57 protein-coding genes and 2 pseudogenes (2 of these 59 cut by a window edge) are annotated in these 54700 nt (G+C 62.7%); 32 read left to right on the top strand and 27 right to left on the bottom strand.

Annotation, left to right across the window (positions count from 1 at the left end):
* From HU737_RS07620 to HU737_RS07605, 4 genes are all read right to left on the bottom strand, one after another.
* A protein-coding gene (locus tag HU737_RS07620) for a TonB-dependent siderophore receptor (RefSeq protein WP_186553491.1) crosses the window boundary here: on the bottom strand, nucleotides 1-2228 show its 5' portion. It extends 211 nt beyond the left edge of the window; the window shows 2228 of its 2439 coding nt (coding positions 1-2228); its start codon is at nucleotides 2226-2228; its stop codon lies beyond the left edge, outside the window.
* Between the two features lie 107 nt (nucleotides 2229-2335).
* Complete coding sequence (locus HU737_RS07615) at nucleotides 2336-3304, bottom strand: DUF4880 domain-containing protein (protein WP_186553492.1); 969 nt, start codon at nucleotides 3302-3304, stop codon at nucleotides 2336-2338.
* Entirely contained in the window at nucleotides 3301-3804 is a 504-nt protein-coding gene (locus tag HU737_RS07610) for a sigma-70 family RNA polymerase sigma factor (protein ID WP_186553493.1), read from the bottom strand. The genes HU737_RS07615 and HU737_RS07610 overlap by 4 nt, the downstream gene beginning before the upstream one ends.
* Before the next feature lie 236 nt (nucleotides 3805-4040).
* A complete protein-coding gene (locus tag HU737_RS07605; protein ID WP_186553494.1) occupies nucleotides 4041-5162 on the bottom strand; it encodes an alkene reductase in 1122 nt (373 codons plus the stop codon).
* A gap of 121 nt (nucleotides 5163-5283) precedes the next feature.
* Between HU737_RS07605 and HU737_RS07600 the strand changes: the two genes are divergently transcribed.
* A complete protein-coding gene (locus HU737_RS07600; protein WP_186553495.1) occupies nucleotides 5284-6219 on the top strand; it encodes a LysR family transcriptional regulator in 936 nt (311 codons plus the stop codon).
* A gap of 14 nt (nucleotides 6220-6233) precedes the next feature.
* Here HU737_RS07600 and HU737_RS07595 read toward each other — a convergent pair.
* Nucleotides 6234-6380: pseudogene (locus tag HU737_RS07595) on the bottom strand (3-oxoacyl-ACP reductase); the annotation flags it as partial.
* Nucleotides 6381-6386: 6 nt separating this feature from the next.
* Here HU737_RS07595 and HU737_RS07590 point away from each other — a divergent pair.
* The 3 genes and pseudogenes from HU737_RS07590 to HU737_RS07580 all read left to right on the top strand — a co-directional run.
* Nucleotides 6387-6965: pseudogene (locus HU737_RS07590) on the top strand (LysR substrate-binding domain-containing protein); the annotation flags it as partial.
* Nucleotides 6966-7039: 74 nt separating this feature from the next.
* Complete coding sequence (locus tag HU737_RS07585) at nucleotides 7040-7663, top strand: glutathione S-transferase family protein (protein WP_186553496.1); 624 nt, start codon at nucleotides 7040-7042, stop codon at nucleotides 7661-7663.
* Nucleotides 7664-7779: 116 nt separating this feature from the next.
* Nucleotides 7780-8115 (top strand): hypothetical protein, encoded by a 336-nt coding sequence (locus tag HU737_RS07580; RefSeq protein ID WP_186553497.1) that lies wholly within the window; start codon nucleotides 7780-7782, stop codon nucleotides 8113-8115.
* 73 nt (nucleotides 8116-8188) lie between these two features.
* On the opposite strand, the gene HU737_RS07575 is transcribed toward HU737_RS07580, so the two are convergent.
* The gene (locus tag HU737_RS07575; protein ID WP_186553498.1) at nucleotides 8189-8893 is read right to left on the bottom strand and encodes an SDR family oxidoreductase; all 705 of its coding nucleotides are present in this window, start codon (nucleotides 8891-8893) and stop codon (nucleotides 8189-8191) included.
* Between the two features lie 259 nt (nucleotides 8894-9152).
* Here HU737_RS07575 and uvrA point away from each other — a divergent pair, with 259 nt between their 5' ends.
* From uvrA to HU737_RS07555, 4 genes are all read left to right on the top strand, one after another.
* Nucleotides 9153-11765: an excinuclease ABC subunit UvrA gene (uvrA, locus tag HU737_RS07570; protein ID WP_186553499.1), complete on the top strand. Its 2613-nt coding sequence runs from the start codon at nucleotides 9153-9155 to the stop codon at nucleotides 11763-11765.
* Nucleotides 11766-11932: 167 nt separating this feature from the next.
* Complete coding sequence (locus tag HU737_RS07565; RefSeq protein ID WP_186553500.1) at nucleotides 11933-12823, top strand: LysR family transcriptional regulator; 891 nt, start codon at nucleotides 11933-11935, stop codon at nucleotides 12821-12823.
* 185 nt (nucleotides 12824-13008) lie between these two features.
* Nucleotides 13009-14145 (top strand): acyl-CoA dehydrogenase family protein, encoded by a 1137-nt coding sequence (locus HU737_RS07560; RefSeq protein WP_186553501.1) that lies wholly within the window; start codon nucleotides 13009-13011, stop codon nucleotides 14143-14145.
* 21 nt (nucleotides 14146-14166) lie between these two features.
* On the top strand, nucleotides 14167-14961 hold the full coding sequence (locus HU737_RS07555; RefSeq protein ID WP_186553502.1) for a class II aldolase/adducin family protein: 795 nt from the start codon (nucleotides 14167-14169) through the stop codon (nucleotides 14959-14961).
* Nucleotides 14962-15033: 72 nt separating this feature from the next.
* Here HU737_RS07555 and HU737_RS07550 read toward each other — a convergent pair whose 3' ends face one another.
* The 5 genes from HU737_RS07550 to HU737_RS07530 are packed head-to-tail and all read right to left on the bottom strand — an operon-like array spanning nucleotide 15034 to nucleotide 21527.
* A complete protein-coding gene (locus tag HU737_RS07550; protein ID WP_186553503.1) occupies nucleotides 15034-15411 on the bottom strand; it encodes a response regulator in 378 nt (125 codons plus the stop codon).
* Nucleotides 15412-15455: 44 nt separating this feature from the next.
* Nucleotides 15456-16682 carry a hybrid sensor histidine kinase/response regulator gene (locus HU737_RS07545; protein ID WP_186553504.1) on the bottom strand — a complete coding sequence of 409 codons (1227 nt, stop codon included), beginning with the start codon at nucleotides 16680-16682 and terminating at the stop codon, nucleotides 15456-15458.
* Complete coding sequence (locus HU737_RS07540; RefSeq protein WP_186553505.1) at nucleotides 16676-17251, bottom strand: chemotaxis protein CheB; 576 nt, start codon at nucleotides 17249-17251, stop codon at nucleotides 16676-16678. The genes HU737_RS07545 and HU737_RS07540 overlap by 7 nt, the downstream gene beginning before the upstream one ends.
* Complete coding sequence (locus tag HU737_RS07535; RefSeq protein WP_186553506.1) at nucleotides 17248-18069, bottom strand: CheR family methyltransferase; 822 nt, start codon at nucleotides 18067-18069, stop codon at nucleotides 17248-17250. Before HU737_RS07535 ends, HU737_RS07540 begins: the two co-directional genes overlap by 4 nt.
* The gene (locus tag HU737_RS07530) at nucleotides 18066-21527 is read right to left on the bottom strand and encodes a response regulator (protein WP_186553507.1); all 3462 of its coding nucleotides are present in this window, start codon (nucleotides 21525-21527) and stop codon (nucleotides 18066-18068) included. The genes HU737_RS07535 and HU737_RS07530 overlap by 4 nt, the downstream gene beginning before the upstream one ends.
* Nucleotides 21528-21788: 261 nt before the next feature.
* On the opposite strand from HU737_RS07530, the gene HU737_RS07525 reads away from it, so the two are divergent.
* Complete coding sequence (locus tag HU737_RS07525; RefSeq protein ID WP_186553508.1) at nucleotides 21789-22139, top strand: response regulator; 351 nt, start codon at nucleotides 21789-21791, stop codon at nucleotides 22137-22139.
* 70 nt (nucleotides 22140-22209) lie between these two features.
* On the opposite strand, the gene cobF is transcribed toward HU737_RS07525, so the two are convergent.
* A complete protein-coding gene (gene cobF, locus HU737_RS07520) occupies nucleotides 22210-22959 on the bottom strand; it encodes a precorrin-6A synthase (deacetylating) (RefSeq protein ID WP_186553509.1) in 750 nt (249 codons plus the stop codon).
* Between the two features lie 64 nt (nucleotides 22960-23023).
* A complete protein-coding gene (locus HU737_RS07515; RefSeq protein ID WP_186553510.1) occupies nucleotides 23024-24313 on the bottom strand; it encodes an OprD family porin in 1290 nt (429 codons plus the stop codon).
* A gap of 361 nt (nucleotides 24314-24674) precedes the next feature.
* Between HU737_RS07515 and HU737_RS07510 the strand changes: the two genes are divergently transcribed.
* The 3 genes from HU737_RS07510 to HU737_RS07500 all read left to right on the top strand — a co-directional run bounded on the left by HU737_RS07510 (nucleotide 24675) and on the right by HU737_RS07500 (nucleotide 26159).
* Nucleotides 24675-25049: a histone-like nucleoid-structuring protein, MvaT/MvaU family gene (locus HU737_RS07510; RefSeq protein ID WP_186553511.1), complete on the top strand. Its 375-nt coding sequence runs from the start codon at nucleotides 24675-24677 to the stop codon at nucleotides 25047-25049.
* A gap of 238 nt (nucleotides 25050-25287) precedes the next feature.
* Nucleotides 25288-25809, top strand: coding sequence for a lactoylglutathione lyase (gene gloA, locus HU737_RS07505; protein ID WP_186553512.1), 522 nt, complete (start codon nucleotides 25288-25290; stop codon nucleotides 25807-25809).
* A 101-nt stretch (nucleotides 25810-25910) separates the two neighbouring features.
* On the top strand, nucleotides 25911-26159 hold the full coding sequence (locus HU737_RS07500; RefSeq protein ID WP_186553513.1) for a hypothetical protein: 249 nt from the start codon (nucleotides 25911-25913) through the stop codon (nucleotides 26157-26159).
* 168 nt (nucleotides 26160-26327) lie between these two features.
* Here HU737_RS07500 and HU737_RS07495 read toward each other — a convergent pair whose 3' ends face one another.
* On the bottom strand, nucleotides 26328-27149 hold the full coding sequence (locus tag HU737_RS07495) for a shikimate 5-dehydrogenase (protein ID WP_186553656.1): 822 nt from the start codon (nucleotides 27147-27149) through the stop codon (nucleotides 26328-26330).
* A gap of 330 nt (nucleotides 27150-27479) precedes the next feature.
* On the opposite strand from HU737_RS07495, the gene pbpG reads away from it, so the two are divergent.
* Nucleotides 27480-28400 carry a D-alanyl-D-alanine endopeptidase gene (gene pbpG, locus HU737_RS07490; RefSeq protein WP_186553514.1) on the top strand — a complete coding sequence of 307 codons (921 nt, stop codon included), beginning with the start codon at nucleotides 27480-27482 and terminating at the stop codon, nucleotides 28398-28400.
* 51 nt (nucleotides 28401-28451) lie between these two features.
* Here the strand turns inward: pbpG and HU737_RS07485 are convergent, their stop codons facing one another.
* Nucleotides 28452-28886 (bottom strand): kinetochore Spc7 family protein, encoded by a 435-nt coding sequence (locus tag HU737_RS07485; RefSeq protein WP_186553515.1) that lies wholly within the window; start codon nucleotides 28884-28886, stop codon nucleotides 28452-28454.
* Between the two features lie 196 nt (nucleotides 28887-29082).
* On the opposite strand from HU737_RS07485, the gene HU737_RS07480 reads away from it, so the two are divergent.
* From HU737_RS07480 to HU737_RS07440, 9 genes are all read left to right on the top strand, one after another.
* Nucleotides 29083-30408 carry a lysine N(6)-hydroxylase/L-ornithine N(5)-oxygenase family protein gene (locus HU737_RS07480; RefSeq protein ID WP_186553516.1) on the top strand — a complete coding sequence of 442 codons (1326 nt, stop codon included), beginning with the start codon at nucleotides 29083-29085 and terminating at the stop codon, nucleotides 30406-30408.
* Nucleotides 30409-30583: 175 nt separating this feature from the next.
* Nucleotides 30584-31789 (top strand): PepSY-associated TM helix domain-containing protein, encoded by a 1206-nt coding sequence (locus HU737_RS07475; protein ID WP_186553517.1) that lies wholly within the window; start codon nucleotides 30584-30586, stop codon nucleotides 31787-31789.
* On the top strand, nucleotides 31786-32325 hold the full coding sequence (locus HU737_RS07470) for a PA2404 family protein (protein ID WP_186553518.1): 540 nt from the start codon (nucleotides 31786-31788) through the stop codon (nucleotides 32323-32325). The genes HU737_RS07475 and HU737_RS07470 overlap by 4 nt, the downstream gene beginning before the upstream one ends.
* Complete coding sequence (locus HU737_RS07465) at nucleotides 32322-32642, top strand: hypothetical protein (protein WP_186553519.1); 321 nt, start codon at nucleotides 32322-32324, stop codon at nucleotides 32640-32642. The genes HU737_RS07470 and HU737_RS07465 overlap by 4 nt, the downstream gene beginning before the upstream one ends.
* Nucleotides 32639-33208, top strand: coding sequence for a DUF6162 family protein (locus tag HU737_RS07460; RefSeq protein WP_186553520.1), 570 nt, complete (start codon nucleotides 32639-32641; stop codon nucleotides 33206-33208). Before HU737_RS07465 ends, HU737_RS07460 begins: the two co-directional genes overlap by 4 nt.
* Before the next feature lie 15 nt (nucleotides 33209-33223).
* The gene (locus tag HU737_RS07455) at nucleotides 33224-34141 is read left to right on the top strand and encodes a metal ABC transporter substrate-binding protein (protein WP_186553521.1); all 918 of its coding nucleotides are present in this window, start codon (nucleotides 33224-33226) and stop codon (nucleotides 34139-34141) included.
* Entirely contained in the window at nucleotides 34138-34884 is a 747-nt protein-coding gene (locus HU737_RS07450) for a metal ABC transporter ATP-binding protein (protein WP_186553522.1), read from the top strand. Before HU737_RS07455 ends, HU737_RS07450 begins: the two co-directional genes overlap by 4 nt.
* On the top strand, nucleotides 34884-35783 hold the full coding sequence (locus tag HU737_RS07445; RefSeq protein ID WP_186553523.1) for a metal ABC transporter permease: 900 nt from the start codon (nucleotides 34884-34886) through the stop codon (nucleotides 35781-35783). The genes HU737_RS07450 and HU737_RS07445 overlap by 1 nt, the downstream gene beginning before the upstream one ends.
* 2 nt (nucleotides 35784-35785) lie before the next feature.
* Nucleotides 35786-36691: a metal ABC transporter substrate-binding protein gene (locus HU737_RS07440; RefSeq protein ID WP_186553657.1), complete on the top strand. Its 906-nt coding sequence runs from the start codon at nucleotides 35786-35788 to the stop codon at nucleotides 36689-36691.
* A gap of 74 nt (nucleotides 36692-36765) precedes the next feature.
* Here HU737_RS07440 and HU737_RS07435 read toward each other — a convergent pair whose 3' ends face one another.
* Genes HU737_RS07435 through HU737_RS07420 form a run of 4 tightly spaced genes read right to left on the bottom strand, consistent with a single transcriptional unit; the run spans nucleotide 36766 to nucleotide 39405 of the window.
* A complete protein-coding gene (locus HU737_RS07435) occupies nucleotides 36766-37818 on the bottom strand; it encodes a DUF1615 domain-containing protein (protein ID WP_186553524.1) in 1053 nt (350 codons plus the stop codon).
* A gap of 26 nt (nucleotides 37819-37844) precedes the next feature.
* Entirely contained in the window at nucleotides 37845-38396 is a 552-nt protein-coding gene (locus HU737_RS07430) for a hydrolase (RefSeq protein WP_186553525.1), read from the bottom strand.
* A 57-nt stretch (nucleotides 38397-38453) separates the two neighbouring features.
* Nucleotides 38454-39173: a thioesterase II family protein gene (locus HU737_RS07425; RefSeq protein ID WP_186553526.1), complete on the bottom strand. Its 720-nt coding sequence runs from the start codon at nucleotides 39171-39173 to the stop codon at nucleotides 38454-38456.
* Nucleotides 39174-39183: 10 nt separating this feature from the next.
* Nucleotides 39184-39405, bottom strand: a complete 222-nt coding sequence (locus HU737_RS07420; protein WP_186553527.1) for an MbtH family protein — start codon at nucleotides 39403-39405, stop codon at nucleotides 39184-39186.
* Between the two features lie 179 nt (nucleotides 39406-39584).
* Here HU737_RS07420 and HU737_RS07415 point away from each other — a divergent pair, with 179 nt between their 5' ends.
* Entirely contained in the window at nucleotides 39585-40202 is a 618-nt protein-coding gene (locus tag HU737_RS07415; RefSeq protein WP_186553528.1) for a LysE family transporter, read from the top strand.
* On the opposite strand, the gene HU737_RS07410 is transcribed toward HU737_RS07415, so the two are convergent.
* Entirely contained in the window at nucleotides 40199-40597 is a 399-nt protein-coding gene (locus HU737_RS07410; RefSeq protein WP_186553529.1) for a hypothetical protein, read from the bottom strand. The two genes, HU737_RS07415 and HU737_RS07410, sit on opposite strands and share 4 nt — an antisense overlap.
* A 49-nt stretch (nucleotides 40598-40646) precedes the next feature.
* A complete protein-coding gene (locus HU737_RS07405; RefSeq protein WP_186553530.1) occupies nucleotides 40647-41525 on the bottom strand; it encodes a LysR family transcriptional regulator in 879 nt (292 codons plus the stop codon).
* Between the two features lie 115 nt (nucleotides 41526-41640).
* Here HU737_RS07405 and HU737_RS07400 point away from each other — a divergent pair, with 115 nt between their 5' ends.
* The 3 genes from HU737_RS07400 to HU737_RS07390 all read left to right on the top strand — a co-directional run bounded on the left by HU737_RS07400 (nucleotide 41641) and on the right by HU737_RS07390 (nucleotide 45045).
* A complete protein-coding gene (locus HU737_RS07400) occupies nucleotides 41641-42702 on the top strand; it encodes a YeiH family protein (RefSeq protein WP_186553531.1) in 1062 nt (353 codons plus the stop codon).
* Nucleotides 42703-42802: 100 nt separating this feature from the next.
* Complete coding sequence (gene ppnN / locus HU737_RS07395; protein ID WP_186553532.1) at nucleotides 42803-44176, top strand: nucleotide 5'-monophosphate nucleosidase PpnN; 1374 nt, start codon at nucleotides 42803-42805, stop codon at nucleotides 44174-44176.
* A 218-nt stretch (nucleotides 44177-44394) separates the two neighbouring features.
* Nucleotides 44395-45045: a TIGR04211 family SH3 domain-containing protein gene (locus HU737_RS07390; RefSeq protein ID WP_186553533.1), complete on the top strand. Its 651-nt coding sequence runs from the start codon at nucleotides 44395-44397 to the stop codon at nucleotides 45043-45045.
* On the opposite strand, the gene HU737_RS07385 is transcribed toward HU737_RS07390, so the two are convergent.
* The 4 genes from HU737_RS07385 to HU737_RS07370 all read right to left on the bottom strand — a co-directional run bounded on the left by HU737_RS07385 (nucleotide 44983) and on the right by HU737_RS07370 (nucleotide 48130).
* Complete coding sequence (locus HU737_RS07385) at nucleotides 44983-45984, bottom strand: 5'-nucleotidase (protein ID WP_186553534.1); 1002 nt, start codon at nucleotides 45982-45984, stop codon at nucleotides 44983-44985. The two genes, HU737_RS07390 and HU737_RS07385, sit on opposite strands and share 63 nt — an antisense overlap.
* A 35-nt stretch (nucleotides 45985-46019) precedes the next feature.
* Nucleotides 46020-46718 carry an MOSC domain-containing protein gene (locus HU737_RS07380; protein ID WP_186553535.1) on the bottom strand — a complete coding sequence of 233 codons (699 nt, stop codon included), beginning with the start codon at nucleotides 46716-46718 and terminating at the stop codon, nucleotides 46020-46022.
* An 89-nt stretch (nucleotides 46719-46807) separates the two neighbouring features.
* Nucleotides 46808-47077, bottom strand: a complete 270-nt coding sequence (locus tag HU737_RS07375; protein WP_186553536.1) for a PA2433 domain-containing protein — start codon at nucleotides 47075-47077, stop codon at nucleotides 46808-46810.
* 141 nt (nucleotides 47078-47218) lie between these two features.
* Complete coding sequence (locus HU737_RS07370; RefSeq protein WP_186553537.1) at nucleotides 47219-48130, bottom strand: LysR family transcriptional regulator; 912 nt, start codon at nucleotides 48128-48130, stop codon at nucleotides 47219-47221.
* 124 nt (nucleotides 48131-48254) lie between these two features.
* Here HU737_RS07370 and HU737_RS07365 point away from each other — a divergent pair, with 124 nt between their 5' ends.
* Both HU737_RS07365 and HU737_RS07360 read left to right on the top strand, forming a co-directional pair.
* On the top strand, nucleotides 48255-48989 hold the full coding sequence (locus HU737_RS07365; RefSeq protein ID WP_186553538.1) for an SDR family NAD(P)-dependent oxidoreductase: 735 nt from the start codon (nucleotides 48255-48257) through the stop codon (nucleotides 48987-48989).
* A 23-nt stretch (nucleotides 48990-49012) separates the two neighbouring features.
* Nucleotides 49013-49219, top strand: a complete 207-nt coding sequence (locus tag HU737_RS07360) for a 2-hydroxymuconate tautomerase family protein (protein ID WP_186553539.1) — start codon at nucleotides 49013-49015, stop codon at nucleotides 49217-49219.
* Between the two features lie 29 nt (nucleotides 49220-49248).
* On the opposite strand, the gene HU737_RS07355 is transcribed toward HU737_RS07360, so the two are convergent.
* Entirely contained in the window at nucleotides 49249-50130 is an 882-nt protein-coding gene (locus HU737_RS07355) for a LysR family transcriptional regulator (protein WP_186553540.1), read from the bottom strand.
* Between the two features lie 106 nt (nucleotides 50131-50236).
* On the opposite strand from HU737_RS07355, the gene argC reads away from it, so the two are divergent.
* Entirely contained in the window at nucleotides 50237-51196 is a 960-nt protein-coding gene (gene argC, locus HU737_RS07350) for an N-acetyl-gamma-glutamyl-phosphate reductase (RefSeq protein ID WP_186553541.1), read from the top strand.
* Between the two features lie 61 nt (nucleotides 51197-51257).
* Complete coding sequence (locus HU737_RS07345; protein WP_186553542.1) at nucleotides 51258-51944, top strand: GNAT family N-acetyltransferase; 687 nt, start codon at nucleotides 51258-51260, stop codon at nucleotides 51942-51944.
* A 98-nt stretch (nucleotides 51945-52042) separates the two neighbouring features.
* Here the strand turns inward: HU737_RS07345 and HU737_RS07340 are convergent, their stop codons facing one another.
* A complete protein-coding gene (locus tag HU737_RS07340) occupies nucleotides 52043-52585 on the bottom strand; it encodes an RrF2 family transcriptional regulator (RefSeq protein ID WP_186553543.1) in 543 nt (180 codons plus the stop codon).
* A 278-nt stretch (nucleotides 52586-52863) separates the two neighbouring features.
* On the opposite strand from HU737_RS07340, the gene HU737_RS07335 reads away from it, so the two are divergent.
* Entirely contained in the window at nucleotides 52864-54066 is a 1203-nt protein-coding gene (locus HU737_RS07335; RefSeq protein ID WP_186553544.1) for an NAD(P)/FAD-dependent oxidoreductase, read from the top strand.
* Nucleotides 54067-54300: 234 nt separating this feature from the next.
* Nucleotides 54301-54700, top strand: the 5' portion of a protein-coding gene (locus HU737_RS07330; protein ID WP_225915592.1) for a methyl-accepting chemotaxis protein. It continues 1223 nt past the right edge of the window; only the first 400 of its 1623 coding nucleotides appear in the window; its start codon is at nucleotides 54301-54303; its stop codon lies off the right edge, out of view.

Raw genomic sequence — 54700 nt, 5'->3', positions numbered from 1 at the left:
GAGTTGCTGGAGTTCCAGCTAGCCCCGCCGCCTACGGTCAGGCGGTTCCAGTCACCGGCTAGCTTGTAGGTGGTCCACAGGCGGAAGGAGTCCAGCGGCAGCTGGGTCGTCAGGCGCTGGCCTTGGGCATCCTCGGTTCGCGAGTGGCTGTAGCCGGCCTGCAATTCCCAACCTGGGCTGAGCTCGCCGGACAGTTCCAGGTCGAGACCTTGGGTCTTGGCGCCACTGACCGCCTTGTAGGCATCATTGCCGGTGCCCGGCACCGTCTGGCCGGCATCCAGTTCGGCGACGTTGTCGCGCTTGATCAGGTAGGCCGCCACGTTGGCATTGAGTCGGCCCTCGTAGAACTCGCCCTTCCAACCCAGTTCGTAGTTCTTGCCCACCACCGGATCCAGCACCTTGCCGCTGCTGTCCTGGCTCGATTGCGGCTTGAAGATGTCGGTGTAGCTGACATACACCGACTGTTCGGCGGTGAGGTCGTAGACCAGTCCGGCATAGGGCGTGACCACGCCGCGCTCGGTCATCGAATAGTCTTGGGGAGCGGCACTGCTGCTGAGCAGTTCGAGGTAATAGTTGTAGCGGTAGTTGCTGACCCGTGCGCCGAGGATCAGGTGCAGGCTGTCGCTGAGATTGAAGCGCCCCGCCGCAAAATAGCCGCTCTGGCGGGTGTCGACGTCATAGGTCATGAACGGCGTGAATCCGTCCCGGTCGGGCTTGGGCAGCTCGTTGCTCCAGTGGTCGTAGTCGACCAGCACATCGGGGCCGCTGCTTGCGTAATGATGGTTGACGTAGTCCAGGTAGTTGGCGCCGACGATCAACTCATGAGTTTGCCCCAGCAGCTCGAACGGCCCTTGCACGGTGGCGTCCACAGCGCGTTGGTGCTGGGTGGCTTGGGCCCAGGACTGGTCGATGGTCGCGATCCCTTCAGGGGTGATGTAGGCGCGGTTGGTCGAGCTCGAATAGGAGCCGCCAAAGGTGTCGCGGTCGACATCCATGAAGGTGGTGGCGACCTTCAACTGCCAATCGTTGGCCAGTTGCTGCTCAATGCCCAGGGTGTAGTTGTTGGTCTCGAAGCGATCGGAGTTCCAGCGCGCGCCGGAGCTTTTCGAACGGGAGAAATCTGTCTGCTGGCCGTTGGTGTAGATCATCGGCACGCCCTGCGCACCGGTCGGCCGGTAGCGCTGGTGGTCGATGCTAAAGCGCAGCACGGTGCTGTCAGTCAGGTCGGCTTCGAGCACGCCATAGAGAATGTCGCGGTCCTGTTGGTACCACTGCATGAAGGTGTTGTTCAGCTGCTTGGCCGCAACCACTCGCCCGCGCAGGTTGCCGGTTGCGGTCAAGGGGCCGGAGACATCCGCCTCCAGGCGCTGGTAATCCCACGAGCCTAGCCCGCCCTGCAGGTAGGCCTGAAAGTCGCGGGTCGGGCGCTTGCGTACGACGTTGACCACCCCACTCGGATCGCCCGCACCGGTCATCAAGCCGGTGGCGCCGCGCACCACTTCGACCCGGTCGTAGATGGCCATGTCCATCAGCGTGCTGGGCATGTTACGGGTCTGGTTTTCCTGGTAGGTGGTGACGCCGTCGAACTGATAGGTATTGATCGCGCTGCCGCGCGAGTAGATGTTGAAGCGCTCGCCGCCGTCCTGGGACATGGTCACCCCAGGGGTCTGGTTGAGTACCTCGGACATGCTGTGCAGTTGCTGATCGTCCATGCGCTGGCGGGTGATCACGCTGATGGTCTGCGGGGTTTCGCGAATCGACAGGTTCAACTTGGTCGCAGTGCTGGTCGAGCCGGTGGTATAGGAGCCGGTGCCTTCGGTGGTGGCACCCAACCCTGCGGCACTGATGCTGGTTGCGCCCAGCTCCATGGCACCGGTTGAGCTGACCTGAGCGATCAAACGATAGCGCCCCGGTGCCACTGTCACTGGCTGCAGGCCAGTCCCGGCGATCAGTTGAGCAAGCGCCTGGTCGAGCGCGAATTGGCCGCGCAGACCAGGACTGTTCAGGCCATTGGAGAGCTGCGAATCCACCGCAACCATTACCCCCGCTTGCTGACCGAACTGGCCTAATACGCTGTCCAGGCTTCCTGCTGCAATGTCATAGCTGCGCACGTCGGCCTGCTCGACAGTGGCTTGGGCCGCCTGCGCGACAGGCTGGACCCAGGCCACGGCAAGGCCGAACAACACGCCGCGCACGGCAGCTGCAAGGGGAGTAAGGCGAGTTTGCATCGAGACAATCCTTGGAAAACAGTGGGGTCATGACACTGGCTAATCAGTGCCTTCCCTTGTCTTGATGCGTGATGCAGCAAAACCTGCCTAATCGATGAAAAAAAAATTCAAGCCGGCACGACGCTAGCCCAATAGCCGAATACCCGTTGCACGCGAATCGGCAAAACCTGGGTCAGCAGATCCAGGCTGGCCTCCGGCTGATCGATGGAGAACGAACCACTGGCCTGCAGGTTGGCGATACGTGGATCGCAGCGCAGTACGCCGGGCCGATAGCGGTCCAGTTCCGTGAGCAGTTGCCCCAGTGGCAAGCGCTCGGCCAGCAGCAGCCCCTGGGTCCACGCCGCAGCGCCTGCCGGCAATGGCGCCAAGGCACCGGCAAGCGAGTCGCTGAACCTTTGCTGCCAGCCAGCGCGCAGCTCGAAGCGTTGCCCGCGCGGCTGCTCGACCCGTGCCCCGCCATCGAGTAACTGCACCAGGGTGGCGGAGCGCTCCTGGCTGACCAGCAGGCGCGCCAGCGGCTGTGGCCGGACCCACACATCAGCAGTGCGCAGCGCGACCTGCGCGCCCTGCTGCAGCGTTAGCAGCATCCGCCCCTGGTTGAGGGTCAGCACCCTCAGGCCCGCTGCGAACTCACTGTCGAGTGCGCTGCGGGTATCCAGTTGCACCGCCACGCCCGAGTCAAATGACAGGCTGCGCCGCTCACCTGTCGAGGTGCCGTAGTCACTGAACAGGGTTGGCATGAGGCTACGTTGGCTGACCCCGTAGCCGCTTGCGATCAACACCCCCGCGCCAGCAAAGCCTTTGAGCACGGCTCTGCGCGAAGTCAACGCTCGCGCCTGGAGCAGCCCGCGGACGTTGCCTGCCGATAATCCGCGAGTGCCATCGCGCAGGCCCTGGCCAATACCATTGAGGCGCTGCCAGGCCTGCTCGTGGGCAGGGCTTTCCTGGCGCCAGCGGTGGCAGGCCAGCTGCTCGCCTGCGCTGCTGACACCCGATTGCAGACGCACCATCCACAGCATCGCCTGCTCGACCACGTGCGGGTCCAGGGATGATTCGTCCGAGGCCAGCGGCGTCATTGCTGGTAGACCGCTGCATAGCAGTGCCGATAGGCCTTGAGCATGGCCTTTTGCACCACGTTGACAGTCAGCCCCAACTGCTCGGCGATTTGCGGGTAGGTCAGGCCATCGAGTTGCGACAGCAGGAAGATTTCCCGTACCCGGCTACCGAGGCCGTCGAGTACCTGGCCCACGGCATCGAGCGCCTCAAGCACCAACAAGCGGGTTTCTTCCGAAGGCTGATGCTGGGGCTCGATCAGCGCCAGGCTGTCGAGATAGGCCGCCTCCAGCGCCTGCCGGCGAAAATGCTGCAGGCACAGGCGACTGGCGACCGTACACAGGTAGGCACGCGGTTCGCGCAGCAGCGGTGGCAGTTCGCTGCGCAACAGCTTGACGAAGGTGTCCTGGGCGATATCCAACGCTTGCTCGCGATTGCCCAGGCGACGCCGGAGCATGGCTACGATCCAGCTGTGGTGCTGGAGGTAGAGCTCACCGACATCGTTTGAGCTGGAGGGCGACATGAACGGGATCTCCTGGGCAGCGAGGAAAGCCGTGCATGGTAATACTTCTCATTCATTTTTTACTACAGGTTTTGCCTGACTACATGAGAACACGCCGCCTGCTGTGGCCCTATCGCGGGACAAGCCCGCTCCCATCGGTGTGGCGCCGCCTGCGTAGGAGCGGGCTTGCCCCGCGATGAGGCCAGCCCAGACACCCCCTCCAGCAGCACAACGGTAGGCCCCTGAAACGCCTTCACTCAGCCCAGATACGGCGGATAGTCAATGTAGCCTTCTGCGCCACCACCGTAGTAGGTGTCCTTGTTCGCCACCGCCAGCGGCCAGCCATTTTCCAGCCGTGCAACCAGATCCGGATTGGCAATGAAGGGCTGGCCAAACCCAGCCAGGTCGATCAGCCCCGACGCCACCAACTCTTGCGCACGTTGCAGGGTAAGGTCACCGGCCAGAATCAAGCGGGTCGACTTGAGGCCTTTGCGGCAACTGACCAGCAACGCCTTGAGCGCATCTTCGCGCGCTACGGCCGTTTCGGCACGCAGGAAGAAGTGGGTCTGGTCCATCACATGGACATAGGCAATGCCGCGCTCGCCCAAGCCGGCACACAGCGCGCTGTAGGTCTGGTCGATCTCATCGTACAGCGGCATGTCCATCAACTGCCCGTACGGCGAGAAACGAATACCCACGCGCCCGGCGCCAATTCGCTGGCACACGGCGTCGACCACTTCGAAGACGAAACGCAGGCGGTTATCCAGGTTCTGCGCGCCGTACTGATCAGTGCGGTCATTGACCTTGGGGTTGAGGAACTGCTCCAGCAGGTAACCGTTGGCGCCATGAATTTCCACGCCGTCAAAGCCCGCTTCAATCGCATTAGCCGCAGCCTGGGCAAAATCGCGCACCACCCGGCCGACCGCTTCGCTCGACAGCGCTTGTGGTTGGGAGGTCGAGACGAAACCTGGCTCGCCGTTGTCTGCATAGCCAAAGGCGAACGCGCCCTCAGCCGTTTTGCTGGTTGAACTGACCGGTGCCTTGCCACCTTCCTGGATCGAGGTGTGCGACACCCGCCCAACGTGCCACAGCTGGGCGAAAATCTTGCCGCCAACGCTGTGTACCGAATCAGTCACCAGGCGCCAGCCAGCGATCTGTTCAGGGGTGTAGATACCTGGGTTGAACAGGTAACCCTGGCCTTCACGCGAGATCGGCGTGCCCTCGGACACGATCAGGCCGGAGCTGGCGCGCTGGGTGTAGTACAGCGCGGTAAGTGCATTGGCGACATCGCCCGGTGAACGCGAACGGGTCATCGGGGCCATGACGAAGCGGTTTCGAAGTACGGTATCGCCGAGTTGAAATGCGTTGAACAGGCTCACGAAAAGTCTCCACAGGTAGTGAGTAATGCTGCGTGTGGGTTAGCCTATTGAAGAAATCTTCAGTGATCTGCGCAAAGATTTCTCAAGTGAGTGGAATTTAATTCATCAATTGGAGCGTGGCATGTACTCGTCTGAACGGCTCAAGGGCATCGACGTGTTCGTCGCGGTCGCCGACCTTGGCAGCTTTACCGCAGCGGCTGAACGACTCAACCTGACCAGTTCAGCGGTCAGTAAAAGTGTCGCGCGCCTGGAGGGCAGACTGGGGGTGCGCCTGTTCAACCGCACCACCCGCACATTGTCACTGACTGAAGCCGGCACCGCGTTCTATCGCACCTGCACCGCGGTACTGGCAGATCTGGAAGAGGTCGAGCACGTGCTGGTCAGCGCGGGCAATGAGCCGCACGGCAAAGTGCGGATCGACCTGCCGGCCTCCTACGGCAGGATGCACGTGCTGCCGCTGATCCTCGATTTCATTGGCCTGCACCCGTTGCTGCAGCCGCACATTTCGTTCTCGGACCGGTTCGTCGATCCGGTTCACGAAGGCATCGATATCGTCGTGCGCATAGGCGGGCCGGATGCGTGGCCGGCGAACCTCGGCCATCGCTACTTCGGCGCGCAACGGCTGATTTTTTGCGCAGCGCCCGCCTACCTTGAGCGCCATGGCGTCCCCCGCAGCGAGCGCGATCTGGATGCGCACCACTGCGTGGGCTACGGCCAGGCGGACGGGTTGGTCAGCCCCTGGTATTTCAAAGGGCGCCAGCCGGGCGAGATGGAGCGCCGAACGGTGCAGGCGCGCATTGCCGTTGGCGATGGTGAAGGGGAAGTCGCGGCAGTGCTGGCCGGCCATGGCATCGGCCAGTTGCCGACCTGGCTCACTCAGCGCCACCTCGATTCAGGCGCGCTGGTCGAGGTGCTGCCACAGCTGGCCACCGATGGCTTGCCGATGAACCTGGTATGGCTCAAGAGCCGTGAAAGCCTGCCTAAGGTCAGGGCCCTGCTCGATTACCTGCTGCCACGCTTGGCGCCGCATGGCACGCTCAACCGCAGTGCCCCGTGAAGCAAACAGCGGCCTCAATAAGTTGCCCTGCCCCCGCTCAGATCGAACACAAAGCCTGTGGTAAAGCTGCATTCCGGCCCCGCGATCCAAGTCACCATGTTGGCGATCTCTTCGGCTTTGAGGAAGCGACCCATGGGGATCTTGGCCTTGCTCGCATCAATGTTCCGCAGCTCAAGCTTGAGTCGCCGTCACTGAACATCGAGTGGCAGACCTCGTTGATGAACGAGATGCCCAACCAGATCCTGTCGAAGAAAGTCGACCTGTCGATCGCCGCCTTGCCAGTAGTGCATGACCATCTGCATTCGCAGGCATTCATGCGCGGGCGCATGGTGGTGGTGATGGCTGGCGACCACCCGCTGGCGCAGCAGCCAGTGCTGTCGCTGCAGCAGCTTGAGGGCCAGCCACTGCTGCTGTTCAGGCCCGACATGCCGTTTGGCCAACTGCTCGCGCAACAGATCGAGCACCGCGGTTTGCACCTGCACTCGCTGCTATCGTTCACCAACGCCGTCGAGGCGGTGGCGTTGGTCAAGCAAGGCATGGGCCTGAGCATCATCGATGAGTTCGTGGCGCAAGACAGCGGCTTGACGGTGGTGCCACTGGCCGAGGAAATCTACTTCGACATCAGCTTCGTCTATTCGCGCTTCGAGCCACCGTCGCAAGCAGCGCTGCACCTGATGCGGGTGCTGCGGGCGCAGGCGGTGAACGTTGGCCGAGCTATCGCTGGCTTCGAGTTGCCCAATCCATGAACCTCGGCGGCGACGGGTTGACCGCTGTACGACTGTCATAGACGATTGATTTCCCGCCAGACAAGGACGACCACATGTTACGGATACTGGGCAGAGCGGCCTCGATCAACGTGCGCAAGGTGCTATGGGCCTGCGCGGAAATGAACATCGGCTTTGAACGAGAGGACTGGGGCGCGGGCTTCAAACCGACAGCGCTGCCTGAGTTTCTGGCGCTGAACCCCAATGCCATGGTTCCGGTTATCCAGGATGGCGACTTCACCCTGTGGGAATCGAACAGCATCATCCGCTACCTGGCCACACGTGATGGCCAGAGCGCGCTCTATCCGGCCGAAGCCAGGGCCAGGGCACGCGTGGATCAATGGATCGATTGGCAGGCCTCCGATCTGAACCGCTCCTGGAGCTATGCCTTCATGTCCTTGGTCAGGCATTCGCCTGCGCATCAGGATGGCCAGGCGCTTGCCGCTGGCTTGGCGCAATGGTCCAACTACATGCAAATACTCGATCAGCAGCTCGAAGCAACAGGGGCTTACGTGGCCGGCGACGCCTTTTCACTGGCCGACATTCCCATCGGCCTGTCGGTCCACCGCTGGTTCGCAACACCTTTTGCCCACCCACCGCTGCCAGCAGTCACGGCCTATTATGAGCGGCTCAGCGGGCGACCTGGTTTTCGCCTGCATGGTCGCAACGGCACGCCCTAGACACGCTCGGCCACGCCTTGCTGGCAAAACGCCCCACTTTACCAGTGGTTGATCGTCCGGCTAGAGTGTCGCCCCCCGGGAATTGGATCCCGGGCTTTGGACCATGGAGCTGTTCAGTGAAGTACCTCAGTAAAGTTGTAGCCGCATGCGCATTCGGCCTGGTTCTGGCAGGTTGCACAGGTGCCCCGATCAAATCGGCCCACTATGACAGCAGCCAGTACACCGTGCTGGGTCACAGTGAAGCCAGCGCCACCGGCCTGATGCTGTTCGGCCTTATCCCAATCCGTCAGAACAGCCGCTTCGTCCGTGCACAGGACGCGGCGATCAAGGCCAAGGGCGGCGATGCGCTGATCAATACCCAAGTGCAGGAAAAGTGGTTCTGGGCCTGGGTCCTGAATGGCTACACCACCAAGGTTTCCGGTGATGTGATCAAGCTGAACAACGTCCAGTAATCCCACGCTTCGACAGTGGTGCCCAATGGGCGCGCCCGGCCGCTGATCGCGCGGCGTGGGGCGCGCCTGGTCATCAAACGCTGCGGGTCACCCCGCCATCGACGCGGATGTTCTGCCCGGTGATATAGGCCGCCCCTTCGCTGGCCAGGAAGGCGATGGTGGCAGCGATTTCCTCGCTGGTGCCATAGCGCTTGAGCGGAACACTGTCGCGCCGCTGCTCAGTGGCCGGCAGGCTGTCGATCCAGCCGGGCAACACGTTGTTGATGCGCACGTTATCGCCGGCGAAGTTGTCGGCGAAGATTTTGCTGAAGGCTGCCAAGCCTGAACGGAACACCGCCGAAGTAGGGAACAACTCGCTCGGCTCGAACGCCCAGGCGGTGGAAATATTGATGATTACCCCGCCTTTCTGGGCCTGCATGATCGGCGTGACCAAGCGACTCGGGCGAATGACATTGAGCAGGTAGGTTTCCATGCCCAGGTGCCAGTCTTCGTCGCTGATTTCCAGGATCGGTGCACGCGGGCCGTGACCGGCGCTGTTGACCAACACATCGATCCGGCCCCATTTTTCCATGACCGCGTCGACCAGACGCTGCAGGTCTGCGTTGGACTGGTTACTGCCGGTGACGCCAATGCCGCCCAGCTCCTGGGCCAGCGCTTCACCTTTGCCGGACGAAGACAGGATGGCCACCTTGAAGCCATCGGCGGCCAGGCGCTTGGCGGCAGCGGCGCCCATGCCGCTGCCGCCGGCGGTTACGATAGCTACTTTTTCTACTGACATAGGGGCTCCTGGCTTTACGCGAAGTCTGCGGTGGATGTGAGGTTCAGCCTACACCTTGGTTGGGATCAGCAGCAGTGATCAATAATGCTTGCAGCCTGTAGAAAATCTGTTGGCATGCCATTTTGGGTCCGCTTTGCGGCCCATCGCAGCGGTTCGGCGCCCCGATAAGCCAGCTCCTACAAGGGTCATGCAGAGGCATGTAGTCCCAAGATCCCGGCAAACACGCTAAGGTAGAACCTTTACGCAAAAGGACTGCCGCATGCCGCAACACTCCGGCTTCGTCAGGGTGCGTGGCGCCCGCGAGCACAATCTGCAGAACGTAGACGTCGACATCCCCCGCGACGCACTGGTGGTGTTCACCGGGGTGTCCGGCTCGGGCAAATCCTCGCTGGCCTTCTCGACGCTCTACGCCGAAGCCCAGCGCCGCTACTTCGAATCTGTCGCGCCGTACGCCAGGCGCCTGATCGACCAGGTTGGCGTACCGGATGTCGACGCCATCGAAGGCCTGCCGCCAGCGGTGGCCTTGCAGCAGCAACGCGGCACGCCCAGCGCCCGCTCCTCGGTGGGCAGCGTCACCACCCTCTCAAGCTCGATCCGCATGCTTTACTCGCGCGCCGGCAGCTATCCGGCCGAGCAACCGATGCTCTACGCCGAGGACTTTTCGCCCAACACCCCGCAAGGTGCCTGCCCCGAATGTCATGGCCTGGGCCGGGTCTACGAGGTGACCGAAGCGAGCATGGTCCCGGACCCTTCGCTGACCATACGTGAACGCGCAGTCGCAGCCTGGCCGATGGCCTGGCAAGGGCAGAACCTGCGCGACATCCTCGTGACCTTGGGCTACGACGTGGATATTCCCTGGCGCGACCTGCCCCAGGAGCAGCGCGACTGGATTCTGTTCACCGAACAAACGCCGACCGTACCGGTGTATGCCGGCCTGACCCCAGGGCAAACCCGCGCTGCACTCAAGCGCAAGCTCGAACCCAGCTACCAGGGCACCTTCAGTGGCGCCCGGCGCTACGTGCTGCACACCTTCATGCAGTCGCAAAGCGCGCAGATGCGCAAGCGTGTCTCTCAGTTCATGCGCCCCAGCCCCTGCCCGCTGTGCGCAGGCAAACGCCTCAAGCGCGAGGCACTGACCGTGACCTTCGCCGGCCTGGATATCGCCGAGCTGTCACAGATGCCACTACAAGACCTGGCCAAAGTGCTCAGGCAAGTTGCCGCAGCCGACTATCTGCAGCAGCCTGAACAAACCTCAGAAACCCTCACCCACCAACAAACCCGCGCAGCCCGCCAACAACGCGCGGCCAAGGGTGAGCCTGCGCACAGCGGCGGCCCGGATGTACGGCACACGCCCAACCTGTCGCTGGAAAAGCGCCTGGCCGCACAACGTATCGCCGCCGAGTTGCTGGAGCGCATCGACACCCTCATCGACTTGGGCCTGGGCTACCTGGCGCTGGAACGCAGCACGCCGACGCTGTCCTCCGGTGAGCTGCAACGCCTGCGCCTGGCCACCCAGCTCAATTCGCAGCTGTTCGGCGTGATCTACGTGCTCGACGAACCTTCGGCCGGCCTGCACCCGGCCGATAGCCAAGCGCTCTATGCCGCCTTGCAGCGGCTCAAGTCCAGCGGCAACTCGGTGTTTGTCGTCGAGCATGACCTGGACACCATGCGCCGGGCCGACTGGCTGGTCGATGTCGGCCCTGCTGCCGGCGAGCATGGCGGGCAGATTCTCTACAGTGGCCCACCCGAAGGCTTGCGCCAGGTGCAGGCATCGCGCACCCGCGCCTACCTGTTCGCAGAGCAGGCCAGCCGCCAACATCAGCCTCGCCAGGCACACGCCTGGCTACGCCTGGAAGGCATCACCCGCAACAACCTCGATGCGCTCAGCGCGCAGTTTCCACTGGGCTGCTTCAGCGCCGTCACCGGCATCTCCGGATCGGGCAAATCGAGCCTGGTCAGCCAGGCCCTGCTGGAACTGGTCGGCGCCCACCTGGGCCAGCCGCAGCAGCCTGAGGAAGCTGAAGAACAGAGCCTGGAAGATGAACCGCAGGCGACCAGCACTGGCCAGATCGTCGCCGGGCTGGAGCAGATCAAGCGCCTGGTCAAGGTCGACCAGAAACCCATCGGCCGCACCCCGCGCTCCAACCTGGCGACCTACACCGGGTTGTTCGATCACGTGCGCAAGCTGTTCGCTGCCACCGCGCAGGCCAAGGCGCAAGGTTTCGATGCCGGGCGCTTTTCGTTCAATGTCGCCAAAGGTCGCTGCGAAACCTGCGAGGGGGAAGGTTTTGTCAGCGTCGAGTTGCTGTTCATGCCCAGCGTCTACGCCCCCTGCCCCACCTGCCACGGTGCACGCTATAACCCCGAAACCCTGGCGGTGACCTGGCAGGAGATGAACATCGCCCAGGTGCTGCAGATGACCGTTGACCAAGCCCTTGAGGTATTCGCCGAACAGCCCAGTATCCGCCGCAGCTTGCAGGTGCTGCAGGACATCGGCCTGGGTTATCTGCGCCTGGGGCAGCCAGCCACCGAACTGTCTGGCGGTGAGGCACAACGGATCAAGCTGGCCACCGAGCTGCAGCGCACGGCGCGCGGCGCGACGTTGTATGTGTTGGATGAACCGACCAATGGCCTGCATCCGCAAGATGTCGATCGCCTGCTGGTGCAACTCAACCGCCTGGTCGACGCCGGGCACACGGTGGTGGTGGTCGAGCATGATATGCGGGTGGTTGCGCAGAGCGACTGGGTGATCGATATCGGCCCGGGGGCTGGTGCAGCCGGGGGCAAAGTGGTGGTGAGCGGTAAGCCTGAGACGGTGGCCAAGCATCGGCACAGCCGCACGGCGCCGTTTTTGGCAGGCGCCTTGCGCTGAACGCGGTGCCCGTAGCGCATTGCGGGACATACATACGCCTACCAGTAAGCGCACAAACGACTGCCCACGAAAAGGCCGTAACTGATTAACGCCAACTGTGACAACCGAGCGTAGGCAGATTATTCTTCAGAGGTATGTTTTCCCGTCTCAATATGTGAGCGCCGAATATGAAAATCGATGACATGGACGCCTTCGTGGCGGTTATCCGTTGCCAGTCGACCAACCTTGCCGCCGAAGCCCTGCAACTGACCCAGCCGGCCATCACGCGGCGCCTGCAGAACTTCGAGCAAGACCTGGGCGCCACCCTGCTCGACCGCAATACCAAACCCCTCAAACCCACGCCGATGGGCTTGCGGGTGTATGAGCAGTGCAAGGCGATCCTGCGTGAAATCGATGCCCTGCGCGAGCTGGTGGCCAACGATGGCGCCCCCTCCGGCACCCTGCGCCTAGGCGTGCCGCAAACCTTGGGCGATGTGGTCTTGCTCGATGCCCTGGCGAAGATTCGCGAGGCCTATCCGGTGTTGCGCACCCAGGTCAGCAGCGGCTGGGGCAGCAGCTTGATCACGCGCATGGAAAACGGCGAGCTCGATGCTGCAGCCGCACTGTTCCCGCCCGGCAAGATCTTCCCCGAAGGCATCGCCAGCCAGTCGATCGGGCGCATGCCGCTGCGCGTGGTGGCAGCCAAGGGCAGTGCCAGCAAGCGCAGCTACAAGCTCAAGGACTGCTATACCCGAGGCTGGGTGCTCAACCCTGATGGTTGCGGGTTCCGCGCAGGTCTGCAACGGGCGCTCAGTGAGCAGGGTTTGTCGCTGTCGATCAACCTGGAGACCTTTGGTACGGACTTGCAGTTGGGCCTGGTCGCCAGTGGCCAGGGCCTGGGGCTGGTGCCTGAACCGCTGCTGCTGGCCAGTCGTCACAGGGATCAACTGGAGGTGGTCAACGTCAGTGATTTCAAGCCGCAGGTGGATCTGTGGCTGTTCCATCCGCGCTACCTGGGCAATTTGCAGGAGCCGGTGGAGCTGTTTGGCGAAATTGCCGGGGCGCGGTTGCGCAGCTAGGCCTCGCTGTACCCTTGGCTGCGGATCAAGGCGTCACTCAAGACTACAAATGAAATAAATGCATAAAGCAGGATAAATTAAATTCTTAAAACAAATAATTAGCATAGAACCAAAAAGACTTTTACAGCGCTGATCCAGACGAATACGGTCTTAACAAACCTACCGTGTTCCAGGGATGAATACCCATGAGTCACCCACCCTCCGATCGCGCCCTGGCCGAGCTTACTCAGGCCCTGGCTGCCAACGCCGAGCGCTATGACCGCAGTGGTCAGTTCCCCCACGACAATTTCACCCTGCTGCACCAATACCGCCTGCTCGGGCTGACCGTACCCAGCGCCCTGGGCGGCGGCGGTGCAGACTTGGCTACCGCGCGGCGGGTGATTGCCGCCGTCGGCAAGGGCGACCCGGCCACTGCGCTGATCCTGGCGATGCAGTATCTGCAACACGTGCGCTTGCAAGAGCACGGCCGCTGGCCCGAGCACCTGCGCCTGCGGGTGGCTCGCGATGCCGTGGACAACGGCGCGCTGATCAACGCCTTTCGGGTCGAGCCAGAACTGGGCACGCCGACGCGCGGTGGCCTGCCTGCGACCGTGGCGCGACGCACCGCTGAAGGCTGGCGAGTGTCTGGGCGCAAGATCTACTCCACCGGCAGCCACGGCCTGACCTGGTACCTGGTGTGGGCACGCAGTGACGACAGCGATCCTCTGATCGGCGGCTTCCTGGTGCACAAGGACAGCCCCGGCATCCGCATCATCGATGAGTGGGATCACTTGGGCATGCGCGCCACCTGCAGCCATGAAGTGCGCTTCGACGATGTACTGATCCCACTTGATCATGCGGTCAACGTCAGCCCGGCCAGCGCGCCACGCCCGGAGCTCGATGGCGAAGGCCAGCTGTGGATGTCGGTGCTGCTGCCAGCGCTGTACGATGGCGTGGCCCAGGCCGCACGCGACTGGCTGGTGCAGTTCCTGCAATCGCGCACACCCAGCAACCTCGGCGCGCCGCTGGCGAGCCTTGCGCGGTTCCAGGAAGTGCTCGGGCGTATCGACACGCTGCTGTTCGCCAACCGCACCCTGCTCGACTCTGCGGCCGCCGGGCAGGTCGATGCGCGGCATGCCGGGCAGATCAAGCACCTGGTCAGCAGCAACGCCATCAGCGCGGTCGAACTGGCCATCGAAGCCGCTGGCAATCCCGGGCTGTCGCGGCGTAACCCGCTGGAGCGGCATTATCGCGACGTGCTGTGCAGCCGCATCCACACCCCACAAGACGACGTAGTCCTCGGCCAGGTTGGTCGTGCAGCGCTGGCGCAGGCCAGTGCATAACCCCCTCTAGCGGAGATTGTCATGCGTTCATTGTCTATCGTCACCGATGCCACCCGCTCGGTGCGCCAGCGAGTCAGCAGCCAGGAGTGGGAGGTGCGGGTCAAGCTGGCCGCCGCCTATCGCCTGGCGGCGCTGTTTCGCTGGACCGACCATATCTACACGCACTTCTCGGCCCGCGTGCCAGGCCCGGACGAGCACTTCTTGATCAACGCCTTCGGCCTGCTGTTCGACGAGATCACCGCCTCCAACCTGGTCAAGGTCGACGTCGATGGCAGCATCATCGATGATCCGCTGGGGCTGGGCATCAACCAGGCCGGCTATGTCATTCACAGTGCTATCCACCGCGCTCGCCCGGATCTGAAAGCCGTGCTGCACACCCATACCCGCGATGGTGCGGCGGTGTCGGCACAGCGCCACGGCTTGCTGCCGATTTCCCAGCATGGCTTGGCCTATTACAGCCGCGTGGTCTATCACGACTACGAAGGCGTGGCGCTGGATCTGGACGAGCAGCAACGCTTGGTGGCCAATCTGGGTCAGAGCAACATTCTCATCCTGCGCAATCATGGCCTGCTGACCGGCGGCATCAGCGTCGAGCACGCGTTCCGTGAACTGCACGGGCTGGAACGTGCCTGCAACATCCAGGTGGCGGCGCAGGCGGGCGGCAATGCCGAGTTGCTGCACGCCTCAGCGGCGGCGATTGCCAAGGTGCACGAGCAGTCCAAACGCTTTTCCGATGGGCTTGGAGAAGGCATTCAGCGCCATTGGGATGCACTGATCCGTCAGCTCGATCGCGAAGGGCGCGATTACCAGCAGTGACGGCTCGCCGGTAGGGGCTTGATCGCGGGCAAGGCGGCAGCGGCTTGCCCCGTGCGATGAGGCCTTGAATGATCAGCGCAGCAGCATCTGGATCTGCTCGTGCAGGGTATCCAGATCAAACGGCTTGGCCAGAATCGGTGCCTTGCGCGCGATCGGGCTGCCGGATTCGAGGATCTCCGCCGGATAACCGCTGATGAAGATCACCTTCAGATCCGGTCGCAGCTTCACTGCAGGCTCAGCGATCTGCACCCCAGAAATGCCGCCCGGCAAGCGAAAGTCGGTGACGATCAGATCCAGGTGCGGTTTTCTCGCCAGAATGTCAAACGCCTGCTGGCCATCCTCGGCCACCAGCACGTGGTAGCCCTCACCGGACAGGTAATCACGCAGGATCATCCGAATCGCCGGTTCATCCTCGACCACCAGTACCACGTCTTGTGCATCTTCGCTCATGACAACGCCTTGAAATTCAATAAGTTGGCCATCTGACCCCAGGCTTACGCAGAGGTTGCCTGCGCCTGGTCGGTTTGTTGCGACAGCGCCGGTAGCGGCAACAGCACGCTGAATGTCGAGCCCTTGCCCTCCTCACTGTCGACCTGAATGCGCCCGCCATGGGCCTGGACGATCTGCTCGGAAATATACAGCCCCAGGCCCAGGCCACCGCTGGCCTGCTGGGCCGCCACCCGCTCGAACTGCTGGAATATCCGCTGCTGGTTGGCGGCGCTGATGCCAATGCCCTGGTCCTGGACTTGCACCCAGGCCATGCCGTCCTGGGCGAACACCCGCACCTTGACCGGTCGTCGTTGCCCGTAGCGCAAGGCATTGGACAACAGGTTGGCCAGCACTTGTTCAATCCGAAATTCATCCCACTCGCCGGCCAGGGCCTGGCACTGTTCCAGCTCGATGCGCGTGTCCAGCGCGCTAGCCTGGGCGACGAAATTCTCCAGCAGGCCGCGCACCAGCTGGGCGAGATCGAACGGTTTGGGCCGCAGCGACAACTTGCCGGTGCGGATGCGCGAGACGTCGAGCATGTCTTCGACCAGGCGGATCAGGCTGTTGATCTGCCGCTCGTCGCGCTCGACCATGGCCTGCAGCTTGTCCTCGCTGAACGCGGCCAGATTACCCCGTGCCAGGTGCATCTTGCGCAGCTGGGCTTCAAGGATCAGGCCGTTGAGCGGGGTGCGCACTTCGTGCGAGACGATCGACATGAAGTCATCGCGCATACGCACCGCGTGCTCCAGCTCGCCGCGGGCCACCTGCAGTTGGCTGAGCAGCAGCTCTTGCTCCTGGCGGCTGCGCTCCAACGCCTGTAATTGGCGATCGAGGACTTTGCGCTGGCGATACAGGTCGACGAACACCGAGACCTTGCTCTTCACCGCCAGGGTATCGAGCGGCTTGTGCAAAAAGTCCACTGCGCCGCTTTCGTAGCCTTTGAAGGCGTAGTTCATTTCGCGCCCGGCGGCGCTGACGAAGACGATGGGGATGTTCTTGGTCTTTTCCGTGCCACGCATCAGTTCGGCCAGCTCGAAGCCATTCATGCCCGGCATCTGCACATCGAGAATGGCCAGGGCGAACTCATGTTCGAGCAGCAGCGACAAGGCCTGCTCGGCCGATTGCGCCTGATGCACCTCACGATCCTCGCCGTGGATCAGGGCGTCGAGGGCCAGCAGGTTTTCCGGCAGGTCGTCGACGATCAGCAGTTTGGCGATGATTTGGCTTAGCATGCGCGAGCTTCCAGGGTGGCGAGCAACTGCCCGATACCGCTCAGAGAAAGTATATGGTCTGGGCTGTGCAGGGCCAGCGCAGCCTCCGGCATCAGCGCGACCTGTGCATCTTCAGGGTCCTGGACCACCGTCCGGCCTCCGCATTGTTTGATATAGGCAAGGCCCTGGGCGCCGTCTTCGTTGGCACCGGTCAGGAGCACGCCAAGCAACCCCGCGCGATAAGCATCAGCCGCGGAGGTGAACAGAAAATCGATCGCCGGGCGGGAGAAATGCACCGGCGCCTCCTGGCTCAGCGACAGGCTCAAATCACCCTCCACCGACAGGTGATAACCGGGCCCTGCGACATAGATAAGCCCCGGCTCGATCGTCGCCTTGTCCAGCGCCTCACGCACCGGGCGGCCAATCTTGCGCTGCAGCACTTCGGCCAACTGGCTGTGGCGATCGTCGGGCAGGTGCAGCACGCACAGCACCGGGATGGCAAAGCCCTGTGGCAATCCGCCGAGCACTTTGAACAGCGCAGCGACACCGCCGGCCGAGGCGCCGATGACTACCGCATCGACGCCGTTCATGATTTGCGAAAAATCCGTTCAGGCTTGACCAACGCTTCGAAACGGTCGCTGTAGGCGGAGAAGTCTACCGACTCTTTGCTGCCGAGCAGCAAAAAGCCGCGGTGGCACAACGATTCGTGAAACAGGCCCAAGGCGCGATCCTGCAGGTCCTTGTTGAAATAGATCAGCACATTGCGGCACGACACCAGCTGGGTTTCGGAAAACACGCTGTCGGTGGCCAGGCTGTGGTCAGCGAAGGTGACGTTGTCGCGCAGGCTGCTGTCCATGATGGCGTTGCCGTAGGCGGCGGTGTAGTACTCATTGAAGTCGCGCCGCCCGCCCGCCTTGCGGTAGTTTTCTTCGTAACCGTGCATGCTCTGCATCGAGTAGATGCCCTGCTTGGCTTTTTCCAGCGAGTGCGGATTGATGTCGGTGGCATAGAGGATGGTGCGCTCCAGCAGCCCTTCCTCGCGCAGCAGGATGGCCATGGAGTAGACCTCCTCGCCCGTGCTGCAGCCGGCGATCCAGATCTTGATCGAGGGCCAGGTGCGCAGCAGCGGCACCACTTCCTCACGCAAGGCAAGGAAATGGCCGGGATCGCGAAACATCTCGCTGACCGGAATGGTGAGGAACTGCAGCAACTGCATGAACATGCCGGGGTCGTGCAGCACCCGCTCTTGCAGCGCCGACACCGTGCGACAGTCGAACTGGCGCAGGGCGTGAAGGATCCGACGCTTGATCGAAGCGCCGGAGTAATTGCGAAAATCGTAGCTGTACTTGAGGTAGATCGCCTCGATCAGCAGCCGGATCTCGATATCGGTGTTGCGCTCGCTAGTCAAATTCGCTCCAGTTGCGGCAGCCAGACGCGGATCAGGGAGAACAGTCGGTCCAGATCGATCGGTTTGGCCAGGTAGTCATTGGCGCCTGCTTGCAGGCAGCGCTGCTGGTCGTCCTTCATCGCCTTGGCGGTTACGGCGATGATCGGCAGTTTGCGCCAGCGCGGTTGCTGGCGGATCAGCCGGGTCGCCTCGTAGCCGTCCATCTCCGGCATCATCACATCCATCAGCACCAGGTCGATGTCGTCGTGCTTGTCCAATTGCTCGAGCGCTTCGCGCCCGTTGCGGCCAATCTCGACGATGGCGCCCTTGTGCTCCAGGGCGCTGGTCAGGGCGAAGATATTCCGTACATCGTCATCGACCAGGAGGATCTTGCGCCCCTCGAACACCTTGTCGCGGCTGCGCGCGGTCTTGAGCATGCGCTGGCGCTCGTTGGACAACTGCGATTCGACCTTGTGCAAGAACAGCGTGACCTCATCGAGCAGACGCTCAGGCGAGCGTGCGCCTTTGATGATGATCGAGCGCGAGTACTTGAGCAGGTCGGTCTCTTCTTCCCGGGTGAGGTTGCGCCCGGTGTAGACGATCACTGGCGGGAAGCTGCGGATATCCTCGGCGGTCATGCGCTTGAGCAGCTCGTTGCCGAGCATGTCTGGCAGCTTCAGGTCGATGATCATGCAGTCATAGATGTTCTCGCGCAGCAACTCCAGGGCGTCCTGGGCCATGGCCACGGCGGTGATCTCGATATCGTCGTCGCCGATCAGGCGGGCAATGCTCTCGCGTTGCAGGTCGTCGTCTTCGACCAGCAGGATGTGCTTGAGTTTCTGCGTCAGCTTGGCTTCCAGGCGGGCGAAGACTTCCTTGAGCTGCTCGCGGCTGGTGGGCTTGACCGCATAGCCGACTGCGCCCATGTGCATGGCCGCTTCGATGCGGTCTTCGACCGAAATGATGTGCACCGGGATGTGGCGGGTGCTGGCTTGTTCCTTCAGACGCTGCAGCACGGTAAGCCCGGAGTGATCGGGCAGGCGCATGTCCAGCAGGATCGCGTCCGGCAAGTACTGTGCGGCGAGCTGGAAGCCTTCGTCGGCGCCCTGGGCGGCCAGGCAGCTGTAGCCCAGCTCATGGGCCAGGTCGAACAGGATGCGGGCAAAATTCGGCTCGTCCTCGATGACCAGGATGCAGCGATTGCTAAAGGGTGCCAGCTCACGGTCGTCGGCAAAGTTATGCCGGGCCACCGGCGCCGGCGCCGCCAGCTGTGGCGCCGGCGGCAGTTGATCCACGGCCGGACGCAGGGTTTGCACTTCGACCTGCTCAGCGTCCGATTCATAGCGCTCGGGCAGGATCAAGCTGAACACGCTGCCTTGTCCGGGGCTACTGTCGACACTGATCTGGCCCCCGAGCAGGTGCGCCAAGTCGCGCGAGATCGACAGGCCCAGGCCCGTGCCGCCATAGCGGCGGTTGCTGGTGCCGTCGACCTGGTGGAAGGCGCCGAAGATCGCTTGCTGTTGATCGGCAGCAATGCCAATGCCGCTGTCGCGTACGGCGAACACAATGCCTAGTCCGGCCTGCTGGCTGATGGTCATGCTGACTTGGCCGCGCTCGGTGAACTTGATGGCGTTGGACAGCAGGTTCTTGAGAATCTGCTCCAGGCGCTGGCGGTCAGTGAACAGGGTCGCCGGCAACGGATGCTCGAGTTGCACCTGGAAGTCCAGGCCCTTGTCGGCCGCCAGCGGCTGGAACATGCCGCGCAGGCCCTCGACCAGACGCTCGACCTGAGTGGTCTCGGGGCGCACTTCGAGTTTGCCGGCCTCGACCTTGGCGATGTCGAGGATGTCATTGATCAGGTTGAGCAGGTCGTTGCCGGCCGAATAGATCGAATCGGCGAACTTGACCTGCTCCTCGCTGAGGTTGCCTTCGCCATTCTCAGCCAACAGCTTGGCCAGGATCAGCGAGCTATTGAGCGGCGTGCGCAGCTCGTGCGACATGTTGGCGAGGAACTCGGACTTGTACTTGCTCGAGCGCTGCAGGTCTTCGGCGCGCGCTTGCAGCTCTTGCTGGGCCTGGTTGAGCTCGCTGTTCTTGCGATCCAGGGCGTCGGTGCGCTCGGACAGTTGCTCGTTGGTCTGCTCAAGCTCGGCCTGCTGGGTTTCCAGATGCGCCTGGGACTCCTTGAGCACCCGCGACTGTTCTTCCAACTCTTCGTTGGCGGTCTTGAGCTCCTCCTGCTGGACCTGCAACTCTTCATTGAGCTGTTGCGTCTCGGCCAGCACTTCTTGCAGGCGCTGGCGATAGCGGGCGCTCTCGATCGACATGCCGACGTTTTCCGCGACCCGCTCCAGCATCTCCTGGTCACGCTCGCTGAGCGGACGCAGGAAGCCCAGTTCGAGCACGCCGTTGATCTGGCCATCATCGCGGCTGGGCATCAGCAGCGCGCTGCGTGGCAAGCCGCTGCCAAGCCCTGAACTGAGATGAAAATAGTCTTCGGGCAGCTGCTCGAGGCGCACGATGCGCGCCTGGCGTACAGCCTCGCCCAGCAAGCCGTCATGCGAGCCGAGGGTCTGGGTGCGGGCCTGCTCTTCGGCGTTCAGGCCATAACTGGCCACTCGCAACAGCTGGCCATGCTCGTTACGCACATAGAGGGCGCCCACCACACTGCCCAGATAAGTGGCGAAGAAACGCAAGATGTTGTCACCGAGCATGGGCAGGGTCAGCTGGCCCAGCACCTGTTCGGCCAGCTGCGTCTGGCCGTTGCGCAACCAGGCCTGGTGTTCCAGGCGCTCAGCCGAACGCTGCTGGGCTTGCAGGTTCTCGGTATAGCTATCAGACAGCGCCAACAGATCGCGACGGCCCAGGTAGGCCAACAAGCCACTCAAGGCAACGATGAACAGCACGAACGCGCTGATGGCGGTCACGGTGACCGTATTGACCGTTTCGTTACGCGCCTGGCGCAGCTGCTGTTCGGCTGCAACCAAGGCGTCGAATTCTTTACGGATTTCGTCGGTGATCCGCTTGCCGCGACCGTTACCAAGGGCCAGTTGATAGTCGCCCTGGGTGCGGCGCAGGCCAATCATCTCATGGCCAAAATCATTCCAGGCTCTTTGCAGGGCGATCAGCCGATTAACCCGCTCAACCTGGGTCGGGTTGTCCGAGACCATCTCGCGCAGGCTTTCGAGGCTGCTGAAGATCCGCGGTTTAGCCACCTCATAAGGGTCGAGGAAGCGTTCATCGCCGGTGATCAGAAAACCGCGCATGCCGGTTTCCATGTCGATCGACAGCTTGACCGTTTCATTGGCATTGCCGATCACCCGGTCGGTGTGCTCGACCCACTGCATGGCCGAGAGCAGGTAGTTGATCACCGCGACGAAGGCCACGGCGCCTAGCAGGCCCACCCCTAAAGGCAAGCCGACGTTGCGGCTCAACAGCTTGCGAAAGCTTTGCTGGTCCATCGAGGCTGCTTGAATCATCTGAAAACGCCCGAGCGAAAAAAGTCCGTTGAATACATGTGGCGGAAACACCCTTGGTAGCGTGGCGCCCGCTGCTGCGCTGACTGGTTCAAGCGCAAAGTCTAACCAGCTTTGCCGCATCTGGCAGGGGCATTTAGCCAGTATTTGAGAACAGCGTGCGTCAATCGTTCCATCGAATTACCAGCAACGTTATGCTGGGGAACTTCTGCCACTGCTCTGGGCACAGAGTAGAGACACTTCTTTTGTACAGGATCCCGATCAATGCACCTTCTGGTAGTCGAAGACGACGACATCGTTCGCATGCTGATGGTCGAAGTGCTCGACGAGCTGGGCTACACGGCCATCGAAGCGGACACCGCCACCGCTGCCCTGCGGATTCTCGAGAACCCCGACCAGCCCCTGGACCTGCTGATGACCGACGTCGGCTTGCCGGACATGCGCGGCGAAGAGCTGGCGGGCAAAGCGCGGGAAATCCGCCCGTTGCTGCCGGTATTGTTTGCCAGCGGCTATGCCGACAGCTTCAACGTGCCTGAAGGCATGCACATGATCGGTAAGCCGTTCAGCATCGATCAGCTACGCGACAAAGTGGTGGGGATTCTCGGCGCACCCTAAGCGTCCGATCTGGGTGATGACGGTGTAGGACCGGCTTGCTCGCGATGAGGCCGCAACAGGCAAAATCCCTCTAGATTGTTCGGCGCAACAAGTAGGTATCCATGATCCACCCCTTACGCCGGCGAGCCTGCTCTCGCACCTGAACGATCCTCGCCTTGACCTGCTGCAGGGGCCCGGCGATCAGAATTTCGTCCGCCGTCCCTAAATACGCGCCCCAGTAGATGTGCAGCTGTGGATCGTCCAATCCGGCGAACGCGCACTGGCCATCGAGCATCACCACCACGTTGTCGATTCGCCCCTGTTCGACCAGGCGCCGACCAGGCAACACCGTCAGTGGCTCGCCAATGCGATTGAGGGGGATCTGGTGGCGCGCGGCAAGGGCCTGGACACTGCTGATGCCGGGGATCACCTGCAGCTCAAGCAGCACACCCAGCTCACGCACCAGGTCAAGGATGCGCAGGGTGCTGTCATACAAACCAGGCTCTCCCCAAAGCAGGAAGGCGCCGACATCACCGGGCTGCAACTGCTCGTCGAGCAAACGCGCATACAGTGCCGCGCGCTGCTGGTGCCAGTCGCGCACGGCGCCGACATAATCGGCCGCCTGGCCGTCGCGCAGCGGGTCTTCGACCTGCACCAGGCGGTAGCCGCCCTGCGGCCGGTAACGCTCAAGGATGGCCTTGCGCAGGTGCAGCAAGTCGTCTTTGTCGGTGCCCTTGTCGAGCACGAAGAACACCGAGGCACGCTTGAGTGCATCCACAGCCTCGTAGGTGACCTGGCGTGGATCGCCAGGCCCGATGCCGATCAGTAACAGCTGCTTCATCGCTCTGCCCGTCTGTGAACCTGCGGCCATTGTCGCGCTGGCCGCAGGGCTTTGGCAAAGCGACTTACAGGATCGAGAAGTTGTAGCTGACAATGACCCGGGTTTCGTCCATGTCGCGTGCCCACTTCTCATAGTTGCTACGGTAGGTGGAGTTACGCAGGCGCACGCTGACGTCCTTGAAAGTGCCGCTCTGCACTTGGTACTTGAGCTCGGTGTCGCGCTCCCATTCCTTGCCCTCGTCGCGGCTGCCCGGGACCTTGATATGGTCGCCGTTGATGTAGCGGGTGAAGAAGCTCAAGCCCGGCACGCCCAGCGCCTTGAAGTCGTAGTCATAGCGCAGCTGCCAGGAGCGCTCCTGGGCGGCAGCGAAGTCGTTGACCTGGGCGTAGTTGACCAAGTACGGGTTGCTGCCATCGAGGTAAGGCATGGCACTTTCGCCATACATGCGCTGCCAGCCAGCGCTGACTTTGTGGCCACCCAGGCTGTAGCCGAGCATGCCGCTGAAGGCACGATGATCGATCTCGCCGGCGCGAGCGTTTCCAATGTCGTCACTCTTGATCAGGCGCAGGTCGGCCGACAGGCTACCCATCGCCAGCGGCTGGCTGGCAACCACACCGAGGAAGTGCTGGCGGTAGATGTTTTCAAGCTTGGCCACCTGGTATTGCGCGCTCAGGCGGTCGTTGAAGCGATAGTCCAGGCCCGCCAGGTCAAAGTGATCGGCTTCGATATCGCAGGCATAGCGCTTGTTCTTGCAATGAACGCGAATGTCCTGGCGATCGGTGGAGTCCCGCGCGGTGTACTGGTTCAAGCGCGCCAGGGTGAACTTGAGGTCATGCACTTCTTCGGAGGTAAGCATCGCACCATGGAACAGGGTCGGCAGCAAACGACCGTCGTTGTACTTGAGCAGCGGCACATCCGGCATCATCGAACCGTACTTGAGTACAGTGTTGGAAACTTTCACCTTGCCGGCCACACCGAGCTTTGCGTATTGGTCGGCAGAGCGGCGTGGGTCATGCCCGCTGGAGGGCAGCAAACCACTGTTACTGTCGGCCGGGCTTGAATCGAGCTTGAAGCCGAGCATGCCCAACGCATCTACACCAAAACCGATCGGCCCTTGGGTATAACCAGACTGAACATTGAGAATAAAGCCTTGGGCCCACTCTTCGCGCTTGGACGCGCCTTGGCTGGAACTGCTGTGGCCGTCACGAAAATCCCGGTTGAAATAGACATTGCGTGCTTCAAGCTTGGCCGTGGTGTCTTCAACAAAACCGGCGGCCTGGGCATTGACACCGGCACACAGCAAGAACAGGCCGGCAACACGACGCCCGGGGGCGAGTGGGAGGGGGGCAAACATGCGAGGGAACATCCAAAAAGAAAGGCGAAAACAAATCCGCCGCCGTCAATGGCCGCGGTACTGCAGCACAGCCGAAGACATATCGACCAGCATCTTGAATGTTCACCCAAAGCCTCTGGCGCGGGCAATTGGACCATGGTCTAAACAACTGGCGGTTGGCACCCGTGGACGTTATAAATTGCCGTTCGAAAAACTAAATTAGTTCCAGATCAATTGATTGAAAGTTTACGGTTTACCCACTAGCCAGCGACTACTACACTCGACCACAGCGAACAGCTGTACCCACCCACGTGGCCGGCGTTTAACGCGTCTTCAATGTTCGTCACGCCCTTGCCACAGTTGAATTACAGGAGTGATGACAGTGTCCAGACTTGCAGAGTTTCGTGCTGCCGAAAAAGCCCTCCAGGAACAGATTGCCCAACTGGAAGCGCTGAAAAAGGATGCCGGCCTCAAACGCGAAATCGAATTCGAGCAGAAACTACTCGGGCTGATGAAAAGCTATGACAAGGGCCTGCGCGATATCGTTGCCATCCTCGACCCTAAAGCCGGCAGCAAGGTGGCTTCCAAGACGCCGGGCGCGGCGCCCAAACAGCAGCGTCGACCCCGGGTAGTGAAAGTCTACGAGAACCCGCACACCGGAGAACTGATCGAGACCAAAGGTGGCAATCACCGGGGCCTTAAAGCCTGGAAAGAGGAGTATGGCGCCAAGACGGTAGAAAGTTGGTTGCGGCCATGAAACGTGCACATACACTTCACACTTTTTTCACAGCGCCTGGCGCACTATCGAACCAGCTAAAGGATTAGCGACCCCATCTGCGCCCGCACACGCGGGCCTCTAATTCAAGCGCCCTGCCCTCGTGCAGGGCGCTTTCATTTTGCGCAATCGCTTCAGTCCCGTATCATGGCCGGCCTGTCTTTACCGCTGGCGCCCCAGGATACAAAGCCTAGGGCCCGGCCCCGTCTCTGGAGCCCCCATGAGCCTGAACGATCTGAACACCCTGCCTGGCGTTACCGCTCAGCCGGACACCGCCACCGCTCAATTCGTCTTCAACCACACCATGCTGCGGGTCAAGGACATCGAGAAGTCGCTGGACTTCTACACCCGCGTCCTGGGTTTTCGCTTGGTAGACAAGCGCGACTTCCCCGAAGCACAGTTCAGCCTGTACTTCCTGGCCCTGGTCGACCCGGCGCAGATCCCTGCCGATGACGCGGCCCGCCACCAGTGGATGAAGTCGATCCCAGGCGTACTGGAGTTGACCCACAACCACGGCACCGAGAACGATCCTGAGTTCGCGTACCACAACGGCAACAGCGATCCACGTGGTTTCGGCCATATCTGCATCTCGGTGCCAGACGTCGTGGCTGCCTGCGCGCGCTTCGAAGCGCTCGACGTGCCGTTCCAGAAACGCCTGGCCGATGGCCGCATGAACCACCTGGCGTTCATCAAGGACCCGGATGGCTACTGGGTCGAAGTGATCCAGCCAACCGAGCTGTAAGCACGCCGCCCGCCTGGGCGCGCTCGTCGGGCCGGGAACTACCGGCCCCTTGCTGTGGTATATGGAAGTAACCGCTTCCACACCACAGCGAGGTAAGGACGATGCAAACCCTTCACTGTGAATACCGCGACCACACCATCACTGCCAGCGTCATGGCCCACCCTGGGTCACCCCTGCCCTACGCCGCTGGATGCCTGATCACCGACCCTGAAGGCCACACCAGCAGGCGCTTGGCGCTTCCGCTGAAAATGGCCTTGCTGTCTGATCTGAACAACGCCCAGCATGCGTCTCTGGCCCACGGCAAATGGCTGGTGGATCAGAAGCTCGATGGTGATAGACGAACGCCATGATATCGCCCACTAATTGGGGCCGCTTCGCGGCCCTTCGCGGCGGTTCGGCGTCCCGACAAGCCCGCTTCCACAGGTACAGCGCCAATCTAGAGAACGGCGCTGTACCTGTGGGAGCGGGCTCGCCCGCGAACGGGCGCGAAGCGGCCCCATAACGGGCGGTTTAAGTATTCAGGTAGCGCGCGCGTATTCGATGGCAGATTCGACCTGCTCAGCTGTCGGCCTGACGCCGGTGTACAGCACGAACTGCTCCAGCGCCTGCAAGGCGATCACCTCAAGCCCGGTAATCACCGGCTTACCTAGCGCTTGCGCCTTGCGAACCAGTGGCGTGAGTGCAGGCATCGCGACCACATCGAACACTCGCTCGGCTGCGGCAATGGCCGTTTCAGCAAATGCCAGCTGCTCGGCCTCAGCCCCGCCAGCCATGCCGATTGGCGTCACGTTGACCAACATGGGCGGCGCCAGATCACCCAGCTCGGCCTGCCAGCGATAACCACAGACATCCGCCAGCTGCCGCCCAGCCTGCTCATTGCGGGCAACGATGAGCCCCTCGCGAAAACCGGCATCACGCAAGGCGCTGGCCACGGCCTTGGCCATTCCACCACTGCCACGCAAGGCAAAAGCTGTCGCCGGGTCCACCTGATGCTGCTCAAGTAGCTGGCGCACTGCCAGGTAGTCGGTGTTGTAGGCCTTCAAATGGCCGTTGCTGTTGACCAGGGTGTTGACCGATTCGATCGCCTGCGCCGACGGATCGATTTCGTCGACCAAGGCCATGCACGCTTCCTTGTACGGCATCGACACCCCACAGCCGCGGATCCCCAGGGCGCGGATCCCAGCGACCGCAGCGGGCAGGTCCTGGGTGGTCATGGCCTTGTAGTAGTAATCCAGCCCCAACTGCTGGTAGAGGTGATTGTGAAAGCGCACACCAAAGGTGCCGGGGCGGCCGGCCAGGGAAATGCACAGTACGGTGTCTCTGCTAGGGGTCATCGCCAGGGTTACTCCTTGACCGTCACTGAATCGATTACGCAGCCTAGCAGACAGCGCCACCGGCGCGCCTCAGTTCATCGCAGGCCAGGCATAGGCTCAGCGCAGGCTTACAGGAACGGGCTTGCCCCGCGATGAGCCGCAAACCAACACCCGCCAAGCAAAAGATCAGACGACGAACGGCGTCTGAAGAACCGATCCAGCATGAAGCTTTTTTCATTTCATGGCCGGCTCTGAGCGAGCAATCGACAGCACTTCGACCATACTCCACAATGCAACGGTTTTTTGGGGGAAACCCTTGCACAGCCAACGACATACCAACTTTTAGTGAGCCTCAACGTGAAAACTTCCCTGTCCATCCTCAGCCTGCTGCTGTTGCTCACAGGAACTGCGACCCTTCCGTCGACCGCTGCTGCACAACCCCCGGCCCAGGTTCAACGCGACCCTTCGAAACTGCACCTGGCCTCTGGCAGCGCCCTGCTGATCGACCTGAACACCAATAAGGAGTTGTATTCGAGCCACGCTGATCGCGTGGTCCCCATCGCTTCGGTCACCAAGCTGATGACCGCGATGGTGGTGCTCGATGCCAAGCAGCCCATGGACGAAATGCTCAGCATGACCATCGCCAACAACCCGGAGATGAAGGGCGTCTATTCCCGCGTTCGCTTGGGCAGCCAGCTCGATCGCCGCGAGACCTTGCTGATCACCTTGATGTCGTCGGAAAACCGCGCCGCCAACAGCCTGGCCAACCATTACCCAGGCGGCTACAACGCGTTCATCAAGGCCATGAACGCCAAGGCCCGCAGCTTGGGCATGAGCCACACCCGGTATGTCGAACCCACCGGCCTGTCGACCTTGAACGTCTCCACTGCACGGGACCTGGCCAAGTTGCTGATGGCTTCGCGCAAGTACCCACAGTTGAGCGAGCTGTCGACCACCCGCGAAAAAACCGTAGCGTTCCGCAAGCCCAACTACACCCTGGGCTTTCGTAACACCGACCACCTGGTCAACAAGAGCAATTGGGATATCAAGCTGACCAAGACCGGCTTTACCAATGAAGCCGGGCACTGCCTGGTGCTGCTGACCAAGATGGACAACCGGCCGGTCGCGATGGTGATTCTCGATGCATTCGGCAAGTACACCCACTTTGCCGATGCCAGCCGCATGCGCCAGTGGCTGGAGACCGGCGCCGCCAAACCGGCACCTGCGGTGGCCATGCAGTACAAGGCTGAGCGGCGCAATCGCGTGGCGGCGGACTGAGCCTGTCGCGCACCCTGTGCACACGGGCCGCCCGGCGGCCCGAATCGGCTGTCACGCCTGCGTATTGACCATACCGCCCGCGCTGCTGCCGCCGGTCTTGCTCAGTGCTTCGAGCAACTGCGCGGTAGCGGCCATGATCTGGCCATTGAGCGTGGCGATACTGGCCTGCTTGGCGGTCACGGCCGCCAACTTGACGGTATCGTCCGTGTTCTGCGCCATCAGATCAGCCAGTTGCTTCTGTTCCTCGGCCATCTGCTTTTGCAGCTGCTTGATCATCTCGCGCAACTGCTTGATGTGCGCAGGCTCACTGCTTTCTTCACTGGCGCCTGCTGCCGGCGCCTGGCCGCCACCGGCGACTTTGCCCAGGTCTGCCTGGGTGGTTGCGCCCGCTTTCTCACCCTGCTCGGCTTCGCTTACCTGAGCGGTTTTCGCCGCGGCCTCAAGCGAAGCATTACTGTTGATGGTAACTGCAGTAATTCCAACCATGTTCTTAACCTGCCTTGAGGTGGTCCTTGCGTTGACTCACTTATCGGCCGGGCGGTGCAGTTCTTGAGGGCGCAAGCCCATCCAGGCAACAGTCGTCGGTTAAATTCCCTGAAAGCTGGCTCGTTCCAAGTGTGTATCAGGCGCAGGAGCCGGACCCCGGCAGGCGTCCACATTCGAACTTTAGGGAATCGCAGCCATGAGCCAGACCCCAGAAACAATCAAAGACCTGATCGGCGTGGGCTTCGGCCCTTCCAACCTGGCCCTGGCCATCGCCCTGGAAGAGCTTGCCCAAAGCCAAGGCCACGCGCTCGATGCGCTGTTCATCGACAAGCAACACGATTACCGCTGGCACGGTGACACCCTGGCCACCCAAAGCGAGCTGCAGATTTCCTTCCTCAAGGACCTGGTCTCGCTGCGCAACCCCACCAGTCCCTACAGCTTCGTCAACTACCTGCACCAGAAGCAGCGTCTGGCCGACTTCATCAACCTGGGCACTTTCTACCCCTGCCGCCTTGAGTACAACGACTACCTGCGCTGGGCAGCCGAGCACTTTGCGGCCCAAGCGGTGTACGGCGAGCAGGTGTTGCGTATCGAGCCTGAAGTGACCGGCGGGCGGGTCGAACACCTGCGCCTGGTGTCGCGTGATGCCAATGGCCGCGAGCATAGCCGGCGCACCCGCTCGGTGGTGATCGGCAGCGGCGGCACGCCGAAGATCCCCGAGAAGTTCACCGCGTTCAAGGACGACCCGCGGGTCTTTCACCACTCCAAGTACCTCAGCAGCCTGGCCAAACTGCCTTGCACCGAGGGCAAGCCAATGCGCATCGCAGTGATCGGCTCCGGGCAGAGCGCCGCCGAAGCCTTCATCGACCTCAATGACAGCTACCCCTCGGTCAAGGTCGACATGATCCTGCGCGCCACCGCTTTGAAGCCCGCCGATGACAGCCCGTTCGTCAACGAGATCTTCGCCCCCGACTACACCGACCTGGTCTATAACGAACCGGCCGAGCAACGCAGCAAACTGATCGGCGAATACCACAACACCAACTACTCGGTGGTCGACCTGGATCTGATCGATCGCATCTACGGCATCCTCTATCGGCAGAAGGTTTCCCACCAGTTCCGGCATAACGTGCTATGCCGACGCAATGTCGAAGCGGTCGTGGCGACGCGCGATGGCATCGAGTTGACTTTGCGTGACCTGGCTACCGGCCATCAGCAGACCCACCGCTACGATGCGGTCATCCTCGCCACCGGCTATGAGCGTCGCTCGCACCGCGAGTTGCTGGCGCCGCTGGAAGGCTATCTGGATGACTTCAGCGCCGACCGCAACTACCGCCTGCTGGCAAGCCCGGACCTGCAAGCGTCGGTCTACCTGCAAGGCTTCTGCGAGACCACCCACGGCCTGAGCGACACCCTGCTCTCGGTGTTGCCGGCAAGGGCCGCAGAAATCGGCCAGGCGCTGTACAAGGATCTGGCCCGACAAGGCAATGCACAACCGCTAGCCGCCCTGACCGGTGCCTGAACCGCCCTGACGCTGGGCCTCAAGCCGGCATGTCGCCTCAACGCGCATGCCGGCTTGCGCTTTCTGAAACATTTGCTTGCATTTAAAAAGGCAGGATTTTGATTCTCATTCGTCCTTAATAATGCAGCCTTACAGGTTGAGCATGCGCTCGACCCTCATTTTCAGAAGATGACCGATGGCCCAATCAACCAAAACTAAGAAGTCCAAGTCCAAGCTGTGGTTTCTGGTGCACAGTTGGCTCGCCCTGCCGATCTGGTTCTTTGTCCTGATCGTGTGCTTCACCGGCATGCTCGCGGTGGTCAGCCAGGAGATCGTCTGGCTGGCCAACCCGGACGTGCGCGCCAGCAAGCCTAGTGACGACGCCCAGCGCTTGAGCTTCCAGCAGATTCTCGATGCCATGCACAAGGCCGAGCCGGAGATGGCCGTGCGCAGGCTGGTGCAGCCTGACGGCTCGCACTTTGCCTTGACCGCCAATGTCACCAACCCTGATGGCACCACACCGACGCTGTATGTGAACCCTTATACCGGTGCTATCCAGGGCAAGGTCCCCGACTTCAACTTCGAGGCGTTCACTCGCGCGTTGCATGGCTGGTGGCTGGTGCCCTTCACCAACGGCTTTAGCTGGGGCTGGTATCTGGTATCGCTGCTCGGGCTGCCGATGCTGGCATCCTTGGTAACCGGCCTGGTGGTCTACAAGAAGTTCTGGAAAGGCTTTTTCAAGCCGCTGCGCACCGGCCACGGTTCGCGCATCTTTTGGGGTGATGTGCACCGCCTGGCGGGGGTCTGGTCAATCTGGTTCATTGCGGTCATTTCGATTACCGGTATCTGGTTCCTTATCCAGGCGATCCTGTCTGACAATCACATCACCATTTCCACCGAGCCGGTGGTGCCAGTGATTTCCCGCGAAGATGTGCCGCAGACCGCTGATGGCAGCCCGGCGCCACGCATTGACCTGGATGAGGCTGCGCGCATTGCAACCACCGCCATCCCGGGCCTGGATATCAGCTTTATCATGATGCCCGCGACGTCCTATAGCCATGTCAGCATGGGCGGTCGCGGCTGGTATCCGCTGATGTACCAGACCGCCGCGGTCAACCCCTACACGCGCACCGTCGACAGTAAGTTCCTGCTCGAGGACCGCTCGACCCTGGAGTTCGTCACCGAATCGATGCGCCCGCTGCACACCGGCGACTTTGGCGGCCTGGCCATCAAGCTGGTCTGGTTCTTCTTCGGCCTGGTCCTGACCTTGATGGTCCTCAGCGGCCTGCTGATCTGGACCAAGCGCACCGCCCAGGCGACCGCCGCCGCCCTCAAGCGCAGCGAACGTGCACCTGCCTCACGTAAAGCACGCGTTGAAACCCCTGTGGAGGTCCAGCCATGAGCAAGGCCCAAGCCCTGCCCGCAAGCCCGTTGAAGCAATTCTGGCTGAAGTGGCGCTTTCACCTGAACATCCTGCTGATCCTGATTCCGCTGGGCTTTATGCCCAAGTACTTTGCCGATGCGGCGATGTTCCGGGGCGACAGCGGCCTGGGGGCCAATCAGCAAAGCGCCATCCAGGTCGGCCCGTACACCCTGGATCTGGCCGAAATGCGCGATGAAGCGCCCAGGGCGGACGGTCCGGCAGGCTATTTCAAACTGTTCAACGCAGCGCTGTGCAAAGCCTGCCTCAAGGACGTCAAGGCGGTTTACCTGCGCATAGGCAAGCCGCGCAGCCTGCGCGCTGCGGGCACCATCTTCTTTGGCGCACCGTACCGCATGGCGACCTCACTGCCGGTGCCCCCGCGCACCAAACCTGATGCGCAGATCTGGATCACCATCGAAGGCTGGGACGGCAGCATGCACCAGGCGCCGGTGGCGCTGGCCAAAGCATCGCCGGCCACTGTGGCCTGGCTCGAAAAACAAGGAGGCAAGAAATGAAACACCTGATGCGCAGGCTGGCCCTGCCCCTGCTGCTCGTCGCTGCCGCCCCTGCCCTGGCGCACAACCCGATGTGCGAATGCGAGCCGGTCGGCAGCGACCAGATCAAATGCACCGGCGGTTTCTCCGATGGCAGCGGCGCACCGGGTGTGACCTTGGATGTCATCGGCTATGACGAGCAGGTGCTGGTCGGCAGCAAACTGGGCGATGACTCGACCCTGACCTTCAAGCGCCCCGACGGCGAGTTCTACGTGCTGTTCGATGCCGGCCCGGGCCATGTGGTTGAAGTCGACTATGCCGATATAGGCGAGCCATGAGCCGCGCCCAGGTCATCCGCCCGGCCGGTGCCGGGCATGAAACGCTGTATGTGCTGCTGAGCGCATTGTTGATCGTGCTGCTGGCGGCCACCGTGGTCGGGCTGCGCGGCGAACGCGAGGACGAGGTCAGCATCGCCAACCACCAGATCGATGCCCGCCGCGACCTGAATGCCGCCGAACAAGGTGTTTTCACAGACCTGTGGGTAGCGTTTGACGAGATCCAGATGCTGCGTGAAGAAAACACTGCAGCGCCAACGGTCACCGCGCTCGCTGAAGAGGGCCTGCCGCCCTTCGTCAACGATGCCAGCAGCGACAGCCGTGGCCGTCATCAGTGGCAGTGGCTTGCCGCCGGCGCCTACCTGGGAAGCAGCCAGGATGCCCAGGTAGCCGGCAGCTTCCTGCTGATCCTGCCGGCTAACGCCGATGGCCAGGCCGACGTCTGGCTGCGTCGCGACAGCGCAGCGCTGGTGCCGGACGATCTGGGCCAGGAAGCACTGATCGCCGCCGGCTGGCAGCAAATCGTCAGCCACTACGACGCCGGGGTCACCCGCCAACACCGTCACTGAATCCAAGGACTCCCCATGCTGCGCTCCGTCTTCGTTCGCCGCGTCTTCGCCCTGCTCCTGGCCTGCGCCCTGCCGGCCCTGGCCCAGGCCGAGAACGGCAAACCCCTGCGAATCGGCATCACCCTGCACCCTTACTACAGCTACGTAAGCAACATCGTCGGCGACAAGGCCGAGGTGGTGCCGCTGATTCCGGCCGGGTTCAATCCACACGCCTACGAGCCGCGCGCCGAAGACATCAAGCGCATCGGCACCCTGGACGTGATCGTGCTCAATGGCGTTGGCCACGATGACTTTGCCGACCGGATGATCGCCGCCAGCGAAAAACCGCAGATCAAGACCATCGAATCGAACGCCAACGTGCCGCTGCTGGCCGCCACCGGCATCGCTGCACGCGGCGCCGGCAAGGTCGTCAATCCGCACACTTTCCTGTCGATCAGCGCCACCATCGCCCAGGTCAACAACATCGCCCGCGAGCTGGGCAAGATCGACCCGGACAACGCCAAGTTCTACACGCAGAACGCCCGCGCCTATGCCAAGCGCCTGCGCAAGCTGCGCGCCGACGCCCTGGCCAAGGTAACCGAGGCGCCCAATGCCGAGTTTCGCGTGGCCACCATCCACGCCGCCTATGACTACCTGGTGCGCGACTTTGGCCTGGAAGTCACTGCCGTGGTCGAGCCAGCCCACGGTATCGAACCCAGCCCTGCGCAGCTGAAGAAAACCATCGACCAGCTCAAGGCACTGGACGTCAAGGTGATCTTCTCGGAGATGGACTTCCCCTCTGCCTACGTCGAAACCATCCAGCGTGAATCCGGCGTGCACCTGTACCCGCTGACGCACATTTCCTACGGCGAATACACCAAGGAAAAATACGAGGTGGAGATGAAGCGCAACCTCGATACCGTGGTCAAGGCCATCCAGGAGAACCGCGCATGACTGCGGCGGCCAACCTCACCGTCGCCAGCGGACCGCGCATCGAGTTTGCCGGCATCGACCTGACCCTGGGCCGCACGCGCATTCTTGAACAGGTCGCGTTCAACGTCACACCAGGCAGCGTGCACGCCATCGTCGGGCCCAATGGCGGCGGCAAGAGCTCGTTGATCAAGACCTTGCTCGGGCAGATGCCCCATCAAGGGCAGCTGACCTTGAATTGGCCGAGCGAGCACGAAGTGATCGGCTACGTGCCCCAGGCATTGGAGTTCGATCGGGGCCTGCCGATGACCGTGGACGACTTCATGGCCGCCATGTGCCAGCGCCGCCCGGCCTTCCTCGGCCTGTCGCGGCGCGTGCAACCGGCCATCGACGCAGCGCTTGCGCGGGTCGGCATGCTCGACAAGCGCAAACGGCGCATGGGCGCGCTCTCTGGCGGCGAGCGCCAGCGCGTGCTGCTCGCCCAAGGGTTGATCCCTGAGCCGCAACTGCTGGTGCTGGACGAGCCGATGTCGGCCTTGGACGAGGCCGGCATCCAGGTGTTCGAGCAACTGCTGCACAGCTGGCGCCAGGCCGGCACCACCGTGCTGTGGATCGAGCACGACCTGGAAGCGGTGCTGCGCCTGGCCGATCGGGTCACCGGACTGAACCGCAAGGTGCTGTTCGACGCCCCGCCGGCCCAGGCCCTGACCCCAGAACGCCTGCTCGGGCTGTTCTCCGTTCACCCCCGCAGCGAGAGCCTCGCCTGATGAGCTTTGAAGCCTTCCGCCAACTGGTCCAGGAATGGGCCAGCGCTGGCTACTTACCGGAGGCGCTGGCCTACGGTTTCGTGATCAATGCCCTGATCGCCGGCCTGATGATCGGCCCGGTGCTGGGCGGCCTGGGCACCCTGGTGGTGGTCAAGCGTTTTGCCTTCTTCTCCGAAGCAGTCGGCCACGCAGCCTTGACCGGGGTGGCCATCGGCATCCTGCTCGGCGAGCCCTACACCGGCCCGTATGGCAGCCTGTTCGGCTACTGCCTGCTGTTCGGCATCCTGCTCAACTTCCTGCGTAACCGCACCGGGCTGTCGCCGGACACTCTGATCGGGGTGTTCTTGTCGGTGTCGCTGGCGCTCGGTGCAAGCCTGCTGCTGATGCTGGCGGGCAAGATCAACGTGCACATCCTGGAAAACGTGCTGTTCGGCTCGGTGCTGACGGTCAGCGCCCAGGACCTGGTGGTGCTGGGGATCGTTGCGATCCTGGTGCTGGCCTTGGCCCTGCCGCTGTACAACCGGATCATGCTGGCCAGCTTCAACCCGCAGCTGGCGGCGGTGCGTGGGGTTGCGGTAAAGACCCTGGACTACCTGTTCGTGGTGCTGGTGACCCTGGTCACCGTGGCCTCGGTGAAAGTCATTGGCGCCATCCTGGTCGGCGCGCTGCTGGTGATTCCCGCCGCTGCCGCACGCCTGGTGAGCCAGTCGCTCAAGGGCTTTTTCTTCATCTCGGTAGTGATCGCGACCTTGAGCACCCTGTGCGGCATCCTGCTGCCGATCGTCTTCGACCTGCCGGTGCCGTCGGGCGCTGCGATCATCCTGGTCGCCGGTGTCTGCTTCGCCCTCGCCGCGCTGGCCCGCGCACTCGTCCCCCGCCTGCAAGGAAACCCGGCATGACCCTGAACCTCAAGCATCTGACCCTGGCCCTCGCCCTGGCTGGCCTGCCTGGCCTGGCGTTGGCGGCGCAACCTGCGGCGCGCGCGCAAAACAGCGCCGCCACCAGCGTGCTGACCACCTTGCCGGTGACCCATAGCCTGGCCGCCAGCCTGCTCGACGGCACCTCGGTGCAGCTCAAGCGTGCCGCGCCGGCCAACCTGCCGGCGACCCGCCAGCCTTCGTACTTCAGCGGCCGTGGCGGGGCGAGCCTGCACAAAGCCGCGCAGCAGGCCGATGCGGTAATTGGCCTGCGCTCGATCTGGCGCGATGACCCGCTGTATCCAATGGCCCGGCGCAGCAACATCCGCATCGTCGAGATCGATGCAGCGCGGCCGGTCGACGGCGCCCTGCCAGGCATCGCGGTACAGGGTGACGATGCCTTTGCCGGTTATCCATGGCTCAACCCGACCAACCTGGGGCGCATGGCCGATGTCATGGCCAGTGACCTGGAGCGCCTGTCGCCCGCTGACAAGGACAAGATCCAGGCCAACCTCGCCACCCTCAAGCGGCAGATGCTGGAACTGATTTCAAGCAGCCAGAGCCGCTTGGCCGAGGCTGACAACCTCAGCGTGGTCAGCTTGTCGGAACGCCTGGGCTATCTGGCCAGCGGACTGAACCTGGATGTGGTCGATCAGCCGTTGCCGGCCGAGGACAAATGGGATGAGGCGGCGCTCAAGGCCTTGGCCGATAACCTCAAGGGCCAGGACGTGGCGCTGGTGCTGCACCACCGCCAACCTGATCCGGCTGTAGCTGAGGTGATCAAGGCCGCTGGCGCCAAGCTGCTGGTGGTCGATAGCGATCCTGAAGATACCCTGGCCGGGCTCAAAGCCAGTGTCGAGCAGGTGGTCGGGGCATTGAGTCAAGGCTGATGTAGGTAGAGAGGCCCTCACGGGCCTCTTCGGCGGCGCTGCAACACCTTATGCGCCAATTGCGCGCCGCCGGGCTAGCGCCTCATGCAACGTTCATAGCGCTCATCCACTCGCCCTGCAAACCACGCCGTGGTCAGCTTGCGGGTTATCTTCGGGCTCTTGAGCTCGATCCCCGGCAACACCGCCCGTGGCACTTGCTTGCCCGCCTTGGCATCGGCCAGGGCAAACACCCCGCGATACAGCTCGGTGTGTTCAAACTCGAGGCTGTCGCTCTCCTCCAGCTGGCTGCGAATCTGGGTATTGCGCAGGCCAAGCTGGCGCCCCAGTTTGCGCGCTGCCTGCTCGGTGCTGCCGGGCATGATGGCCCCCGGCGCGATCAAGTCGCCATCGAGCGCCAACTTAATCCCCGTCACCTGGCTCAAGGCAGCCTGGAACGCCGCATCGCGGCTGGCGTACCAACCGGCATTGAAGTCGGCGAAGCGATACAGCTGGCGCTGGTAGTTGGCCGGATAGCCCAGTAGATGGGCGATGCCGAAATACATGCCGCCGCGCCGACTGAACACTTCCTGGCGAATCGTCCCGGCATAGCTGTACGGGTAGTCCTTGGCATGGCGTTCGGCGAACGCGATGCTGACCTGCATCGGCCCGCCGGTGTGCACCGGGTTGAGGCCATCGAGCAAGGTGCGCCCAAGCGGCAGTCCGGCGATGAAATCATCGAACAGCGCACTCAGTTGCTTTTCACTGCGCACGGCGAGCAGGCGTTGCTGGTAGGTCTTGCCGTTGGCAGAGGGGGTATTCAGCGCGCCATCGACCAGCAGCCGGGGAATGTGCAGTCGGGCTGCCCGTCGATCGATCTCCTGGCGTGCGATCCGCCCAAGATTGGGCACTTGCGGGTCAGCGCTGAAGGTCGACTCCTGCTCGGTCACCGCCAAGACCGCGCAGAGATTGCTCTTGCTTGCGGTGATGTGCTGGGCTTGGAAGGCGGTTTGGATGTCCTGCGCCCAGCCCTGGCGGTCCTTGACCTGGGCAGGCAGCAGGCGCATCAACTGGGCACGTACCTGGGCAGGATCAGCAGCCTGTTGTTCCTCGCGCCGCCCGGCACAACCCTGCAGCAGCGCCAGCACCATCAGCCCTGCCGTTGCAATACGCGCGTTCAGGGCTGCTCACCGACCAGGTAGGTCTTGCTGATGTGGCGAAACAGCGGATGGCTAGCGCTGCCCATCAGCTCGAACAGCACCATTTCGCCAGTCACCAGCTGGGCGCCAGCATCGCGCATGCGCGCCAGGCCTGCGGCTTTACTGGCCGGGGTGCGGCTGTCGCAGGCGTCCTCGACCACGAATACCTGCTTGCCCAGCGCACGCAGGCCGAGCACGGTCTGCAGCACGCAGACGTGGGTTTCCATACCACAGACGATCACCTGCTCACGCTCGAGCAGACTGGCCGGCAAGCATTGCGCGGCCACACAGGAGAAGTGGTTTTTCTCGACGATCTGGGCGCCAGGCGAGGCCGCCTTGAGCTCAGCCAAGGTCGGCCCGAGGCCTTTGGGATACTGCTCGGAAATCACTGTCGGCAGCTCCAGCTCGGCGCTCGCCGCGAGCAGCCAGCGTGCCCGCGCGCGCGTGCCCTGTGGATCGCTCATGGCGCCGATGAGCTTTTCCTGGATGTCGACCACCAACAGCGTGGCCTTGTGCGGATCGATCAGCATTGTCAGCCTCTTGCCTGGGAAAAGCTCAAGCCTCGCCCATGCAAGAGACGCCGTCAATCAAGCGCTCAGGCGATGCGGCGCGAGCGCTTGGGCCAACACGGCCAGGACCCGCTCCTCGTGCTCATGAATGAAGAAGTGTCCGCCTGGGAAGGTCTGCAAGGAAAACTCAGCCAGCGTTTCCTGGCCCCAGGCCAACAGCTGCTCTTCACTGGCCCGGTCATCTGCGCCGCCCAATACATGCAGCGGGCAGCGCAACGCTGGCCGCTGACGGTAGGCATAGTGACCACACAGGAGGAAGTCAGCGCGCAGAATGGGCAGGGTCAGGCTCATCAGCTCAGCATGGGCCAAGACTTCTTCCGGAGTGCCTTGCAGCTCGCGCAGCTCGGCGATCAACTCGTCGTCGCTTTTCTCAACACGCCAGTTCTTGCCGTCGTAGTCCTCGCGCCGGGTCGGCGCCGCAGTGCCGCAGGCAAACAACGCCAGCGGCGGCGCACAGCCCAGTGCCTGCAACTCATGGGCAAGCTCGAAGGCCAGCAGCGCGCCCAAGCTATGGCCAAGCAACGCGTAGGGCGTGCTGGCGGCCAGGCGCTGCTCGCTGGCGAGCTGCCTGGCCAGGGCCTGCATGTCGGTGTGCAAGGCTTCGCCCATGCGCGCACCGCGCCCAGGCAGCTCAACCGGCCGCACCTGCAACCAGGCCGGCAGCTTGCGCCGCCAGCGGTTGTAAACCATGGCGCTGGCACCGGAGTAAGGCAGGCACAACAGATTCACTGCAGTCACCGATAACGCCTCACTGGGCCACGGCTTCTGCCATCTTCTGGCGCAGGCTCAACGGACGCATGTCAGTCCAGACTTCATCGATGTAGGCCAGGCAGTCCTTTTTCAGTCCGCTCTTGCCAGCGGCGCGCCAGCCGGCGGGGATCGCCTTGTAGTCGGGCCAGATCGAATACTGCTCTTCGTGGTTGACCACTACCTGGAACACGATGTCGTCGCGGTCGAATACGGAAGTCATTGCCTGTCTCCTTGAATGATGAAGGCCGCTGCGCACCCGGCGCAGGGCGGCTCTTCACTAAACGTAGGAAGCTTCAGAAAAATTAGTCAACTCAGGCCTACACTGTGCCTTTGCAAACGCCGCCGATGATGGCATATATCGTTGTCCTACCTTCCCCAGCCCACCCTGGAGTCATCAGCATGCTTGGCGTGACCGACTACGGCGCATTCGTGATCGCGTTCCTCATCCTCCTGGCCATCCCTGGGCCGGGTAACTTCGCCTTGATCACCGCCACCGGCAAAGGCGGCATCAAGGGTGGCCTGGCGGCGACTTTCGGGGTGATTCTTGGCGATCAGGTGTTGATGTGGCTGGCGGTGGCCGGCGTCGCAACCCTGCTGGCAACTTACCCGACAGCCTTCCACGTGGTGCAGTGGGCAGGCGCAGCCTACCTGGCCTGGCTGGGCTTGCGCATGGTCTTCAGCAAACCGGGCGGCGCACCACGGGAAAGCCGCATGGACAACGGTCGCTACCTGCGCCAGACCATGCTGATCACCCTGCTCAATCCCAAGGCGATCATGTTCTACATGGCGTTCTTCCCGCTGTTCATCGACCCGGTGCGCCACCAGGGCGTAGTGACCTTCGCCTTCATGGCGGTGACGGTAGCGGCGCTGACCTTGCTCTATGGCCTGGTCGCCGTGCTGTTGACCCATCACCTGGCCGAGCGCATGCGCGCCAGCCCCAAGGTGTCGAACCTGCTCGAGCGCTTGGCCGGGGCATGCCTGGTCGGGTTTGGCATCAAATTAGCGGCGATGCGCTAGGCATCACGCAGCAGGTCGTGAACGTCGAGCAGCCGGTAAGCGACTTCAGGATTACGCTCAAGGCCCCGCCGAATTGCCGCGGGGATGGCCTGGCGGGTCTTGCGGCACAGGCCAGGTTGCTCGGCCAGTTCGATGACGATACCGCGCATGGTGCGCACTTCGTTGTGGCCAGGGGCAATGCTCAGGCGAATGCCCAACTGATCGTACAAGCGCAGTTGCAGGCGATGCAGGTCGTCCAAGTCCTTGAGGTTCTCCAAGCGTTCGAGCAGGCGTTTTTCTTCCTGGCGGGTGAGCAGCAGAATACGCTGCGCGTTGGCAGGGCATTGCTCCAGGCGTTCGCGACCACAGATGCAGGCGCCTGGCGGGCAGGGTTGGCGTAGGGAGGGGCTGGTCATGGGAAAAGCATAGCCGTCCTGCACGAGTTATCAGCGCAGGCTAGCCCAGTCACTGCTCAGCGCACAATTGGAAGAAGCGTGCTGCCACCCGCGACGGCGTTGCGGCGTGCGGCATCAATATCGAGAACCGTCGCGTCAGGGGCTCAGGAGCAATGCGCAACTGACGCAGCGCGCCATCTTCATGACGGATCGACATCGCCGAGACAAAGCCTACCCCCATCCCCGCGCGCACCGCCTCCTTGACCCCTTCCACCCCAGCAATCTCCAGCCCCACGCGCATCGCCACACCGCAGCGAGCAAAAGCCCGCTCGACCAGTTGGCGTACGCCGGAGCCGCTTTCGCGCAGCACCAGCGGGTAGTCACCGAGCGCCTGCAAGGTCTGCGCTTGGCCCGCTGCGGCGAGCGGATGATCACTGGGCACGATGGCGACGATCTCATCCTCGCGCCAGGCAGTGACACGCGTGCCCAATGGCAGCTCCTGCCCCGGTGGCCCCTCGATCAAGGCGATGTCCAGTGAGCCCAGCGCTGCAACGATCTCAGCGGTGTTGCCGTTTTCCGTGCTAACCACGATGTCTGGATAGCGCTGACGGAAATCGGCGATCAGATAAGGCAGCAGGTAGCTGGCCGGGGTGGTGCTGGCGCCAATGCGCAGGGTACCGCGCTCCAGGCCGCGCAGTGCATCTCGCAGCGCCTGGGCCTGGCGGAAGGTTTCGCGCAGTCGCTGGGCGTGGCCGAGCAGTTGCTCGCCCGCAGCAGTCAGGCGTACACCACGCCCGGCGCGCTGGTACAGCGGCTCGCCAAACTCCTCCTGCAACAGCTTGAGCTGGCCGGACACGGCAGGCTGCGACAAATGCAGGGCGAGTGCTGCATGACTGATATTGCCGTGCTCGGCAACGGTGGCGAAGGTTATCAGCTGTTCTGGGGTCATCCATTGAAAATATCAGCTTAGCGGATACTTGCCATCCCAAATGACGATTTTTTATAAGCTTATAACCGAATTACCCTAAGGCCATCTCAGCAACACCTCGATCGGAGGACACACCATGGCCACGGTCCCAGCCACCCCCAGCCTTGCGCCTACCCACGATACCCGTGGGCGGCTCAATGGCATTTTGTTTGTCGCCTTGTTCGCTCTGGCAGTTACCCAACTGGCCGCCTTGCCTTTTTTTGCCAACCTGGGCATCAGCCCGCTGATCGTCGGCATCATCGCTGGCGCCCTGTACGGCAACGCGTTGCGCCAGGGAGTGCCGCCCAGTTGGGCGGCCGGCATCAATTTTTCCGCACGCGGCCTGCTGCGCATCGCCGTGGCGTGGTTCGGTCTGCGCGTGAGTTTGCAGGAGATTGCCCAGGTCGGCTGGTCGGGGCTGACGGTGTCGCTGCTGATCGTTTCCAGCACCCTGCTGATTGGCCTGGGGGTGGGGATGAAACTGTTCAAGCTCGATCGCGATACGGCCTTGCTCACCGCCGCCGGCAGTGCCATCTGTGGCGCTGCGGCCGTGCTCGCGTTCGAATCGGCGCTGCGTTCCAAGCCGCACAAGAGCGCCATGGCGGTCGGCAGCGTGGTGCTGTTCGGCACCCTGTCGATGCTGCTTTACCCGCTGCTGATCAATAGCGGCTGGGTGCGACTCGATACGCTCGGCGCGGGGCTGTTTTTCGGTGGCACCCTGCATGAGGTGGCACAGGTGGTGGGCGCTGCCAGCAATGTCAGCCCTGAAGTGACCCACGTCGCGACCATCGTCAAGATGACTCGGGTAATGCTGCTGGTGCCGGTGTTGCTGGTGGTGGGCGTGTGGATCAGCCGGGCGAAACACCCAGGCCAGGCCGAAGGCAATGGCAAGATCCCTGTCCCATGGTTTGCCTTTGGCTTCCTCGCCCTGGTGCTGGTCAACTCGCTGCAGAATTTGCCAAGCGGCGCGGTCAGCGCGATCAACCAGCTCGACACCTTCGCCCTGACCATGGCCATGACCGCCCTGGGGATGGAGACCCGCCTCAGCCAGATCCGCCAGGCCGGCCCGCGCGCGTTGGCAACGGGGGCGATCCTCAACCTGTGGCTGGTGTTCGGCGGCCTGGCGATCACCCTCGGTGTCCAACGGCTGTTGGGATGATCAACGGGGGCAGGTTTTTCCCTGCCCCTCTCGTTGCGGCGCAAAATTGTCGGTATGGTGTTGGCTAAGTAGGAGTTTTACATGCACAGGAAAGACTTAGATGCCCCAACGCAATGTAATCAATGCATCCGTCAGCCCCAAAGGCAGCCTCGAAACGCTGTCGCAACGTGAAGTCCAGCAACTGAGTGAAGTCGGTACCGGCAGTCTCTACACCCTGTTCCGTCAATGCGCCCTGGCAATCCTCAACACCGGCGCGCATGTCGACAACGCCAAGACCATCCTTGAAGCCTACAAAGACTTCGAAGTCCGTATCCATCAGCAAGATCGCGGAGTACGCCTGGAGCTGCTCAACGCCCCAGCCGATGCCTTCGTCGATGGCGAGATGATCGCCAGCACCCGTGAAATGCTGTTCAGCGCCCTGCGCGATATCGTCTACACCGAAAGCGAGCTGGCCAGCCAGCGCATCGACCTGGAAAGCTCCCAGGGCATCACCGACTACGTCTTCCACCTGCTGCGCAACGCCCGCACCCTGCGCCCGGGCGTGGAGCCGAAGATGGTCGTGTGCTGGGGCGGTCACTCGATCAGCACCGAGGAATACCAGTACACCAAGAAGGTCGGCCACGAGCTGGGCCTGCGCAAGCTGGACGTCTGCACCGGCTGCGGTCCAGGCGTGATGAAGGGGCCGATGAAGGGCGCCACCATTGCCCACGCCAAGCAGCGCATGCATGGCAGCCGCTACCTGGGCCTGACCGAGCCGGGCATCATTGCCGCCGAAGCGCCCAACCCGATCGTCAACGAGCTGGTGATCCTGCCCGATATCGAGAAGCGTCTGGAAGCCTTCGTGCGGGTCGGCCACGGCATCATCATCTTCCCCGGCGGCGCCGGTACGGCAGAAGAGTTCCTCTACCTGCTGGGCATTCTCATGCACCCGGACAACCACGACTTGCCATTCCCGGTCGTGCTGACCGGCCCACGCAGTGCGGAGGCCTATCTGCAGCAGTTGCACGCCTTCGTCGGCGCGACCCTGGGCGAAGCGGCCCAGCAGCACTACCAGATCATCATCGATGACCCGGCCGAAGTCGCCCGGCAAATGGTCGAGGGGCTCAAGGCAGTCAAGCAGTTCCGCCGTGAGCGTAACGATGCATTCCACTTCAACTGGCTGTTGAAGATCGAAGAAGGCTTCCAGCGTCCGTTCGATCCAACCCACGAGAACATGGCCAACCTGGCCCTGCGCCGTGAGCTGCCGGCGCATGAGCTGGCGGCCAACTTGCGCCGGGCGTTCTCCGGGATCGTTGCCGGTAACGTCAAGGACAACGGCATCCGCCTGATCGAGGAGCATGGGCCCTATCAGATTCGCGGTGACAGTGCGGTGCTCGATCCGCTCGGACGGCTGCTGCAGGCGTTCGTTGATCAGCACCGGATGAAGTTGCCGGGTGGGGCGGCTTATGTGCCTTGCTATCAGGTCGTGACCTGATAGTTGTAGCGCCTTCACTGGCCTCATCGCTGCGACGTGTCCCGCGATGAGGCCAGCCCGCCGTGCTTGTACGATTCCGCAACACTCTGCTGACATTTCCTACGCTGAGCAGTGAACCTGCCTTGAAAAAAACGGTCTTTCGCTGACGGTCAATTCACCGACCGGTTCATGGGTCCATTCACCGGGCCTGCTTCTGTCCAGTTTCAGCGAAGACCAACATGCCTGAATCCCGCCCAACCCCGCCTGCCCTCCCTGCCCTGCGTGGCAGCCTGATTGCCGCCCTTATCGCCCTCGCCGCTCCTGTGCATGCCGAACAACCGAGCAGTGATGCGCGCTGGGTCAGCGACAGCCTGAGCACCTACGTGCGCAGTGGCCCGACCAACGGCCATCGCATCGTCGGCACCCTCAAGGCGGGGCAAAAGGTCACCTTGATCGGCAGCCAGGGCGAGTACAGCCAGGTGCGCGGCCAGAGCGGCGATCTGGTGTGGATTCTAAACAGCGACCTGCAAGCCGTTCCTGGCCAAGCTGAGCGCTTGCCACAGCTCGATAGCGAAGTGGCGCAGCTGTCCGAACAGCTCAAGACCATCGATGACAGCTGGAAAGCCCGCGTTCAAGGCATGCAGGAAACGTTGGATTCGCGCAAGGCGCTGATCGATGAGCTGGAAAAGCGCAACAAAGGCCTCAACGAGCAGCTCGACCAGGCCCAGTCGAGCCTGCGCGACACCCAGGCGCGCCTGGGTGACGAGAACAAGCAAGTGATGATGCGCTACATGGTCTACGGCGGCAGCATTGCCGGCGCCGGCCTGCTACTGGGCCTGATCCTGCCGGCCCTGACCCGCGGCCGCAAGCGCAACGACCGCTGGTTCTGAGGCCGCGAGCGGCTGGTTAGTCACCCCGAACGGCACATGGACCGAAGGCACTACAGTGCGTGTGCCGCTCAGATGACCCGACTGGTCGTCGAAAAAGATATGCGGCTTGAGCACCTGCAACACCCGGCGCTTCTCGATGCCGCCGAGGAAGAACGCATCGTTGGCCATCACGCCCCAGCTCTTGAGGGTATTGAGCGCACGCTCGTGCGACGGTGCGTTGCGCGCGGTGACGATCGACACGCGCAGACGATTGGCGTAACCGGGGTGCTCCAGCTTGTACTGCTCCTCGGCCGCCTGGATCCGCGCAATACGCACGAAAAACTCCTTGAGCGGCCCTGGGTTATGCGGCTGGGTGACGTTGGTCACTTCATGGGCATGAAAGCCCAGCAGGCCATCGCGCTGCATCACCGCTTCTGATTCATCGCCAGCCAGCACGCCATCGAAGTCGAAAGCGATGCGCAGGCCGTCATCGCTTTCATCGTCATCGAACTGCGAATCGAGCACCTGCCCGGCCGGATAGCCGGCCTGGATCGCGGCGTCCACATGCTGTTTGTCGGCGGACAGGAACAAGGCAATGTTCAACGCCGGAATGTACTCGTAAGGCGAACGCCCCTGCATGAAGATGGCGCGGGTCATGTTCAAGCCGTAATGCTCGATGGTCTTCATGACCCGCAGCCCGGTATCGGGGTCGTTCTGCGACAAAAGCACCACCTCTACCAGCGGGTCTTGCGGGTCGGCGCACAGGTCATTGAGCGCCAACAGACGCTTGATGAACGGATAGGCAATGCCGCGCGCCAGCGGCACGTGCATGTTCTGCTGCTGGTACAGGCGATACTGCGCCTCGCCTTCGTGGCGAAACACCGCATCGCAGGCACTGAGGTCGAACACCGCGCTCGAGGCCACGCCAATCACCAGGCGGTCGTCAATTTCATAAGCCATGGGGCATTCCTTTTGCGATGAGCGTGCACAGCCGTTCAGACACGCGGCTGGCCCTCCAGGCGCGAGCCCCAGTCTTCGACCTGACGCTGTTCCAGGCGCCGCTGCAAGGTCTTGCGCCAGGACGGCACCAGCGGCAATGCCAGGCATTGGCTGAGCAGCTCGGTCTCCAGGCGCTTGTCGAACAACACCGCCGATAGCCGCGCGACCGACCAGTCGGCATAGGGTCGCTCGACCAAGTGCAGTTCATCTCCCGCCTCGACCTCACCCTCCTCCAACACCCGGTAGTACCAGCCGGTCCGCCCACTCTGCTGCACCCGCAAGGCGATCTGCGCGACGTCGAATCGATCATTGAGTTTCCAGCACGGCATGCGCCCTTGGGAGATTTCCAACAAGGCCGTGCCTACGCGAATGCGATCCCCCAGGCAGACATCCGCCTCGCGCCAACCGACGCTGCTGAAGTTTTCGCCAAACGCCCCCGGCTGTTTCAACAGTGCATGTTCACCCAGTTCGGCCAGCCAGTCTGGATAGTGATCGCGTGGGTAATGATGAATGGCTTTTTCGACCCCGCCATGCACCCGTAAGTCGCCTTGCTCATCGCCTTCGATGCCGAGCGAGGTCACTTTCAACCGGCCCTGGCGCTGCTGTTTGTCGATACCGCTGCGTGAGCCGGGGCGGGTAAACGGCACGGCAACGCCGGTGAGCAGGCTGTCGAGGATGGGCTTGGCCGGGTTCATGCGCAGTCTCGTGGAAGTCGGCAAAGGGCGAGCTTACAGGAGACTGCAGCGCCGCCGAAATGCCCAGCGACGCTGCAGCGGCATTAGCGCTACTTGCCGCGCGCGGTGTTGTAGATGGTCTTGGCGCGGTCGGCCGAGGCCTGGCACTTCTGCATGTCGCCAGCCATCTGGGCTTCCTTGGCCTGTTTGAGCAGGGCGCGAAACTCATCGACCTTGCCGCCATGCAGCGCCGCGCCGTCGGCGGAGTGGATGGATTCCAGATCCTTGATCTTGGCCTCGCAGTTTTCCGCCGGGCCATCCTGGGCAACCGCGGCAACACTCAGAACAGATGCAATCACAAACAGTGTCATGGATTTCATGGAGAGGTCTCCTGGGAAAAAACCGGGACTACTGGCGTACTGCTGACTACCTGGGGCGCGCTGCGGCCCCTCAGGCACAGCGAAAAGCATAGTCGTGCAGCGCTTGCCAGCAATGGCCTTCGGCCAGACGGCAGTGCGTAGTTAGTCGCGGCTCTGGGCAAGCAGATAATCGATGAACACGCGCAGCCGCGAGGGCATATGGCGGGCATGCGGGTAGATCAGCATGAACGGTCGCCAGGTGCCGCCGAACTCAGCTAGCACCTCCTGCAACTCGCCGCTGTCGAGCGCCTCCTGCACGGTGAAGCGATACGCCTGCATCAGCCCGGCGCCGTGGCGCACCAGGGTGGTGGTGGCGAGAAAATCCCCCAGGCAGGTGCACTGGCCTGAGGTTTCCAGTTCGAACGCCTGCCCATCGCGGCGAAAGCTCCAGCTCGCCCGGCGACCGGAGCTGGGGATCTCGAACTGAATGCAGTCGTGCTCGCGCAGATCTTCCGGCACTTGCGGCACGCCTGCCCTGGCCAGATAGCCTGGCGTGCCGACAACCACCAACTCGGCCTGCTCAAGGCGCCGCGCGACCAGCCTGGAATCGGCAGGCTCGCGCCCGCGTATGGCCAGGTCAAAACCCTCCTCGACCAAGTCGACGTTGCGGTTGCTGACGTGAATGTCCACCTGCACCTGGGGGTAGCGCTGAGCAAACCCCGGCAGCAGCGGCAGCAGGCGGTGATGGGCGTAAGGCGTCGGCGCACTGACGCGCAGGCGGCCACTGGGCTCAAGCTGACCACCCGCCACCTGGCGCTCGGCCTCCAGCAGTTGCCCAAGCGCTTGGCGACACTGCTGGTAATAGGCCTGCCCGGCCTCGGACAAACGCATCTGGCGGGTGGTACGCACGAACAGGCGCACGCCCAGTCGCTCCTCCAAGCGGGCCACACTGCGGCTCACCGCTGCCGGCGTCACCCCCGCTTCAGTGGCGGCGGCCGTGAAGCTGCCGCTGTCGGCGGCTAGACAGAACAACTCCAGGCTACCCAGTTGCAGATCATCGAAATGACGGGTCATCACAGCTCAATTAATTACATGATGTATAGATTGAAATGCCATACGGCTCATTTTTCAAGCCGGCATTGCTGTTTAAAGTCATCTCCACACCGAGCCCCGGCTCATTGACTTGGAGATTGCCCACATGAACACCCCAGCCACCGTCATCATCACCGGCGCATCCAGCGGCCTGGGCTTCGCCCTCGCCCAGGCCTTCCTCGAACGCGGCGATAACGTGGTCGGCAATGCCCGCACCCAAGCGCGACTGGACGAGGCCGCCGCGCGCCTTGGCCATCCAGCGCGCTTTGTCACAGTCGCCGGTGACATCGCCCTGCCAGCCACCGCCCAGCGCCTGTTCGACAGCGCACGACAAGCCTTCGGCCAGATCGACATCCTGATCAACAACGCCGGGATCTTCATTGCCAAGCCAATTGCCGAGTACACCGAGAGCGACCTCGACGCGCTGATCGGCACCAACCTCAAGGGCTTCTTCTACCCAGCGCAGGCAGCAGCCCGGATCATGGCCGAGCAAGGCCACGGGCAGATCATCGCCATCACCGCCTCGATTGCCCTACAGCCCGACACCCGGGTTCCGGCCCTGCTGCCGGTGTTGATCAAGGGCGGCCTGAACCAGGCGGTCAAAGGCCTGGCCCTGGAGTTGGCGGGCAGCGGCGTGCAGGTCAATGCGGTCGCACCGGGGATCATCGCCACGCCGATGCATGGCGACACCATTGAGGAGCTTGGCGGCCTGTCGCCCAGCGGCCGGACCGGTACCGCGCAGGATGTGGTGGATGCAGTGCTGTACCTGAGCGATGCACGCTTTGTCAGCGGCGTCATTCTGCCGGTCGATGGCGGCAGTACTGCCGGCACCTGGCACTGAACACAAGGTTGAGGAGAATCACCATGCCTTATGTGCATATCCGCATCACCGATGAAGGCGTGACCGCCGAACACAAGCGCCAATTGATCGAAGGTACGACGCTGCTGTTGCAACAGGTTTTGAACAAGCCGCCTGCGAGCACTTTTGTGGTTATTGAGGAGGTACCTACCGATAATTGGGGGGTTGCCGGGGAGACGGTCACGGCGCTGCGCCAGCGCGAGCGAGGTTGAGTTTGGCGCCGCGCGGCTGCGCCACAATCTTACTGGCGCAGCCGCTGCAAAGCCTGCAACACATACCCCGTGGCGCGCTCCACCTCACCCTCGCGGCAGGCTATCCCAAGCTGGCGCCACAACCCCGGCCGCACTGGCCTGCGCGTTACCCGCCGATACAACTCGGCGGCCTCCCCTTCCTGCGGCAACAGGGTCGCGCCATACCCCGCCGCCACCAGGCTCTTGATCGCATCGTTGAAATTCAGCTCGATCCGCGCCTCTGGGTACAAGCCCGCCGCGGCAAACCACTCCGAGGTGACCCGCGACAGCTGGGTACCGCTGTCATTGAGAATCAACGCCCGCTGCGCCAGCCACGCCGGTGTAACCCGTGCAGGCGGGTGCCAGTCGCTGGGTACGTAGGCCATGATCGGGTCGCGTCGCCACGGCGTGATCCGCACGCCACGGCCGGCGAGCTGAGGCAAGGCGACCAGGCCGATATCCAGGCTGCCCTCGCGCAACCGTGCCAAGGACGCCCCAGAGGTCAGCACCTGTACCTGTACATCGATTCCAGGATGCTCGACCCGCAACACCTGCAGTGCCTGCGGCAGCAAATGGGCGATGGCCCCGGTCGAGGCGCCCAGGCGCACCCGCCCGGTCAGGCCCTCGACCTGCCGACGCACCTCATCCAGCGCCAGGTCGGCATCGGCCAGCAGGCGTCGGGCGCGCTCCAGCAAGGTCTCACCGACTGCAGTCGGCCGCACCTGACCACGGGTGCGCGTGAGCAACGGCGCACCGACGCGCGCCTCAAGTTCAGCGACGTGCAGGCTGATGGTCGGTGGCGCCAGGTTGAGCCGGCGGGCGGCTTGGGCGAACGAGCCGAGGTCGGCAATTACCACCAGGGTGCGTAGACGGTCGAGGCTGATTTCACGCATGGCTAACATTCAGAATTAATGAATATCAGCATCATGATATTCAAATTTTCTTTCGTCCAGCCACAAGCGAGGATACGCCCATCGCCCTTTCCCACGGATTCTGAACATGACCCAACCCCTGGTTTTCATCGACGGTGACCAAGGCACCACCGGCCTGCAAATCCATGCCCGCCTGCAAGGGCGCAACGACCTGCGCCTGCTGACCTTGCCCGAGGCCGAGCGCAAAGACCGGCAACGGCGCAGCCAAGCGATCAACAGCGCCGACATCGCCCTGCTGTGCCTGCCCGACGCCGCCGCCATCGAAGCTGTTGGCGCAATCGACAATCCGCAGGTACGGGTTATCGATGCAAGCTCGGCGCACCGCACCACGCCGGGCTGGGTCTACGGCCTGCCCGAACTGGATGCGCAGCAACCTGAACGCATCGCCCAGGCCAAGCGCGTGAGCAACCCCGGTTGCTACCCAACCGGCGCGATCGCCCTGCTGCGGCCGTTGATCCAGGCCGGGCTGCTGCCTGCAGATTATCCATTCACGGTCCAGGCCATCTCAGGCTATTCAGGCGGTGGTCGCGCGGCAGTAGAGCGTCACGAGCAGCACCGCGAGGGCAAGCTACCGACCCTGCAGCTGTACGGCCTGGAGCTGGCCCACAAGCACGTCCCGGAGATCGAGCAGCACGCAGGGCTCAGCGCGCGCCCGGTGTTCCTGCCGGGTTATGGCGACTATCGCCAGGGCATCGTGCTGAGCATTGCCGTGCAGCTGCGCCTGCTTCCCGGCAAGGTCAGCGCCGAGCACCTGCAAGCCTGCCTGGAGCAGCACTACCAGGGCGCCCGTCACGTGCAGGTGATGCCCCTGCACCAGCACGGCCCTGCCGCTGCGCTCGACCCCGAAGCGCTGAACGATACCAACGATCTGCGCCTGGCCTTGTTCGCCAACCCTGAACACGGCCAGGTCGTGCTCACTGCGGTGTTCGACAACCTCGGCAAGGGCGCCTCGGGCGCTGCGGTGCAGAACCTTGACCTGATGCTCGCCGCGCTCGAGGAACGAGGCCGTTTCGGCAAAACCGGGTAGAATGTTCACCCCGTGCCACACCTGGCGCGGGGTGTTTCTGCCAGCCGGAGCCTTACCCGCGATGTTCATCCTCCGCCGCCTCGACAGCGTGCCGCCCGAATCCTTCCAGAACCAGATCCGCCAACTGGTGATCGACCACGTCGGTGAGCTGAGCAGTGTCGCCATCAGCACGGACAATCCGCTGTACCCGCTGTATCAATACGGCGTCGGCCTGGAAGTGCACCAGTACCTGCAAGCGATGGACGGCACCCGCGGCCTGGCGGTGCAGCTACTGCTCGCCCTGGATGCCGAGGCGCCAGACCAACTGCTCGGCTTCGCCCTCGCCCTGCCCGCCCAGGACAACCCGCAAGCCTGCGTGCTGGCGTTTCTCGCGGTACTGCCCAGCCATCGCCGCCAGGGCATTGCCCGCGGTTTGCTGGCTGACCTGCAATCACGTTACGCGTGCGTCGAGCTCAATGCGTTCGCAGGCTGTGTGCCGTGGTTCGAGCAGATGGGCATGCAGGTAGTGGCGGCCAGCGGACCGCAGGTATTGATGAGCAGTACCGGCCAGGCCAGTGGAGCGTTGGTCGGCAGGCTGGATATTGCGCCGATCTACCAGACACTGGAGGTGCGCCAGATTCATGCGTACTTGCTCAAGCAGCAAGGCGAAGACGCGATGATCGAGGCCGAGCAGTCGCGCGATGAGCGGCTGGATCAGTTGGCAGAGCAGGCGCAAGCGTGTGTCAGGCAGCGCAAGACCGTGCATTGATGTGCCCTCTTCGCGGGTAAACCCGTTGCCACGCATTTATGGGTAGCACTGCGTGCGAGCGGGCTTGCCCCGCGATGAGGCCGGCACTGACAACCTACTCAGACCGGAGTCAGCGGGATATCCGAGGCACTAGCCTTGCCTTCGCGTCGCTCGCCCATCCAGTCATTGACCTTCTGCCCAAACTCCGCCGGAGCCTTACGCCCAAAGCGCCGCGCCAGGTCAAGAATGGTCTGCTGGGCCAGTGCCTCCTCCATGCGCTTTTGCGCACCAAGCATCACCGCATGAATCGCACAGGTGCCCTCGGTCGCCCAGCCTGGCGCCGAACCCTCGAACACCGCGCAGCGCTCGCGAATCTCCCGACAGTCGAAGATCTTCTTAGGCCCGTCGATGGCGTTGACGATATCCAGCACAGTGATCTCATCTGACGGCCGCGCCAGACGAAAGCCACCGCGCACACCTTCGGTGGCCGCCACCAGGCCGGCGCGTGCCAGCTTGGTAAAGACCTTGGCCAGGTACTCCTGGGGCACACCCTGCAACTCAGCCAGGTCGCGAACGCTGGATTCACGGCTGTCACCGCGCTCGTCCACCAGGAACAGCAGGCAATGGATGCCGTATTCAACGCCGGCACTGTAAAGCGACATAGCAATCTCCGACCAACTTTGTCGCAAATAGTACGCCGTTCCTCAGCAGCACGCAAAGCTTGCCTGCGCCACTGGTCGCCTGCCTGCCCAATCAATATTCAGCTGAAACCCAACATTCATGGAGCCTCGAAAGGATTTCCCCGCCGCCGCATCAGGCCCCGCTGTAAAAAAACACTTGTCGAATTTAACTACGACCAATACAGTCGTAGTTATTCGACAAGCACACAGACGCAGTCGAAGCCCCTTTCCCCTACACCTGAACCTCGCGGAGCATCTGTATGAAATCCAACATCCTGATCATCGGTGCCGGCTTTGCCGGAGTCTGGAGCGCCTTGAGTGCCGCCCGTCTGTTCGACCAGGCCAAGCGTGGCGACTTGAGCATCAGCGTGCTCGCGCCTCAGGCCGAACTGCGCATCCGCCCGCGTTTCTACGAGCCCGACGTGCAGGCGATGAAAGCGCCGCTGGCGGCCCTGTTCGACGTAGTGGGGGTCAACTTCATCCAGGGCAACGCCGAGCGCATTGACGCCAGCGAACGCCTGGTCGGCTATCGTGATGGCCACGGCGAACAGCGCGAAATCCGCTACGACCGCCTGATCCTCGCGGCCGGCAGCCAAGTGGCGCGCCCTGCGGTGGCGGGCCTGGCCGAACACACCTTCGATGTCGACCAGATGGAGTCGGCGGTGCGCCTTGAGCAGCACCTGACCGGCCTGGCTGCCCTGCCCGCCTCGCCAGCGCGCAATACCGTGGTGGTCTGTGGGGGTGGCTTCACCGGCATCGAGACCGCAACCGAAATGCCGGCGCGGCTGCGTGCCATCCTCGGCAGCGATGCCATGCTGCAGGTGATCGTGGTCGATCGTGGTGCCAAGGTCGGTGCGGCGTTGGGCGCAGGTATCACCCCAGCGATCGTCGCCGCATGCGAGCAAGCCGGTGTCCAATGGTTGCCTGGCAGCTCGGTGGTAGCGGTCGACGCCGGTGGCGTGACCCTGGACAACGGCGAGTACATCGCCAGCAAGACGGTGATCTGGACCGTGGGTGTCAAGGCCAGCCCGTTGACTGCCCAAGTGAGCGGCGAGCGCGACAGCCTTGGCCGCCTGCGCGTCGACGACCACCTCAAGGTGATCGGCCAGCAGCACATCTACGCGACCGGTGACGTGGCCTGGGCTGCGGTGGATGAGCTGGGCAACCATGCCCTGATGACCTGCCAGCATGCCATCCCGATGGGCCGCCACTGCGGCAACAACGCCGCGGCCGATCTGTTGGCAGTAGCGCCTGTGATCTACCGCCAGCCCAAGTACGTGACCTGCCTGGACCTGGGCGGCTGGGGCGCGGCCTTCAGCGAAGGCTGGGAACGTGAACTGAAGCTGCAAGGGCAGGAAGGCAAAGACCTCAAGCGCCAGATCAACTCGGTATGGATCTACCCACCAGCGGCTGATCGCGCTACCGCCCTGGCGGCTGCAGACCCGGCGATCGCCATCGTCTAAGCGTACTCAACACAACAAGCCCGTCAGATCATGACGGGCTTGCTTATACGTGTCGTTACATTGAATGACTGGTCAACAATGATGGCACTATGGCATCATTTAAAGAAAAAACGATTCATGAAAGGTGAGGATCAACCACACATCTCGCAGCGCATCGAGAGCCTGGCACCCTACCGGTGAGCCGGCTCTGCCCCATGCTCTTGACGCCTGCACGCCAACGTCAAGGAGCATTCCATGTTACGGAATATGAAGATCGGCAATCGGGCAGCCAGCGTATTCACGCTGTTGGCGGCCCTGGTCCTGATCATGGGCCTTCTCTCGCTGTACGAAACCCGCCAGATGGACAAGGCTACCGACGAGATCCGCGTCACCTGGATGCCTGCCGTCATCGCCCTGAGCGATATCAGCACCAACCTTGGCCGCGCCCGCGCGGTCACCCTGCGCGCCGCACTGGATGATGACGCCAACGAACGCCAGCGCAGCCTGGCCCTGCTCGACGGGATCAACGAGCAACTGCAAGGCAGCCTGAAGGAGTACGAAGACACCATTATCGCTGCCGATGACCGCGCCCTGTTCGACACCTTCAATAGCGCCCACCAGCACTACATCGATCAGCAAATGCAGGTACTGCAAG

The sequence above is a fragment of the Pseudomonas urmiensis genome (assembly GCF_014268815.2).
In the GTDB taxonomy this organism is placed as follows: domain Bacteria; phylum Pseudomonadota; class Gammaproteobacteria; order Pseudomonadales; family Pseudomonadaceae; genus Aquipseudomonas; species Aquipseudomonas urmiensis.
Note: the sequence above shows the minus strand (reverse complement) of the source record. Positions and strands in the feature narration are given on the sequence as shown.

What these genes read in the sequence shown, in the direction of transcription:
- HU737_RS07575 (WP_186553498.1), bottom strand. Translation starts at nt 8,893, where the DNA reads ATGTCAGTAGAAAAAGTAGCTATCGTAACCGCCGGCGGCAGCGGCATG.
- HU737_RS07500 (WP_186553513.1), top strand. Translation starts at nt 25,911, where the DNA reads ATGCAAACCCTTCACTGTGAATACCGCGACCACACCATCACTGCCAGC.
- gloA (WP_186553512.1), top strand. Translation starts at nt 25,288, where the DNA reads ATGAGCCTGAACGATCTGAACACCCTGCCTGGCGTTACCGCTCAGCCG.
- HU737_RS07615 (WP_186553492.1), bottom strand. Translation starts at nt 3,304, where the DNA reads ATGACGCCGCTGGCCTCGGACGAATCATCCCTGGACCCGCACGTGGTC.
- HU737_RS07445 (WP_186553523.1), top strand. Translation starts at nt 34,884, where the DNA reads ATGAGCTTTGAAGCCTTCCGCCAACTGGTCCAGGAATGGGCCAGCGCT.
- HU737_RS07355 (WP_186553540.1), bottom strand. Translation starts at nt 50,130, where the DNA reads ATGCGTGAAATCAGCCTCGACCGTCTACGCACCCTGGTGGTAATTGCC.
- HU737_RS07380 (WP_186553535.1), bottom strand. Translation starts at nt 46,718, where the DNA reads ATGAACCCGGCCAAGCCCATCCTCGACAGCCTGCTCACCGGCGTTGCC.
- HU737_RS07335 (WP_186553544.1), top strand. Translation starts at nt 52,864, where the DNA reads ATGAAATCCAACATCCTGATCATCGGTGCCGGCTTTGCCGGAGTCTGG.
- HU737_RS07370 (WP_186553537.1), bottom strand. Translation starts at nt 48,130, where the DNA reads ATGACCCGTCATTTCGATGATCTGCAACTGGGTAGCCTGGAGTTGTTC.
- HU737_RS07560 (WP_186553501.1), top strand. Translation starts at nt 13,009, where the DNA reads ATGAGTCACCCACCCTCCGATCGCGCCCTGGCCGAGCTTACTCAGGCC.
- HU737_RS07450 (WP_186553522.1), top strand. Translation starts at nt 34,138, where the DNA reads ATGACTGCGGCGGCCAACCTCACCGTCGCCAGCGGACCGCGCATCGAG.
- HU737_RS07460 (WP_186553520.1), top strand. Translation starts at nt 32,639, where the DNA reads ATGAGCCGCGCCCAGGTCATCCGCCCGGCCGGTGCCGGGCATGAAACG.
- HU737_RS07340 (WP_186553543.1), bottom strand. Translation starts at nt 52,585, where the DNA reads ATGTCGCTTTACAGTGCCGGCGTTGAATACGGCATCCATTGCCTGCTG.
- HU737_RS07360 (WP_186553539.1), top strand. Translation starts at nt 49,013, where the DNA reads ATGCCTTATGTGCATATCCGCATCACCGATGAAGGCGTGACCGCCGAA.
- HU737_RS07390 (WP_186553533.1), top strand. Translation starts at nt 44,395, where the DNA reads ATGCCTGAATCCCGCCCAACCCCGCCTGCCCTCCCTGCCCTGCGTGGC.
- HU737_RS07565 (WP_186553500.1), top strand. Translation starts at nt 11,933, where the DNA reads ATGAAAATCGATGACATGGACGCCTTCGTGGCGGTTATCCGTTGCCAG.
- HU737_RS07525 (WP_186553508.1), top strand. Translation starts at nt 21,789, where the DNA reads ATGCACCTTCTGGTAGTCGAAGACGACGACATCGTTCGCATGCTGATG.
- HU737_RS07470 (WP_186553518.1), top strand. Translation starts at nt 31,786, where the DNA reads ATGAGCAAGGCCCAAGCCCTGCCCGCAAGCCCGTTGAAGCAATTCTGG.
- HU737_RS07530 (WP_186553507.1), bottom strand. Translation starts at nt 21,527, where the DNA reads ATGATTCAAGCAGCCTCGATGGACCAGCAAAGCTTTCGCAAGCTGTTG.
- HU737_RS07365 (WP_186553538.1), top strand. Translation starts at nt 48,255, where the DNA reads ATGAACACCCCAGCCACCGTCATCATCACCGGCGCATCCAGCGGCCTG.
- HU737_RS07415 (WP_186553528.1), top strand. Translation starts at nt 39,585, where the DNA reads ATGCTTGGCGTGACCGACTACGGCGCATTCGTGATCGCGTTCCTCATC.
- HU737_RS07375 (WP_186553536.1), bottom strand. Translation starts at nt 47,077, where the DNA reads ATGAAATCCATGACACTGTTTGTGATTGCATCTGTTCTGAGTGTTGCC.
- argC (WP_186553541.1), top strand. Translation starts at nt 50,237, where the DNA reads ATGACCCAACCCCTGGTTTTCATCGACGGTGACCAAGGCACCACCGGC.
- HU737_RS07610 (WP_186553493.1), bottom strand. Translation starts at nt 3,804, where the DNA reads ATGTCGCCCTCCAGCTCAAACGATGTCGGTGAGCTCTACCTCCAGCAC.
- HU737_RS07480 (WP_186553516.1), top strand. Translation starts at nt 29,083, where the DNA reads ATGAGCCAGACCCCAGAAACAATCAAAGACCTGATCGGCGTGGGCTTC.
- HU737_RS07435 (WP_186553524.1), bottom strand. Translation starts at nt 37,818, where the DNA reads ATGGTGCTGGCGCTGCTGCAGGGTTGTGCCGGGCGGCGCGAGGAACAA.
- HU737_RS07485 (WP_186553515.1), bottom strand. Translation starts at nt 28,886, where the DNA reads ATGGTTGGAATTACTGCAGTTACCATCAACAGTAATGCTTCGCTTGAG.
- HU737_RS07545 (WP_186553504.1), bottom strand. Translation starts at nt 16,682, where the DNA reads ATGCTAAGCCAAATCATCGCCAAACTGCTGATCGTCGACGACCTGCCG.
- cobF (WP_186553509.1), bottom strand. Translation starts at nt 22,959, where the DNA reads ATGAAGCAGCTGTTACTGATCGGCATCGGGCCTGGCGATCCACGCCAG.
- HU737_RS07345 (WP_186553542.1), top strand. Translation starts at nt 51,258, where the DNA reads ATGTTCATCCTCCGCCGCCTCGACAGCGTGCCGCCCGAATCCTTCCAG.
- HU737_RS07455 (WP_186553521.1), top strand. Translation starts at nt 33,224, where the DNA reads ATGCTGCGCTCCGTCTTCGTTCGCCGCGTCTTCGCCCTGCTCCTGGCC.
- HU737_RS07385 (WP_186553534.1), bottom strand. Translation starts at nt 45,984, where the DNA reads ATGGCTTATGAAATTGACGACCGCCTGGTGATTGGCGTGGCCTCGAGC.
- HU737_RS07430 (WP_186553525.1), bottom strand. Translation starts at nt 38,396, where the DNA reads ATGCTGATCGATCCGCACAAGGCCACGCTGTTGGTGGTCGACATCCAG.
- HU737_RS07540 (WP_186553505.1), bottom strand. Translation starts at nt 17,251, where the DNA reads ATGAACGGCGTCGATGCGGTAGTCATCGGCGCCTCGGCCGGCGGTGTC.
- HU737_RS07515 (WP_186553510.1), bottom strand. Translation starts at nt 24,313, where the DNA reads ATGTTTGCCCCCCTCCCACTCGCCCCCGGGCGTCGTGTTGCCGGCCTG.
- HU737_RS07600 (WP_186553495.1), top strand. Translation starts at nt 5,284, where the DNA reads ATGTACTCGTCTGAACGGCTCAAGGGCATCGACGTGTTCGTCGCGGTC.
- HU737_RS07410 (WP_186553529.1), bottom strand. Translation starts at nt 40,597, where the DNA reads ATGACCAGCCCCTCCCTACGCCAACCCTGCCCGCCAGGCGCCTGCATC.
- HU737_RS07420 (WP_186553527.1), bottom strand. Translation starts at nt 39,405, where the DNA reads ATGACTTCCGTATTCGACCGCGACGACATCGTGTTCCAGGTAGTGGTC.
- HU737_RS07405 (WP_186553530.1), bottom strand. Translation starts at nt 41,525, where the DNA reads ATGACCCCAGAACAGCTGATAACCTTCGCCACCGTTGCCGAGCACGGC.
- uvrA (WP_186553499.1), top strand. Translation starts at nt 9,153, where the DNA reads ATGCCGCAACACTCCGGCTTCGTCAGGGTGCGTGGCGCCCGCGAGCAC.
- HU737_RS07475 (WP_186553517.1), top strand. Translation starts at nt 30,584, where the DNA reads ATGGCCCAATCAACCAAAACTAAGAAGTCCAAGTCCAAGCTGTGGTTT.
- HU737_RS07400 (WP_186553531.1), top strand. Translation starts at nt 41,641, where the DNA reads ATGGCCACGGTCCCAGCCACCCCCAGCCTTGCGCCTACCCACGATACC.
- HU737_RS07465 (WP_186553519.1), top strand. Translation starts at nt 32,322, where the DNA reads ATGAAACACCTGATGCGCAGGCTGGCCCTGCCCCTGCTGCTCGTCGCT.
- HU737_RS07585 (WP_186553496.1), top strand. Translation starts at nt 7,040, where the DNA reads ATGTTACGGATACTGGGCAGAGCGGCCTCGATCAACGTGCGCAAGGTG.
- HU737_RS07555 (WP_186553502.1), top strand. Translation starts at nt 14,167, where the DNA reads ATGCGTTCATTGTCTATCGTCACCGATGCCACCCGCTCGGTGCGCCAG.
- ppnN (WP_186553532.1), top strand. Translation starts at nt 42,803, where the DNA reads ATGCCCCAACGCAATGTAATCAATGCATCCGTCAGCCCCAAAGGCAGC.
- HU737_RS07550 (WP_186553503.1), bottom strand. Translation starts at nt 15,411, where the DNA reads ATGAGCGAAGATGCACAAGACGTGGTACTGGTGGTCGAGGATGAACCG.